This window comes from Pseudoalteromonas sp. RWi3 (genome assembly GCF_054960735.1).
Genome location: NZ_JBHNYL010000007.1, coordinates 113,584 through 171,254 on the forward strand (window position 1 = coordinate 113,584; position 57,671 = coordinate 171,254).

A 57,671-nucleotide genomic window follows, 5' to 3' on the forward strand; every position below is an offset into this window, starting at 1 on the left:
GTGTTTAAAATGCCGCAACATTTGTTGCGGCATTTTTGGTTTACTTTTTCACTTTAGCGTTAGCAAACGCATCGGCAAACGCATTGCCCATCATCGCATTACCTGTATCGCGCTTAGGCTTTGCGGCACGAGCTTGATGGTTATTGCTACGTGAGTTATTTTGCGGCTTTTGCTTAGCAGCAGCTGCCGGTTTATTGCTTGTGTCAATATCATCGTCTAAACGCATGGTAAAGCTAATGCGTTTTCGCGCAGCATCTACTTCAACGACTTTTACTTTAACAATATCACCAGCTTTGACAACTTCGCGCGGATCAGAAATAAACTTATTAGTAATTGCTGAAATATGCACTAGACCATCTTGATGCACGCCTACATCAACAAAAGCGCCAAAGTTAGCTACGTTTGATACAACACCTTCTAAGATCATGCCTGGTTTTAAATCAGAAATTTTTTCAACACCGGCTTTAAACTCAGCGGTTTTAAATTCAGGGCGTGGATCACGGCCTGGTTTGTCGAGCTCGCTGATAATATCGGTAACGGTGGGTAGGCCGAATTTGTCGTCAATATAGTCATTTGCAACTAGCTTATTGAGTACTTCAGAATTACCAATAAGACTGTTTATATCTAAATTACTTTGCTCACTGATGCGCTTCACAACAGGGTAAGCCTCAGGGTGAACAGATGAGTTGTCCAGAGGGTCTTTACCGTTACTTATTTTTAAGAACCCCGCTGCTTGCTCAAACGCTTTTGGTCCTAAGCGCTCTACTTTTTTAAGCTCTGAACGTTTAGCGAATGAGCCGTTAGCATCACGGTAATTTACAATATTTTGCGCAAGCGTTTTATTTAATCCAGATACACGGGTCAGCAAAGGAACAGACGCCATATTTAAATCAACACCGACCGTGTTTACACAGTCTTCAACAACAGCCGTTAGCGTTTGACCAAGTTGACTTTGTGAAACATCGTGTTGATATTGACCTACACCAATTGACTTAGGCTCAATTTTAACAAGCTCTGCTAGTGGATCTTGTAAGCGACGGGCAATAGAAACCGCACCACGGATAGATACATCTAAATCAGGGAACTCTTTTGCCGCAAACTCAGACGCTGAGTACACCGATGCACCGGCTTCGCTGACAATAATCTTATTTAACTTCAACTCGGTGTTGGCTTTGATTAGCTCAGCAACCAATTTATCTGACTCACGAGAAGCCGTACCGTTGCCTATCGCAATAAGTTCCACTTTATGTTGACGACACAATTGCTCTAAAGTGCGCAGTGATTTGTCCCAATGATTTTGTGGGGCATGAGGAAAAATAGTCTGCGAGGCAAGTAATTTACCTGTGCTATCAACCACCGCGACCTTACAGCCAGTACGAAGGCCAGGATCAAGTCCAAGTGTTGTGCGTGCTCCCGCAGGTGCAGCCATTAGTAAGTCTTTTAAATTTTTAGCAAATACATCAATAGCACCAGTTTCTGCTTTTTCACGCATAGCAGCTAAAAACTCGTTTTCTAAATGTAAGCTCAGCTTAATTTTCCATGCCCATTGCACCACTGTCATTAACCAAGCACTGGCCGCTTGGTTTTTTATATCTAAGCGGTAATGGTCGGCAATCATTATGGCACAAACAATCGCTGCATCTTCGGCGCTTGGTTCAGGGTTAATACTTAGTTGTAAAATACCTTCATTGCGTGCGCGCAACATAGCAAGTGCGCGATGAGAAGGGGTTTTCTTTAACGGCTCTTGGTGTTCAAAGTAATCACGGTACTTTGCACCAGCTTGTTCTTGCCCTTTAATCACGCGAGCTTCAATTTGGCCGTGTTGGCTGATATGACTACGGAATTTAGCGAGCAGTTTTGCATCTTCAGCAAAGCGCTCCATCAGAATAAATTTCGCGCCTTCGAGCACAGCCTTGGTATCTGCAAACCCTGCACCACTATTAATAAATTGCTCTGCTTGTTGTTCAGGGCTGAGTGATGCATCTTTAAATAGGCCCTCAGCGAGTGGCTCAATACCCGCTTCAATGGCAATTTGACCTTTAGTGCGACGTTTTGGCTTGTAAGGAAGATAAAGGTCTTCAAGCTCAGTTTTACTATCTGCATTGTTAATATCAGCTTCAAGGCTAGCGCTGAGTTTATCCTGCGATTTAATGGTAGCTAATATAAACGCTCTTCGCTCTTCAAGCTCTCGTAAATAAGATAGGCGCTGTTCTAATAAACGTAATTGGGTGTCATCTAAGCCACCGGTTACTTCTTTACGATAGCGTGCAATAAAAGGCACAGTCGCGCCTTCATCAAGTAACTTTATTGCAGCAACAACTTGTTGCTGTTGAGCATTTAGCTCAGTGGCTAAACGTGCAGAGAGTGTGCTCATGCATAAACCTTTTCAAACGAAAAATAAAGCCAGTATTACTTACTGGCACAATAGACTGGTTGAATAATATCACAGTACTAAGCAATGGAAAGGCCTTAAAAGCTGAGCTTTTAAGGCCTTATTAAAATCACTGTCACAACGCACAAAAAGAGTTGTTAATGTGGGTGATCCACATGCTCTAAAACTTCACTAAAAGTATGTGCAATCGGGCTAATGTGCAATGGGATTGAAAATGTTTTAGTAATTTCTCTGGCTGAAATTAAGCCGCAAATTTCATTGTTTGCCGTCGTTACTAATAAGAACATAGCGCCGTGATGTTCCATAGTTTGCAGAGCATCACCGATACAGGCATAGCTTAAACTTTGCATGCTAACGCCTGTTAAGTGAGAAATAGGCGTCATCACATAACGTAAGCTAACATCAGCACGATTAACATTTAAACGCTGTGCAAGCATCATAATTTTAGCGCTTTGCAAATCAGCACTAGATACCAGCCCTATAAGCTTTTGGTCGTCATCAACAACCAGAATAAAATCCGTGTGCTGACTGCTTGTTTGATATAAAGCATCAATAATGCTGGTATCAAAGTGAGCACGCAGTGGGTCTTTTTGCGTAAAGTTATTAACCATTTTTAGCGCTGGAGAGGTTAAATCAATAAGCGGTTGTGTGTCGCTATAAACATGAGATAACACGCCTTTAGATACATCTTGGGTACGTAATTCTTTGAAATTAGACATAATAGCCACCATTTAAGTTTATTTAATTTATTAGTGAGAAAAGTGATTAACTAAATTAAATGACTTGGCGGCCCTCGTACTGAGGCGCGATTAAAAAGTGTGGCTAATTGAGGTTTCACATAATGTGACAGTATTAATTCAGGAGGTGGTTGAAGCGCTCCTAAATTGAGTCCGTTGGCATGTGTATCAATGTCAACGTCAAGGTTTGCTTGGTCAGGAATATCGCAAGCAATAAATTGTATTGAGTGGGTGGTTGATATTTCAGAGTCATCAAAATCGTGAGCAAAAATAGACAAACTCACACTCATTAAGAGTGTAAATAACACGGCATTATTAATTATGCGATGCATTAAGTTTGACATAACACGACCTTCCAAATACAACATCAAGTGCAAAATGCTTTACCTGAGTAACTTTATTTATAGTCCACTAACACACATTATACAATCAATTATTAACCTTATCTGAATTATCCTAGCTCACAGTTAGCTCAGTGTTTGCTTGCTTATTTTTCTCCAGGATACTCAATATGATTGATGTACCATTCTTTTTTGCCTTGTGGGGTAGTGACATAAAAATCATCGTCCACTTGTTTTTTTAGTAAAGCTCGTGCCATTGGGGAGTCGATAGAAATATAGTCTTTGCGGTCATAAATTTCGTCAGGACCGACAATTCTAAACTTTAATACTTCACCTTGTTCGTTTTCGACTTCTACCCATGCGCCAAAGAACACTTTACCGGCTTGCTCTGATGAATAATCAATGATTTGCAAATCAGGCATACGCTTACGTAAATAACGTACTCGACGGTCTATTTGTCTAAGTAATCGTTTATTGTATTGATAATCTGCATTTTCAGAACGGTCGCCAAGGCTCGCTGCCCAACTGACGATCTTTGTGACTTCAGGGCGTTTAACATTCCAAAGGTGGTCATGTTCTTGCTGTAATTGTGTGTACCCTTCGCGGGTGATTAAGTTGGTTTTCACTGTTTTTTCTCAAAATATTTAATCAAATAGGGATAAGAATCAGCCTGACTTGCCCTAGTTGTTTGAAATGTTGTGTAACAATCTAATTCAGCAATTTGTTTTTTATTGGTAAAGTTTCATTTATATTAACTATTAACAAGTCAAAAACAACAAGAATGAAAGTTATGGGACACGAAACCACAAAAGTATTAGTCGTCGATGATGATATGCGGTTGCGCAGTTTATTAGAGCGTTACTTAGTTGAGCAAGGATTTATTGTCCGTAGCGCAGCTAATTCAGAGCAAATGGATAGGCTTTTAGAGCGTGAAAACTTTCATTTAATGGTGCTCGACTTAATGTTGCCAGGTGAAGATGGCTTATCTATTTGCCAGCGTTTGCGTCAAAAAGAGAATGAAATTCCTATTGTGATGCTAACAGCTAAAGGTGACGAGGTTGATCGTATTATAGGATTAGAGCTCGGCGCTGATGATTATATCCCAAAGCCCTTTAACCCACGTGAATTACTGGCACGTATTAAAGCAATTTTACGTCGCCGCGCAAAAGAAGTGCCCGGCGCCCCTGCCGCTGAAGAAAATGAAATTAGTTTTGGTGATTTTGCACTAAACCTTGCCACACGAGAAATGACTCATGGCGACAAAACGATGTCGTTAACCAGTGGTGAGTTTGCAGTCTTGAAGGCCTTAGTTACTCACCCAAGGGAACCGCTTAGCCGTGATAAATTAATGAACTTAGCGAGAGGTCGAGATTATAGTGCACTTGAGCGTAGCATTGATGTACAAGTGTCACGGTTGCGTCGAATGATTGAAGAAGACGCTGCTAATCCTCGTTATATCCAAACTGTGTGGGGATTAGGTTATGTGTTTGTTCCTGATGGTGAAAAATAGCCTTTTATGAGTATGTTTCCCAAAAGTGCATTTGGTCAAACGGTGTTCTTGGTGGCGGCATTATTGCTTATAAACCAAGTTGTGTCCTACATTACAGTAAGTCTGTATGTCGTTAAACCGACGATCGAGCAGGTAAACCTTATCCTAGCTAAACAAGTTAAAACAGTGTTTATTGACTGGGAAGACGGTGTAGAAATTAGCAATGAAGTATCGAATAAGTTTTTCGAGATCACAGGTATAGAAGTGATGACTCAGCGCCAAGCTATGAGCGAGGGGTTAGGACAAACTCGTGAATACCCGATGCTGTCGCGAAGTATGTCTGAGCAGTTAAACGGCTCGGCCAGAGTGCGGATCAGTCAAATAGGTCCTTTGGTTTATTGGGTTGAGGCACCGCAAGCCCCAGGCTATTGGGTAAAAGTACCGCTTACAGGATTCAAAGATAATAACCTCGAATTTTTAACTTTCTACCTATCAAGTATTGGCTTTTTAAGTGTGTTAGGTGGGTGGCTATTTGCAAGGCACTTAAATCGCCCATTAAAAGAATTACAGCAAGCTGCGGTAAAGGTGGGTGTGGGAGATTTTTCGACTAAGCTTGAAGAGCATGGTTCGACCGAAGTTATGGAAGTAACCAGAGCCTTTAACCAAATGTCGCGCGGTATAGCTGCGCTTGAAAACGACCGACGCTTATTAATGGCGGGCGTATCGCATGATTTACGCACACCACTTACACGTATTCGCCTTGCCACCGAAATGATGTCGGCAGAAGAAGATTACCTACGAGAGGGGATCATCTACGATATCGAAGACATGAATGCCATTATCGACCAATTTATTGAATATTTACGTCATCATAAGCGTGAAGAGTTAGCTTTGGAGGACTTAAACGCGATTGTCTCTGAAGTGGTGCATTCTGAACAAAAGCATCAACGTAGTATTCGCTTTATTGAAGACTCAAGTCTCGATAATGTGCCGTTAAGTATGGTGGCAATCAAACGCGTAATAACCAATATGATTGAAAATGCCATTCGTTATTCTGACGGCGATATTGAGGTTCAAACCGCGCAAAGCCATGATAAAAAGTATGCCATTGTTATGGTTAACGACCATGGCCCTGGTATTCCAGAAAGTGAACTTGAAACTGTATTTGAGCCCTTCAAACAAGGCGATACAGCCCGAGGTAGTGAAGGCAGTGGGCTTGGTTTAGCTATTATCAAACGAATTATTGATATGCATGACGGAAAAGTAAAATTAGTCAACCGCCCAGAAGGGGGGTTAAGTGCACAGATTTTTCTCCCTTTGAAGTGAGTACAGTGGTGGTTCACCTGAAGCAAAATCGTTTTATCTAATGGATTCGTACGCCAATCAAAAGGAGTTACTGCAATACATGAGTGCTTTATCCATAATATCCATTTTGTTTACTGAAGTGGTGTATTTGAAAGGCAAAAAGATACTACATTTGCTTGAATGTTGTGCCCTGTGACTGATTTCTGAGTATAAAAAAGCGCGATAAGTACCGCGCTTAAATCATTTTATGTACTCTGGCTTAAATAGCTTTAAACCTAATTGCAGTACCACCACTCGTCGCTAACTTTAGCGATAATGAATCCTTGGCTGTTACGATTCGTTGCTCTATCTTGATATCGTAAGGGGTGTTTATCCACTCTGCCTTATCGCCATCTTTGTAGATTTGTGCTTCAAATACTTTGCCCGGCTCTAAAAAATCGAGTTTGATATCAATCGTACGAGCTTGCTCATCAGTCACAGCGCCTAAATACCAATCATTCCCTGAGTAGTTATCACGTTTGCGTTCTTTACGGGCAAACACCACGTAGTCGCCAACTTCACCTGCTAATGCGATACTTTGTTGCCAATCAGTGGGTACGTCTTGAATGAACTGAAATGCATCTTGTTTGGCTAAATAATTACGCGGTAGATCTGCGGCCATTTGAATTGGGCTATACATCACCACATACAAAGCCAGTTGCTTAGCTAGGGTAGTTTGCGGCCGGTTAGTATCAGCGCCTAAACCATTAAATCCCATATCAAATATGCCTGGGGTAAAATCCATTGGGCCAGCTAACATACGAGTGAAAGCAAGCATCGGAATATGCTCTGGTGGGTTAGGTGGCGTGCCCCATGCATTAAATTCTTGGCCGCGAGCACCTTCACGGGCAATCCAGTTAGGGTAAGTGCGGCGCAGGCCTGTGTCTTTAATTGGCTCATGAGTATTGATGCTAAGTTTGTGTTTAGCAGCCAGTTTTATACTGTGTAGGTATTCGTTAACCATAAATTGGCCATCATGCCATTCTTTACGAATAATGCCATTTTCATCAATACGCTTGATGTTACCGCCATCGGCAACGTAACCCGTCTTTATTTGGCTAACGTTAGATTTTTCATATAATGCGTAAGCATTTTCCATCTGATTACGGTAGTTTGTCACATTACCAGAGGTTTCATGGTGGCCAATAAGTTGCACACCTTTTTGTTTACCATAACGCGTCAGCTCGGCTATATCAAAATCATCGTATGGTTGAGTGAAGCTAAATACATCGCCGTTAAAGAACCAATCTCCGTCCCAGCCCAGATTCCAGCCTTCAACGAGTACTCCGTCAAAGCCATATTGAGAGGCAAAGTCCATATAATATTTGGTATTTTTCGTGGTGGCGCCGTGTTTTTCACCACTGCCCCATGTGCTTTCGTTTATATGCATACCCCACCAAATACCAACGTACTTGCCCGGTTTTACCCAGGAAACATCGCCTAATTTATTCGGCTCGTTTAGGTTTAAGATAATGTCAGAGTTGATTAAGTCAATGGCTTTCTCACCTATTTGGACTGTACGCCAAGGAGTAGTGAATGCCCCTTGTTTTTTAACGGCTATGCCATCTGACCAAGGTGTTAAATCCGCTTGCAATGTACCAGGTCTACGCTGGTTCAGTACCATACCTGCATAATCAACTAATGCTGCTTCATGAATACTAACGTGCACGCCATCAGCATTTTTAAATGTAAATGGTGTGTGTACTAATGCCGCGTCTTGCAAAGGCGTTGTGTTGTAAACATATTCGTAGCGATTCCAGCCGCGTGCGGGAATCCACCAAGCTGTCGCTTTATCTGCGGCGGTTATTGCAAATTCGGTCAGCTCTTTAGTGATTTCTATATCTTCAAAGCCCTCTTGTTTCGGTACTTCATAGCGAAACCCTACGCCACTATCAAACGCTCTAAAACGAACAGTGTATGTCCCACCATGCGGGGATGACTTACTAAAAGTGACTGCTACTTCATTATGATGATCAACAACCGTTTGGCGTTCTCCCCATGGTTGTTGCCAATTGCTCTGGACCTGATTAGTTGTAATGTTGGTGATTGTGAAGCCTTCATCAAATGCAGCTTGCTGCTTAAACTCAAACCCTAGTGATGAGTTTTCAATTACATTTTTATTATTAAAGCTAATTGAATAGTGAGGTGCAGAGCTTTGATCTGAAATGGTTATTTTTATTTTCTTATTAGGGGATTCAACAATAGCTTGCTTGGCAAAGCTGCTGCTGGAAATTAAAACTAATAGTAGTAGAGGTAATCGCATTGTGTGTCCAACTGATTTGATGGGTGCGCAATTAGAATAAATGACCAAGTGAAGTTTGACGAGGTGGTTGCATACGTATTCAATCGGCTGTCGTTTGTTAAGTGATAATTAAAATATCTGAAAATACGACTTAAATATGCCTATAATAAAATAAATCAAATAATAATATTGTCACCCAGATGAAGCTTCTTAGTGTTATTTTATTAATGTTGTTGGCGTTCAATAGTCAAGCAGTCACCCTTACTGTTTATAATCAAAGCCAGCAAATACAACCTAATGTTGTGGTGTGGTTGCAACCTACAACCCCCATTGCAGAACCCCCTAAGCCTGAAACTACGTTTGTGATGGAGCAAAAAGATCGCCAGTTCATGCCACATATTCTAGTTGTTGAAAAAAATGGCCTCGTTGATTTCCCTAATGCAGATTCGATTATGCATCATGTGTATTCGTTTTCTAAAAGTAAGTCGTTTGAACTTAAGCTTTATCGTGAACAACCTCAAGAACCAATCATTTTCGACCAAACTGGTGTGGTTGAGCTAGGGTGTAACATACATGATTGGATGCTAGGTTATATTGTGGTCGTTGACAGTCCATACTATGGTATTACTGATGAGCAAGGGCAGTTAACATTAGATATTCCACAGGGGGATTACACCATCAATACATGGCATGAGGGCTTTAGTGATATCAGCTCTACCGAGTCACAGCAAATAACTGTAAATAGTGACGCTACTCGTTATGAACTCAAACAAGCGTTAATACCGCGCATTGCAATTGGTGTAGATGAATATGATGATTATTAAATACACCTTTTATTCCATTGTTATACTAAGTGTTGTAACTGCTTTTAATGCAAGCGCACAAATAAAAGGGTTGTTGCAAGTAAGTGCTGTTAAGGGTGACTCACAAGCAAGTTGGCAGGAAAGTGGTGTTGGCTTATATCGCTATGATACTGACACAGATGGGTTACTGTTATCACAGGGGATGCTTGATTTTCGCACTGATTTAACTACTGCATGGTCTGCTCATGGTGTTATAAATGCTTATCAGGACCCAGAACCTACGCTGGGTTTTACGCAAGCTTATCTACAGTACAAGCCGCTGACACGGAGCAAATATAAATGGCACCTTCGAGTCGGTGGGTTTTACCCATTACTCTCACTTGAAAATCCAGACATGGGATGGTTGTCTCCTTATAATTATACCAATTCAGCCATTAACTCATGGGTAGGTGAAGAGCTCCGCACACTGGGCGTTGAAGCTACAATAAAACGTCCAGGGCGCAGCTTTAACAGTGCGCATAGCTTTTCATTTATTGGTGCAACATTTAAAGGAAATGACCCTGCCGGCACCTTATTGGCTTGGCGGGGCTTTGCACTGCATGACAGGCAAACAACATTTAACGAAAGTATTGCATTTGCGCCTGTTACTTCACTCAATACACCACAGCTTCAGTTTCAAGCTAATCAAGTATTACCATTTGAAGAGGTGGATGGACGTTACGGTTACTATGTTGGCATGCATTGGGATTATTTAAAGCAATCTCAATTTAGGTTTTATTATTATGACAATAATGGTGACCCCGCTGCGATTAATTACAGCACAGGGCAATACGCATGGGATACGCGTTTTTCAAGTGCCGCATGGCTGTATAAATTCACTAGCAAAACGCGACTAGTTATACAGGTGATGTCAGGTCGCACAGCAATGGGGGCTAAACGCGGAGTTGATAATCGATTTTATAGTCACTTTGCCTTATTAAGTCATAAATTAGCGCAACACCGACTTTCTCTTCGTTATGACTATTTTGAAGTCACTGATAAAGATGATTGGGCATTTGATCCAAATTCAAGTCATGGCGAAAGCGTGACTGCAACGTGGCGTTATCAGCTCAATCGGCAATGGCAATTGGGAGTCGAAGCTTCTGCGTTACGTAGCCAAGCAGATAATCGCCAGACAATGGGATTATCGTCGCGTATTTCACAACAACAAATTGCATTAAATGTGCAGTGGCGATTCTGATTTTAGGCAATACGATGTTTATCTACTATCTTTATACTTTAATCTCATGAGTATGTTGAGGTGATAAATGAAGTTACAAAGCATTCGTGTCAAAAGTTCGTTACCTATCGTGCTGTTAGGCATGGTCATTATTGTATTAATTGCAGGTTATACTTATTTAATTAACTTGCAAAAAGTAGCGCTTGAATCTCAATCTGAGCGCTTTTTAAATGCAATTTCGGTTGTTTTAAATGCTGATAGAGACCTTTATCAAGCGAAAGTCGCGGAGCTTCACTTAGTAACCAATAAACAAGGTGATGCAGAAGAGTTACAAAGCCACAGTGAAAATGCGCAGCAGGTTGCAGATCGTTTTAATCAATACTTAAACTACCTGTCGGTTTATCCAGAAATCACCGCTAGTTTTAATAATTTTGATACGGCATATTCTCGTTGGTTATCCGCTTCAGAGGCATTTATAAATGCACCCCAAAATAACTCTCTGAGGCAGGCGGCTGATGGTGAATTTAATGCTTTACGTGATATTTTAGATAAAGCTGGAGAGCGTGCTGAGTCGGTATCTAAAACTGAAAAGCAAAAGCTCATTGATAAGGTTAGCAGCACTAAGTGGCTGTTACTTTTGATGAGCGCAATAATCCTACTAATCGCAGGGTGGTTTAGTTACCAAATTCCGCGTCAATTAACTAAACAAATGAATTATGTCACTAATAGGATCAATGAAATAGCGTCAGGCGATGGTGATTTAACAGGGCGAATATCAATCAAAAGCCAAGATGAATTTTCTGAGCTTGCTACCGCATTTAACCGCTTTTTAGATAATTTGCAGCAGCTTATACGCGATATTTTAGAACAAGCGAATGAATTAAACACCTTGGGTGGGGATTTAAACCAGTTTGCAAACCAAAATAGCGATGTTAACCAAAAACTCAACCAGGCATCAGAATCTATTGTTAGTGCAGTCCATCAAATGAGTGTTGCCAGTCGTGAGGTTGCAAGTGTAGCTCAGCAATCGTCTAAAGAGGCTGATAACTCGCAAGCTTTAGCAAAGGATGGGCTTAGCGCCGTAGCCAGCTCTAGTAATAAAATTATCGCATTGTCTGAAAACATGGAGCACGCTAGTAGTAAATCAACAGAGTTACAGCAAAGCTCTGACAATATAGCCAAGGTGCTAGAGGTAATACGTGCTATTGCAGAGCAAACTAATCTGCTTGCACTTAACGCTGCAATTGAAGCGGCCCGAGCTGGTGAGCAAGGGCGTGGGTTTGCTGTGGTAGCTGATGAAGTTCGAACGTTGGCAACGCGCACTCAAGAAAGCACCAATGATATTCAAAACATGGTTGAGCAGTTTGCTAGCAGTGTAGAGCAGTCCTTAACAGCTATAAACAGTGGTAAAGGGCTTGCAGATGAAGCCGTGGCGTCATTTAGTCAAACTAACGACGTACTCAACGCTATGCAAAGCTCATCTATTAAAGTTAATGAAATGGCGTTGCAAACAGCGCATGCAACGGATGAGCAAACAACTGTCGCACAAGAAATAAGTCACAATTTATCATCGCTCAATGATCAAACATTACAAGGTGGAGAGCTTGCTCGCTCAACAGAAGATGTGGCACTTAGGATGAATCAACTAACAGGTAAGTTAAGCAATTTAGTGAAACGTTTTAAAGTTTAAAAGCGATTTATACTGCGTTATTAATTTTAACAATAAAACCACTAGTACTTGCAATCAATGCCTTGCCTAAATCGCTTTTAATACCAACTGAAACTATATTGCAGCAAAAAGGGGCTACAAAGCCCCTTTTTAACGACATTTAAATTTAAATCAACTTCGAGGATTACCCTTTATTTTTTATCGAATGCGCGCTGCATAAAGTTTGGTGTTGCAAGCGCACCATAATGAATCCCACTGTTGTAATACTCTGTACTCTTTGCAAGGTCAGTTGCTGCATCTTCCCTAAAGCCTGCAAATTCTTCACCTTTACGCGCAAGTGTTACCGACCATAGCCCACTTGGGTAAATAGGTTGTGGGAATGGCAATGTTTGTAAGTCATTAAAGCCTACGTCAGTCATTGCATCGCGCATTTCAACAAGCAAAGGCATATGCATTAAAGGAGACTCACTTTGTTGTACCATGATCCCACCAGGGCGCAATGCTTTTAAGCAGCTTGTGTAAAAGGCGTGGTTGAATAACCCCTCGCCTGGGCCTACAGGGTCTGTGCCATCAACAATTACAATATCGATAGACTCAGGTGCTACTTCGCGCATGTATTTAATTCCATCATCAAACATTACTGTTGCGCGGGAGTCTTGGTTTGCTTCACATAGCTCGGGAAAATACTTAAGCGACATTTGTGTAACGACTTCGTCGATATCAATTTGTATTACAGACTCAACACTTGTGTGTTTTAGTACTTCACGTAGTGTACCGCAGTCGCCACCACCAATAATAACTACATTTTTAGGGTTTGGATGGGCTAACAATGCTGGGTGGCTGATCATTTCATGATAAAAGAAGTTTTCACGACTGCTTACCATTGTGCAACCATCAATAACCATTAAGTTGCCAAAATCTGTGGTTTCGAACATTTCAACTTTTTGAAAAGGAGATTGTTTTTCGTCTAATTTTTTATTAATACGTAGAGAAAACGCACTGCCGTCGCGTTCACTGATTTCGGTAAACCATTTGCTTTGATCTAAATTTGCCATGTCGCTAGCTACACTTTTAGTTGAGTAAGGAAAAGGGGGCAATTCTGCCAGTGGTTGGCGGTTTGCTCAATGAAATTTTTATCAGTATAGCGAATATTTTCTTCTCGCTTTGGCTTAAAGGTTAATTTTTGTTAGCGTAGGATGTCATGACGTATTAAAATAACCGATTCCGCCAAACAGTTAACTTAAGAAGATTTGCCATGACTTGGGGTTTAGACACAGCACGCGCTACTTATAACGTTGCTCATTGGAGTGACGGTTATTTTGATATAAACAGCCAAGGCGAGTTGGTCGCTTATCCTGATGGCGATCAAACTAAAACGGCAATTTCGTTAAGCGAATTAACAGAGCAATTTAAAAAGCAAGGGTTAACGCTACCCGTACTGGTGCGATTTACTGATATCTTACAAAACCGAGTAGACACGCTCACTAGTGCATTTTGTAAAGCACGCGATGCTCGCGACTATCAAGGTCAGTATACGTGTGTATACCCAATTAAAGTAAATCAACAGCGTTCGGTTGTAAGTAAACTATTAGCTCACCCAAGTGGTTTAGTGGGTCTTGAAGCAGGTTCAAAGCCCGAGCTTATGGCTATACTTGGCGTTGCCACCTCACCGATTACAATTGTTTGCAATGGCTACAAAGACAGTGAGTTTTTACGCCTTGCGTGTATTGGTCAGGCGATGGGACATAAAGTCAAAATAGTGGTCGAAAAACTATCTGAATTAACCACTTTACTGGCTGAAATTGAAGATTTAGGCATTGAACCTGCAATTGGCATCCGCATCCGTTTGAATTCGGTTGGAAAAGGTAAATGGCAAAATACCGGTGGAGAAAAAGGTAAGTTTGGCTTAACAGCAGGGCAAGTGTTAAGTGCTGTTGAAGTGCTAAAGCAACACAATAAATTGCATCTGATGCAAATGGTACATTTTCATATAGGTTCTCAGATTGCCAATATTCGCGACATTCATCGGGCGTTACGCGAGTGCGCGCGTCACTTTGCTGAACTGACTCAATTAGGTGTACCACTAAACACCGTCGATGTAGGTGGTGGCTTAGGTGTTGATTATGAAGGCTCAGGCTCACGCAGTGCATGCTCTATGAATTACACAGTTGATGAATATGCGCGTAATGTGGTTAATGCATTCGCTGAAGTGTGTGAACAACATTCGCTTACTCATCCCGCTATTATTACTGAGTCAGGCCGTGCACTCACAGCCCATCACGCCGTTTTGATTACTGATGTTATTGATGTTGAAACTGCGCCTAATTACGCTAATCCAAGCGCCCCAGAGCCAAATAGCGTGTTAGTGTTAGATGAAATGTGGCAATGTTTACAACGTTTAACTCCACGTATGGCTTTAGAGATCTACCACGATGCAATGCATCTATTTAGCGAAGCACATGATCAATACGTCCATGGGTTAGTAAGTATGATGGAGTGGGCGAAAATAGAGCAGCTGTATTTCACTATTTTACATCGCGTTCGCGCGTCTTTAAGTAATGCACGTGCTCACCGCGAAGTATTAGATGATTTAAATGAAAAGCTAGCAGATAAGTTATTTGTGAACTTTTCATTGTTTCAATCACTGCCAGATGTTTGGGGTATCCAACAACTATTTCCTGTGATGCCAATAGAAAACTTGGATAAACCATTAACACAACGGGCGATTATTCAGGATATAACCTGTGATTCAGACGGTCAAATTCGCGAATATGTCGAAGGTGCAGGTATTGAAACAAGTTTACCTATTCCTCAGTATCAGCCTGGCCAGCAATACCATATTGCTATGTTTATGGTTGGTGCGTACCAAGAGATCTTAGGTGATTTACATAATTTATTTGGCGATACAGATTCAGTGCATGTGGAGCTGAACGAACAAGGTTACCAATTAACCAACGCAATAAAAGGTGATAGCGTTAAGGATGTATTAAAGTTTGTTGACTATGATAGCGCAATTTTAGCCGAGAACTTTGCCAACACGATTGCAGAATTAACCGTTAGTGACGCAGAGAAAGCGCAGTATTTAGTTGAGCTAAATGCAGGGTTAGCCGGTTACACCTATTTTGAAGATTAATATCAGACAATTTAATGAAAGGAATTAAGTCGTAATGTCTATGATCCGCTGTGTTTTTAGTATGTTTTTTTACGCCCTAAATACTGTGATTTGGTTTATTCCCATTTTTATTTTTGGCTTAATTAAATTACTGCCAATTAAACCATTGCAAAAAGCCATGAGTTGGGCAGCTAAAAAATGCGCTACTATGTGGGTGACTTGCAACTCATTCAATCAAAATGTATTTACACCGTATCAACTAAATGTGACTGGTCTTGAGCAGGTTAAGCTCAAAGATTGGTATTTGATTATTGCTAACCACCAAAGCTGGGTCGATATTCTGGTATTACAACGGTTATTGAATCGCAAAATCCCATTCCTGAACTTTTTTTTAAAAAAAGAATTAATCTATGTGCCAATACTGGGTTTAGCGTGGTGGGCTTTAGACTTTCCATTTATGACTCGTACTAGCAAAAGCCAACTTAAAAAGAACCCTAAATTGCGTGGTAAAGATTTAGAAACAACCCGCAAAGCCTGTGAAAAGTTTAAAGAAATGCCAGTGAGTATTGTCAATTTTGTTGAAGGAACGCGTTTTACGCAGGCAAAACATCAGCGTCAAAAAAGCCCATTTCCACATTTACTTAAACCTAAAGCGGGTGGCATAGCATTTGTAATGCAGGCGATGGGAGAACAAATATCAAAAGTGGTGAACGTGACTATTCAGTACCCCGATGGTATTCCTACTTTTATCGACTTCGCCAGTGGGCGTGTAAAAAATATCAATGTTCATGTTGAAGTGTTGCCTGTCAGCCCAGAGTTGATCGGAGATTACACCGCTGATAATGAGTTTAGAGTGCGCTTTCAGTCTGAGCTAAACCGATTGTGGGAAGAAAAAGAACAGCAAATTATCAAGTTAGAGCAGCAATCTAAGTGATTATAAAAAGCGAGTCTATATGCTAAAGAAAATCATACCGAACTGGCTAAATAGCCTGTTTGTATGCACTGTGCTTTTTAGCAATACTTTGCTATGGGGTACGTTAGTGCTCATTCTGGGGCTTATTAAACTCGTATTACCTTTTGCATGGGTGAGTGACTTATTGCACCTTGCCTATCAAGGGTGGTGCAGTGGTAATCACCTTGGCTTGTATTTAAGTTATGCGCAACTTGATGTCACAATTGTTGGCGATGTAAACAAGCATGGTTGGTACTTGTTAATTTCAAATCATTTTAGCTGGCTTGATGTCGTTGTATTAAGTGCGATAGATGCGTTGCCTGCGCCTAAATTCTTTTTAAAAGATGAGTTGAAGTACGTGCCTCTTATCGGTTCTGGCGCCTGGGCAATGGGAATGCCATTTATGAAGCGAGTTACAAAAGCGCAAAAAGCACGTAACCCAAAACTAAAGGGGCTCGATGTTGAGCGCACAAAACGAAGCTGTCAGCACTTTCGCAGCCACCCAACAACGATAATTAACTTTGTTGAAGGTACGCGTTTTACTGCATTGAAACATCAGGTTCAGCGTAGCCCATTTAAACACTTGCTTAAACCTAAAGCGGGTGGTGTCGCTTTTGCGTTAGAGGTGCTAGGGGAGCAATTTGATGCCATACTCAACACTACCTTGATGTACAAGGGCGAAAGTGATCATATTTGTGGCAGTTTTTTACGTGGGCAGTTAAATAAAATAACCGTGACGATTACGTTGACACCTGTCACTCCAAATTTAATAGGTAATTACCAACAAGACATTGAATTTCGAGCACAATTTCAAAAAAATATTAATCAGTTATGGATGACAAAAGACAGTGAGCTAGCACTGGCATATACACAATACAGTATTGACCCATTAATAATGGATGATAAGGAGATAGAAATCCCGTGACTAAACAAACAGATTTGCAGCAGCTCATAATGCCATGGTTTGAAGGTGTCCCTGACGCGTCACTTCTCAGCGCGCTAACTGCCACAGCAATCGGTGTGTGTTCTTTATTGTTCGTGTATTTATTTACAGGACGATTAATGCTGCCTGGCATTCAGGCTGTGGTGACTAAAGTGTCTCCACAGCGCATAGGCGCTCTTGCGCCGATGCTGACAAAGCTAAATCGTCGTTTTGCTGGCATGTTATGCTGCGTTTTGTTTTTAGCTACGTTTGATAGCATTTACCCAGTAGGTGAATTTTCAGCTGAGGTTTTTAAAATTATCGGGCAAACACTGCTAATCATCCATATCGGCTTCATTATCAGTAGCATAGTGAGTATTGCAGGTGGGATTTACAATCAGCTTGAGTTTGCACGTGAAGTGCCTATTCAAGGATTGATTCAAGTTGTTAAATTGATCACCTTTATGATTTGTGCAATCTTGATCGTGAGTATCATACTTGAAAAATCACCGACTTATATCCTCTCAGGGTTTGGTGCTATCGCGGCGGTTACTTTACTGGTTTTTAAAGACACCATTTTAGGGTTTGTTGCGAGTATTCAAATTGCCGCAAACCGCTTAGTGACTTATGGTGATTGGATTCAAGTTGAAAATTATGGCGCCGATGGTGAGGTAATTGATCTGGGTTTAAACACCGTTAAAGTGCGTAATTGGGATAACACAATTACCACTATTCCAACCTATATGCTGGTGGCCGGGTCATTTAAAAATTGGCGCGGAATGCAGGAATCAGGCGGACGTCGTATAAAACGCTCATTGAATATTGATATGAATAGCATTCGACTCGTAGATGATGAGCTCACTAACATATTGGGACAAGCCATTGTGTTAAATGACTACATTAAGTTAAGTACATTACCTGATCCAGTATCAAACTTAGGGCTGTTTCGTCGTTATGCTGAAGGGTACTTAAAACAGCATGAAAAGATAAACACTTCTTTAACGCTTATGGTACGTGAACTACAGCCATTTAATCACGGGTTACCTATAGAGTTTTACTGCTTTAGCCAAGATAAACGCTGGATATCGTTTGAGCACCTACAAGCAGAAATTATGGATCACCTGTTAGCAGTATTGCCTTTGTTTGACTTACGACCTTATCAAAGCGTTACAGGGCAATTTAGCCCTGCAACACCACAGCCGAATAGTTCAAAACCATCGATCAAAGTGGCAAATACTGCTGACCAAGCCCCACAAAAATAAAGCCTATCAGTAGCCACCATATAGGTGGCTTTGTTAACCGCAGCCAGGCAAATGCTGCAATAACAAGTGCAATGTGCAATATATTATGAACTGCTGAAGTCCAAATTGGTGAGTACAGCGCCGCTGCTAAAAAACCGACTACAGCGGCATTGAGTGCGGCAATGCTACTGGCAAAACGAGGACGTTGAGCTAATTGCAACCAACTTTTTTGCAGCGCAAACATTAGTAATAAGCCAGGTAAGAAAATAAGCAACGTTGCAAGCAGCGCTCCTGTGATTGGGTTGACGCCTGAAAACTGCGTACCTAAATAAGTGGCTATAGTGAACATGGGGCCGGGTACAGCCTGAGCACTGGCATATGCACTTAAGAATTGTTCTGTGCTTAAGTTTGTTATCCCAGCTTGGAGTATAGGTAATACAACATGACCGCCACCAAATACCATTGCACCGGCTTGATAAAACGGTGCAAACAGTTCGGCTTTGTCGTCTAAAGGCATAAAGCTAAGTACCAACAACAGTGAAAATAAGCCCAGTGCGACCCAATTAATGTGACTGATTGTTGAAGGCGGGGTATCAAGATCTTTGGGTAACTTTAGCAAAGGCCAAATAGCGCCAATGGCAGCAGCGACAACTAATACAGCAATTTGGCTAAAAAGGTTAGGCTGCAATAGCAACAGCAGTGTACTTGCTAGGGCAATTGCTTTTAATAGCCAGCTTGTGCAAAAGCTCTTTGCCATGCTCAAAGTTGCATCTGCCACTATTACCACAGCAAAAAGTTTAAGGCCTGTCACTACGGCAAAGTAGATACTGTCAAATTGGTGCGCACTGAGGGCTAATAGCAGCATGATCAGTAAAGACGGTAACGTAAACCCGATAAAAGCTGCAATACCGCCAAGCAAGCCATGGCGCTCAACACCAATTGCAAACCCAACTTGACTAGAGCCAGGCCCTGGGAGTGCTTGACTGAGGCTGATCAATTGCGCATAACGCTGATTATTTAACCATTTCAAGTTATCTACAAAATGATTCCTAAAATAGCCTAAATGCGCCGCAGGTCCTCCAAAACTCATACAGCCAAGTAAAAAAAACTGTTTAAAAATAGCAAACAACATAATAGCTCTATTTTCCTTTATGACTTTTTTATTTCATTATGACAAATTAATGTGACATTTTAATGATTTTTAAACCTTATACTGCGTTGTTACTTTTAACAACAGAGTTACTATTACACGCAATCAATGCCTTGCCAAATCGCTTTAATTACAACTGAAACTGACATATTGAGGAGGTTTGGGTATATAATGTAATAAAGGTTTAATCAAATGTAATAAGCTATGCAATTTATTGGCTATATTCTTCCTACTTTTTTCTTTTTAGCATCCAGCTTAATTGCCGTAGAGTCTCATGCTCAAACAAAAGCACCTAAAGTCTCTATTGCTGTCGATCATGCGCCACCTTATAGCCAAATCACCCCTGATGGAGAGATTAGCGGAGCAGTTGTTGACATTGTAAGAGCAATGCAAGCAAACCTTACATTTAAAATTGAATTAGTTGGTTGCCCATTCTCACGTTGCATACGCATGTTAGAACAAGGTGAAGTTGATGCGATGGGGGGATTAATATTAACGCCTGAGCGCCAACAAAAAATGGTGTTTGTTAAGCCCGCTTATATGGCTTTGTCATCGTCATTTGTATTTTATGCACGCCATAAAAGTCAGTTAAATATAACCAATTATGACGAACTCTATGGGAAGAAAATAGCGGTTATGCGAGGCGCGGCTTATTTTAAGCGCTTTAATGAAGACGAAAAATTAATAAAAGTTCCTGTACTGACAGAGCAGACGGCTATGGATTTGTTATTAAAAGAGCGAGTAGATTTAGTGATCGCAGTAGAAGATACGGCTGATCATGCTATGAGTGTGTTAAATCAACCATCCAATAAGTTAGTCAAGATGGACTATCGTTACAAAGACACTATTTTTGGCTACCTTGCGTTTAATAAAAAATTCGCAACAAATGTGATTGCTCAAAAACTCCGTATTCAAATGCAACAAATGGCTAAAAGTGGTCAGTTAACTGAGCTTGTTGCTCCGTACAAACTACCTCCTATCACTTCACAAATGCTGGACTTTTAATTCGCACTTCATTTTTTGTTCATAAACATATTGCTAACCTGATAATCAATCGAATTAATCACCAAGGACACACCATGAAATTAACTAAATCACTTTTATCTGCAACAATCGTCGGCGTATTACTCACAGGTTGTGAAACTACGAATACTGGAACGGGTGCTGCAATAGGGGCTGCTACAGGTGCTGTCCTAGGTAAAGCAACAGGCGACCATGATGATAAGCGTATCTTTATCGGCGCAGCAATTGGTGCTTTAGCTGGTGCTGCTGTTGGCGATTATATGGATAAGCAAGAAGAGGCGTTTCGTGATGAACTTGCAGGGTCTGGTGTTGAAGTGGTGCGTGAGGGAGATAATTTACGCTTAGTCATGCCATCTAATATTACCTTTGCAACTGATCAATCCTATATTTCATCTGGTTTTCACAATACACTTGATGCTATTGCAAAAGTAATGAATAAATACGAAAAAACGTATCTTAGTATTGAAGGCCATACCGATAGTACAGGTAAAGACAGCTACAACATGACGCTATCAGAGCAGCGTGCGCAAAGCGTAAAAGGCTATTTAGTAAATCAGCAAATTCTAGCTGGGCGTATTAGCACGCGAGGCTATGGTGAAACACAGCCTATTGCTAGCAACGAAAGTGCCAATGGTCGCGCGCAAAACCGCCGTGTAGAAATTCAAATCGTGCCAAATACTGAAGGTTAATATTTTATCTCAATCATTTGCTGCCTAAGCAAATGATTGAGACTATTTACCGCTGACCGCTCCCCCCTCAATCCCTATTAAACTGTAATTCACACAGTTGCTTGTAAAGTGGGTTTGACGCTATTAATTGCTGGTGCGTACCAGTGGCAATTATCTCACCTTGCTCCATCACCACAATGACATCGGCGTGTTTTACCGTGGCTAAGCGATGAGCGATGATCAGGGTTGTACGATGCTGCATTAAATGTTCAAGTGCGGCTTGAACATGATGCTCACTTTGCGCATCAAGCGCGCTAGTTGCTTCATCAAGTAACAGTATTTCAGGGTCTTTTAAAATCGCGCGGGCGAGTACAATACGTTGTTTTTGTCCGCCAGATAAGCGCACACCTTGTTCACCTAAAAAGCTTTCATAGCCGTTTGGTAATTGCGTTATAAACTCATCAGCATGAGCGTGCTTAGCAGCGGCAACGACTTGTTCATCCGTTGCGTTTGGGTTGCCATAGCGAATGTTGTGCATTACATCTGAGCTAAATAAAATCGGGTTTTGCGCCACCATACCCATGCTATTACGTAATTTATTAAGTGATAAGTCTTTAATATTAATACCATGAAACTTAATATCGCCACAGGCAGGGTCGTAGAAGCGTTGAAGTAATTCAAAAAGAGTGGTTTTACCTGCGCCGGATGGGCCTACTATCGCCACTGTTTGGCCTTGTTTAATATTAAGCGTTACATTTTTAAGTGCGCTTACATCAGGGCGTGACGGATAATTAAAGCTAATATTATTGAGCTCTATGGCTGTTGATTCTTTATTTGATTGCAATTGATCATCAAGCGGTGTTTCAGGATTTACAATTTCGCTTTTCACCGCTAACAGCTCAAGCAGCCGTGCAGCCGCCCCTGCGGCCCGTTGTAATTCACCATACACTTCGGCAACGGTCGCCACTGACATAGCGACCATAATAGCGTAAAACACAAAGGCGCCTAATTCACCGCCTGTCATAGTACCTGCAAGTACATCATTACCACCTACCCAAAGCATGATGCTAATCGCACTGAACGTTAAGAAAATGACAGCGGCAATTAAAAATGAACGTTGTTTAATACGGCTTTTCGCGACAGCAAACGCTTTATCCGTCTCAAGCGCAAAAGCGTGCCGTTCACGTTGTTCGTGGCTGTAACTTTGTACGACTTTAATATTTTGAATGATTTCTCCAGCGTAGGTGCTGATATCTGCTATTGCATCTTGGCTTGAACTGGCTAATTTGCGTACCTTTTTACCAAAAACCATCATGGGCACTAACACTAATGGCACGCAGGTAATTACGACTAAAGTCAGTTTTAAATTAGTAATTAATAACATCACTAAACCGCCGATAAGCATTAACGCACTGCGTAATGCCATCGAAAACGATGACCCAATAATAGATTGCAATAATGTCGTGTCAGTGGTTAAACGAGACATCAGCTCACCACTGCGGTTTTCTTCAAAGTAACTCGGGTGTAGAGTTACTATTCGATCAAATACGGCTTTGCGGATATCGTTACTGACGCGCTCACCAATCCATGACATTAAGTAAAAACGACTAAAGGTGCCTATGGCTAATAAACTTATTAGGCCAATAAGCACAAGCACGGCCTGCTTAAGTTGCTCTTGTGAACCTGCTATAAAGCCGTGGTCAATGACAAACTTAACGCCTTGGCCGAGCGATAAATTAACCCCAGCTGTTACGAGGAGTGCGACAAGGGCTGAGAAAACTACCCATTTATAGGGTTTAATGAACTGAAAAATAGGAATTAAACTACTAAAGGCAGTTTTATCTGTTGGTTCGGCTTTGCTGCTGCTCATGCTGGATTCTTTTTGATGGATAAGGTATAGATATGGTTACTTTACTCGCAAATTCAACAACAGCAGTTAAAAACCAATAAAGGATTAGTATGGGAACTCACAAAATAAGTGGTCAATTTAGCGTTAAACTTAACCCTATTGAAGGCTATGCAAAAGGAATAGATGGTATCAATTTAGGTCGTATGTCGATTGATAAAACGTTCACCGGTGAACTTGAAGCAAGCAGCACTGGCGAAATGCTCAGTGCCATGACTGCAACTCAAGGCAGTGCCGGTTATGTGGCAATTGAACAAGTGGTTGGCACGCTTGCAGGCAAACAAGGCAGCTTTGTATTACAGCATTTTGGTACTATGGATAAAGGACAAGACAGCCTAATTTTAAATGTAGTGCCTGATTCTGGAAGTAATGAATTAGCTGGGTTGAGAGGTAAAATGGTGATTCGTATCGAAGAGGGTATGCACTTTTATGATTTTGAGTATCAGCTACTATGATGCAAAAAATGATAGAGTTTAAAAAGACACGCTTCTTTGGTGGTGTAAACGTCGAGGCCCTAAACGAAAAAATTTATCAATTGAACCAAGATGGCTGGAAAGTGATAAATGTAAGCTCGATCACAGGGTTGTTCGGCGAAACAAATGGCTATGCGTTACTTATTGAAAATACGGAATTGTAAATGACGTTATCTTTGTGGCTAAGCTTAGTTGCTATTTGTATGATGGGCGCTATGTCGCCTGGGCCAAGCCTTGCTGTGGTATTAAAACACAGCATTCATGGTAGTATGAGAAATGGCATGTTGTCGGCACTTAGCCACGGTATTGGAGTGGGTTTTTATGCCGCTGCATCATTACTTGGTCTCGGTACACTGATGTTACAATTTCCTACTGTATATCAAGTATTAGTCTATTTAGGCGCAGCATATTTAGCATACCTAGGCCTTAAAATTTTATTAGCAAAATCCTGTGATGATGAATTACAAGTAGCTCAGCAAAGCGGCAGTGCAAAACAAGCAATGCAAGATGGTTTTGCTATAGCATTTTTAAACCCTAAATTAGCGGTCTTCTTTTTAGCTTTGTTTTCGCAGTTTATTGACCCTGAAAACTTGAATCTTCAGATTGGCATGATCATGTGTTTCACTGTGTTTATCATTGATACTGGTTGGTATGTGATTGTTGCAGCGTTGACTGAGCTTTCAAAAAAGCGCTTTGCTTTTACAAAATCTTCCCCTTGGCTTGATAAAATATTGGCTATAGTTTTTATAGGACTAGCAATAAGAGTGGTTCTAATGATGTAGATTATTAATTTTTACTAATCCTTACCACCTACTCTAAAAGTTGCTTTTAGCAATACTAAATTCCTCCTTGAAATAAAGACGTGAAACTGAATCTTTTGTTACTAAGTGGATTCATTTGACGTTATCTACACGATCGCAGCACATAGTTACTAAATACATCTCCTTTGTAGCTATTGCCCTTATTTATGCATACGTATTCATCACACTTAATTTACTTTTTAGTTACACTTTATTGGTTCTATTTTATCCACCAATTAGAAATAAACAGCACACAACTATAATATTAATAGGGTAGGAAGCTCATGGGGAAATTCAAACTGAGTGCATTAATGCTCGCAATGTTTGCCGCAAGTAGTGCATTAGCTGCAGCTGAAAACGATGAAAAAGCAGCAGTAAAGCCAAAATTAGATGATGACCTAGAAGTGATTGAGGTCACTGGTTTTAGTCGTAGTTTAATTCAATCATTAAATCAAAAGCGTTTTACAGACACAGTATCTGAGCAGCTATCAGCCGATGACTTAGGCGCATTGCCTGATGTATCAATGGCCGATGCATTAACGCGATTACCCGGTATTTCAGCGGTACGAACAGGCGGGCAGGCCGCGGAAATCAACATTCGGGGTATGTCGGGAGGTTTTGTATTTTCGACTTTAAATGGCCGCGAACAGGTTTCGACCAGTGGTAGCCGTAGCATTGAGTTTGACCAGTATCCATCAGAGCTTATTAGCTCAGCAGCAGTGTATAAATCACCTAAAGCATCGCTTATTGAAGGGGGTGTTGCAGGTACTGTTGAGCTGCAAACAGCCAGCCCATTAAGCAATGATAAAAAACATAAGTTTGTGGTGAATGCTCGCGGTATGTTTAATGACCGTGCATCCGAGGTTAATGATGCCACTGAATATGGCGATCGCATTAGTTTTTCGTATCAGGGTAAGTACCTTGATGACACGTTAGGTGTTGCACTTGGCTATGCGCGTTTATTTCAACCAAGTGTTGCTACCCAGTTTATCGGTCTTGCTTATAACGATAATAAAGATGTTGATGGTCTCGCAAATGACACCAATGGCCCAGAACTTAAACCTGAAAACGAATATATCAGTGAAGGCTTTGAGCTTCAGCATTTAGGCGGTGAAGAAACTCGAAACGGCTACATGGCTGCTATTGAATGGGCTCCGGTAGATAATTTTAAGCTTAAAGGTGATGTGTTTTTATCTCGCTTTGATACTGAATCGTTTGCCCGTGGTTTTCGGGTTAAATTAGGCGGTCCAAGCGCAAGCTATGCGAATGCGCAATTAGAAGGCAACTCAGTAATCGGTGCTTCAGTTAACCGTACCTCAAAAAGCTATACGCGCGTCGAAATTGTAAACGACGACAATCAAGACTTTGATGAAGTGGATAGTTACGGGATCAATGCTGATTGGCAGGTCACAGATCGCTTAAACGTTAATATGGACGTGTCATTGTCGAGCGCAAAAAGTAATTTCCGTAATGGCTTATTGTGGGCGTTAGTGGCAGAAGATGCCAACGCACAAGAATCTGTTCTTGATAATAACGTATCAATAAATTATCAACTCAACGGATTGAACTTACCAGATGTAGGCTTTAATCAAGCGGCTGCATTTAGCGACATTGATCGTGTGATGGTGAGTAAATACGGTATTTATCCTTTTAAAAATGAAGATGAAGTAAAAGCGTATCGACTTGATTTTAAATACGAACTTGATAACAGCTGGTTTAGCTCTGTTGAATTTGGTGCACGTTATTCTGACCGCGAATACAGTAATAATCGCTCGGTGTTTGAGTATGGAGATGATGGTGCGTTTTCAGCAAGCGAGCCGCCACTTAAATTAACCGATGATATGGTTGATGTTGTTGATTGGCAGGGCGAGTTTAGTTATTTCCCGTCTTATTTGGCGGTAGATTTAGACAAAGCCTTGAATGCGTGGTTCCCGCAAGGTGTACCTCAGCCAGTTACCACGTGGGGTAATGCAGATGGTGTGGTTGATCCACAAGGTTATAAAACGAATTATTCATGGACTATGCTACAAAGTGGCTCAGTGTATGAAGAAGTTTTTTCAGCCTATGCAATGCTTAACATTAACGCTGAAATTGGCGATATGCCAGTACTAGGTAATATAGGTGTTCGTCGGGTAGATACGGATCAATCTGCTACTATTTTAGAGAACGTGAATGGTGATTTAGCCCTCGGAGCACAAAATATTACCGACAGCATAGGTATTGTGAATCAAAACTATTTACCTAATGTGCTAGGGACTGATTACGTTGATTACCTGCCGTCAATGAACTTAAACTTCCAGCTGTCTGACAACACGCAATTGCGTTTTGCTGCTGCGAAAGTAATGTCGCGTCCACCTATTAATCGTTTAGCAGGGGATGCCAGCGCACAAGCAGATAAAACCTCAGGAAAAATTAATGGTTCAAGTACTAATAACCCATTCTTGAAACCATTTTATGCCGATCAGTACGATGTATCCTATGAGTATTATTTTGATGAGTCAGATGGGGCGCTGGTTTTAGCTGCGTTCTATAAAAATATTGATTCATTTATCGATACTATCGCTATTGAAGGGTTCGACTTTAAAGGTAATGGCTTCAATGTGCCGGACTTTATTGAAAACCCTGTCAGTGGTGAGCGAGTAGCAACCACTAATGGTACATACACAACAGCGGTTAATAACGCGAACGGTGGTTACATTCGCGGTATTGAGCTTGCTTATACGCAGGTATTTTCATCGTTGCCAGCACCATTTGATGGCTTAGGCTTTAACGGCAGCTATTCATACACAGAGAGCGAAGTTGAATCTATCACCAGCTTAGGCGGTGATACGATGACGCAAGGTTTACCTGGTTTGTCTAAAAACGTACTAAACGGCACCTTGTTCTACAGCCAAGATAACTTTGAAACTCGTCTTAATGTGCGTTATCGCTCGGACTTTGTATCAGAGCAAGTGGCTATTAACGAACAGGTAGTTAATTTCGATGCTGAAACCGTGGTCGATTTTCAAACCTCTTACCAATTTACTGATTCATTTGGCATGTTACTACAGGTCAATAACCTAACCGATGAACCAACCCAGAGTTACTTTGGCAATGAAAGTATCACTGGGACAACCCAATACTTTGGGCGTCAGGTTTATTTAGGTTTTACCTATAGTCACTAATAGCAAATTGGAGCACGAATAATGAACATAATAACTAAAGTAACTCATTTGCTGTTGGCAGTGAGTTTAACGCTACTTTTTGGCTGCGGTGGCGCAGGCAGTAGCGATGTCAAAGCAGGACAAACTTTATTAACTTGCGATGTACCACAAGTCCCTAATGCAGAGGGAACACAATGCGTTGACCCTGAGCCTATTTCTTGCGATGCACCTTTGTTTCCAGATGCAAATAACGAAAGCTGTATCAATGGCTATAACCCTGACTTACCTGACCCCGTTGTATTTGCAGGTGAGGGTGAAGCGATATTATTTTACAAACGCCCTGAGAATGAAGGATACGAAGGCTATCGTTTACACTCTTGGAACACCGATAGCTGTGATGCCTACGCACCGCCATTTGATGCAACAGATTGGGCTGACGGACACGAATATGATGGTGTTGATCCTAACTATGGTGCGTACTGGATTGTAGCGTTGAAAGAAGGTTATACAGAATGCGCTAACTTTATTGTTCACATTGGTACGGATGGCGATGGTAAAGCATATGGTGATGTGGATTTAACCATGCCATTGATGCAAGACGATGAGCGCTTTGTACGTATGAACTTTACTTTTGATGGTGAGCCTTCAGTTTTTGAATTTCCAGTAGCAAGCCTAGGTGAACGCCCGGTTGCGATTGATGGCGCATCTGCACATTGGATTGATTTAAATACAGTATTGTATAAGCCAAGTAATGAGCTTACACAAATCATTAAGTTGCATTCTTCTGCAACTGCTGACTTGATGGTTGATTTAGACACTGGACTAAATGGTGAAACCGTTGAGCTGACTGCAACCGAGTTAAGTGATGAGCAAGCTGCAAAAGTACCACACTTAACGGATTGGACTGCTTATGAAGGCAGTTGGGATGCGGACGCTGCAAAGCAGCTTATAAAGCAACAGCTTGTTGTTGCAGGCTACGATGCCGATGGCAAGCTACTAGAGGCGACCTTTGTACAATCAGCAAAAGCATTAGACGCACTTTACACTCAAGGTGAAAGTGACGCGAATGAAGCCATGCTAGGTGTGCATTATAATAATAATGCAATTGATGTATCGGTTTGGGCACCCACTGCAAATAATATGATGATTACGGTTTTCGATGCTGATAAAACACAAGTTGATAGCAGTGCGATGACTTTTGATAGCAACACAGGTATTTGGTCTATCAGTTTAGATAGCAAATACGATCGTCATTATTTCCGTTTTGCATTCGATGTTTATCACCCAACCACTAAAGCAATTGAAAGCTTATGGAGTACCGACCCATACTCACTCAATGTATCGAGTAATGGGCTTTATTCACAACTGATCAACTTAAGCGATGACGACACTAAACCAGAAGGCTGGGATGAGCGTATCGTGCCTACTATTACTAACCCAGAAGATGCGGTTATTTATGAAGGCCATGTACGTGATTTTAGTGTTCGCGATCAGTCAGTAAGCGAAGCAAACCGTGGTAAATACCTAGCATTCACTGAACTTGAAAGCGTGCCAATGCAGCACCTTAAGCAATTAGCTGATAAAGGCTTAACACACTTTCATTTACTTCCAGTGACTGATATTGGCACCATTGAAGAAGATGCTTCAGAGCGTGTTGAAATCACTGATACCTTAGGTAAATTGTGTGAACGTATCAACGACGAAGCGGATGCGTGTAAAATCGAAGATAAAAACAGCACCATTGTCGATATTATGCAAAGTTACCTACCTGGCTCAGATGATGCACAAGCACTTGCCAGTGCGATGCGTGATTTAGACGGTTTTAACTGGGGTTATGATCCGCATCACTTTATTGCGCCTGAAGGTTCATATGCATCAAGCAGCGAAGGTATAGCTCGCGTGGTTGAGACACGTGCCATGGTGCAATCACTGCAAGAAGTAGGACTTCGTGTGGTACTTGATGTGGTGTATAACCACACAACGTCATCTGGCATTTGGGAAAAATCAGTGTTTGATAAGTTAGTGCCTGGTTATTACCATCGTTATAACGAAGTATCTGGGGCGATTGAACGCTCAACCTGTTGTGAAAACACTGCGACTGAACATGTAATGATGGATAAGTTTGTTGCAGATTCAATGGTTATTCTTGCTCGAGATTTTGGTTATGACAGCTTTCGTTTTGATGTAATGGGGCATATGCCTAAATCATCAATTTTAGCTGCGCGTGAAGCGGTGCAAGCGGTTGACCCAGATAACTACTTTTATGGTGAAGGCTGGGATTTTGGTGAGGTAGCGAACAATCGTTTATTCATACAAGCTAAGCAAGCTGATATGGCAGGCTCAGAGGTCGGTACATTTAACGACCGTATTCGTGAAGCTGTGCGTGGTGGTGCAATGTTTAGCAATAACCCGACAGATGGCAATCTAGCTGAACAAGATACGTTACGTTTATCGCTGGCGGGCAACTTACAAAACTACATTCTTAAAGACTTTAAGGGTAACTCAGCAAAAGGTAATAGCTTTAGCTGGAACACGCAACCTACAGCTTATGCATTAGACCCAGCAGATAGCATTAACTACGTATCTAAGCATGATAACGAAACGTTGTGGGATCAGTTGCAATACAAACATGCATCAAGTATGAGTATTGAGCAACGTGTGCGCGCGCACAATATGGCGTTAGCGATTCCGCTTATGAGCCAAGGTATTCCATTTATGCAACTGGGCGGTGATTTACTGCGTTCAAAATCAATGGATCGCGACAGCTATAATGCTGGTGATTGGTTTAATGCTGTTGATTTAACTAAAGAGAACAATAACTGGAATATCGGTTTACCAAATGCCGAGAAGAACCAAGAAAAGTGGCCTGAGATCATGACGGTTTCGGGTAATCCACAAGCGGCCGCACAACCTCAAGATATTGCTTACGCAGGTGATGTGTTCCAAGAGTTCTTAGCTATCCGTAGCGCAAGCCCGTTATTTAGATTAACCACTGAACAAGATGTTATCGACCGTGTCGGTTTTCATAATGTGGGTAAAAACCAGCAACATGGCTTAATCGTGATGAGTTTGGATGATGGCCAAGGTTTTACTGACCTGGACAGTAACTTTGATGCTTTAGTGGTTGTTATTAATGCGACAGAGCAAACTCTTTCACACACAATTGCAACTGCAACTGGTTTTGAATTACACCCAACCCTGCAAAACAGCGTAGATAGCAGTATGGCTGGTGTTAGCTTTAGTGCTAACGAAACTGACGGCACGTTTACTGTGCCAGCTTACACTATGGCTGTGTTTGTAAAACCGCAAGGTGATACACAAGGCACTGGTTTAAGTGCTAATGCAACGGTTGGTGCACCGGATGTTGTACCATTTGGTAGCACCACAGTTTATGTTCGTGGCAGCCTAAATGATTGGGGCACAGCGGATAGTTTTGAGTATATGGGCGACGGTGAATACCGAGTGGCTATTACACTTACTGCGGGTGACTACGAATTTAAGGTTGCTTCTGAAGACTGGGCAACTGTTGATTTTGGTGCGCTCACTGATGCAGACAAAGAAGTGCTGGAGAACCAACCTGAGGCATTAACACGCAGTGGCGCAAACATGACCTTTACAGCGGCTATAGATGCAACATATGTATTCTCATTTGATGCCAGTGATAAAGAAAGCCCAACACTTAAAGTGTATAACGAAGAGCCGTTTGTAGGCACGCCGGTGTTTGTACGCGGTAGCTTAAATGACTGGGGTACGAGTGATGAACTAATGTACCAAGGTAAAGGTATTTACACCTTCACGAAAACCCTTAGCGCAGGCAGCTACGAATTTAAAATTGCTTCTGAGGATTGGAGTACGGTCGATTTTGGTTCGGGTGAATCAGATGCCATGGTTTCCGTTGCTAAAGCAAAGCTACTCGCTGTTAAAGGCGCAAACATGATGATGGATATTGCCAGTGACGGTGATTACCAATTTGTGTTTGATGCAAGCAACTTAGATGAGCCAACCCTGAGTGTATTTGATGCGCAAATGTTTGGTGAAACACAAGTTTATTTACGCGGTAGTTTAAACGGATGGGGTACTGACAATCCGCTTATGTATCAAAGCGATGCGATGTATAGCACGTCACTTGAATTAGCGGCTGGCGATTATGAATTTAAAATAGCCTCAGAAGATTGGAGTACCGTTGATTATGGTGGTGTAGGTGAATCACCCGTAGTGATGGTGGGCGAGCAAAGCTTACTTGAAGCCGTCGGTGCGAATATAAAACTGACCATTGCAGAGCAAGGAAATTACACCTTTTCTGTAATTGGGCCTGACCGTAACAACGTGAAGGTACTAATCAGTAAGAATTAATCAGTCTTAGTTGTAAACTCAAAAGCCGAGCCCCTTGAATGCTCGGTTTTTTTATATCTCAATTGCAGAGGTCAATAACTTAGCGTATCTTAAATTTAAAAATAAATAAGGAAATTACTATGATGTCTGAGTCTGTTTTAAAAACTGCCGCATTTGATCCTAAAATAAAGTCTTACTGGTTAGTGTTTGCAATATGCATAAGTACAATCAGTATTGTCAGCATTCCTTTAATTCCCATTATTGTGTTGATTGTTTGGCTTGTTAGTGGTCGCATTTTAGCGGCTATGTCGGCTGAACTTTTAGAGCGAAAGTTGGTGGTAAAGCGTGGTGTATTTTTTAAAGTCGAGAAGTCGATTCCGCTTGAAAAAATAACTGATGTAGGACTAAGCCAAGGCCCGCTAATGCGGCTATTTGGTTTGTACCGCTTGAGCTTTGAAACGGCTGGGCAATCTGGACAAGGAGCACTAGTATCGTTATTGGGTGTGGTTAATGCCAGTGAATTTCGTGAAGCGATTTTAACGCAAAAAGATAACCTAACGTCTTCACAACCGAGCAAAGTACAAAATAATGAGCCAGATAGTCAGTTAGAATTACTGCGCGCATTAACTTATAGCGTAAAAAATATTGAGCAAATGATGGTTACTTTATTGGACGAAAAAAAGTAAATACGTCAATCACTAAGTCGAAAATATAAGCTGAAAACATTTTATTTTTCCATCATAAACAGGGGCATCATTGCAATTTGAGCCCCTTATCTGATCGTTTTTGGTGCTGCATCGTACAAATATTAATCACATGTCTTAATCAGCTAATCCCTAACAAAACAGAGACGTAATTTTCTTTTTAATACTATGTTGAATGCCTAACGTTTGAGCAGTTTAAATACCGACAAACGCCTTAGAGCTGTCACTGTTGGTTTGTGTTTTAATGGTGTCATAGCTACATTGTAATAGGCGTCGTTTGTTTAGAGGTGTCGAACTAATATGTATTATAGATTATTTTTGATACTCAGTATTGCCGGTATAATCAGTGGTTGTGGCGGAGGAGGCGGTAACAGCGAAAGCGAAGTTGCACCTGTTGTCACGCAAAATAAACCCCCTTCAATTTCTGTTGCCAACGCTCCTAGTGAGGTCGCTAAAGGGCAATCGCTTGCATTAACTGCAACAGCCAGTGATGAAGATGGTAGCATTGCCAGTGTTATATGGCAGCAAACAGCAGGGCAAGTAGTACTTGCTGAGCCTACCCATGGTAACTCAATAACACTTGATCTTGCCCCAGCGTCTAGCTTTACGCCAAAAGAGTATATTTTTACGGTGACTGCAACGGATAACCAAGGGGCAACTGCAACAGCTAATATCCGTTTTACCGCGTTTAATCGCATGGACCAATTCGCCAGCTCGCGGTTATTGCACCAAGGCAGTATGGGCCCAACACTCAATGAAATACGCCAATCACAAGGGCTAAGTGAGCAGCAGTGGCTTGATCAGCAAATAGCTTTACCAATCGGGTATCATCGCAATTACTTAACTAAAAGCCCGGGTGAAGATGAATTTGGTTACATCAATCGTGTAGATGCTTGGTGGAAAGCGGTGATGCGAAGTAATGACCAACTTAGGCAGCGAGTGGCATTTGCATTGAGTGAAATTTTGGTGGTGTCTGATGCTAACAATGGATTGCGCTCAGAGCCAGAAGCCATGGTTGGCTACTATGATTTACTCCTTGAGCATGCATTTGGTAATTACAGGGACTTGCTTGAAGCGGTAACACTCTCGCCTGTTATGGGGACATATTTAAGTCATTTAGGCAATGAAAAAGCGGATGAATCACTAAACATTCGCCCAGACGAAAACTATGCCCGCGAGGTAATGCAGTTATTCACTATTGGTTTAGACCAGCTAAATCTCAATGGCACGTTAAAACTCGATGCTCAAGGCAATAGCATGGCCACTTACGGCCAGGATGAAATTCAAGGCTTCGCGCGTGTATTTACCGGTTGGACATATGCCGATAATGAAACATTTAAGCGCAAAAATCGCAATTACATCAAGCCTATGAAGGCCTTTGCAGAGTATCATTCAGATAAGCAAAAGGTGTTGTTGAACGGCCAAGTAATCCCCCCAAACTATGGGCCTCAGGAATCGCTTGATATCGCACTTGATAATTTATTCAATCACCCTAATGTTGCCCCGTTCATTACTAAGCAGCTTATTCAGCGTTTGATAACCTCTAACCCAACATCGCAATATGTTGAACGCGTTGCTAGCGTATTTAATGATAATGGTCAGGGGGTAAGAGGTGACTTAGCAGCCGTTGTAAAAGCCATTTACTTAGATGATGAAGCGCGACACTTTGGTGCTGTTTTAAACTATCAAGGTAAGATTAAAGAACCGATACTTAAAGTAGTGCAGTTTTGGCGCAACCTTGATGCAAAGTCATTAGATGATGAGTACAGGACGTGGAACACTTTTGACAGGTTAGGGCAAGGTCCAATGCGCTCACCTTCGGTATTTAATTTTTTTCGGCCTGACTATCAACCCGCGCAATTACGTGCAGATGGCTTGTTCGCACCTGAATTGCAAATTGCAGGGGATGCAACGCTAATTGGTACCATGAACGAGCATTACTCTGAGCTTGTGTGGGGTGTGGCAGAAAAACAGACAGAGTTAAAGTCGAGTAGTATCTATGTTTACCTTCAAAATGATATGAACATTTTACAAAACAATGGTATTGAAGCATTACTAGAGCAGTACAATGTTGTGTATTACGCAGGCTCTATGAGTGACCATACTCGCCAAGCTTTACGTGATTTAGACGCTTATTTCGATGATGACCAGTACCCAGAAAGAGTATCGTACTTACTGTATATGATTGCCATTTCACCTGAATTTAATCTGCAGTATTAGGAGAAATATAATGAGCTTAAATAGACGACAATTTTTATCATTATGTTTAAAAGGTGGAGTATCGGCAGCTGCATTGACAAGCTTGCAGTTAAAAGCGCTCACGGGCTCAATAAATACAACACAATTAACTGACTACAAAGCCTTGGTGTGTGTGTTTTTATATGGCGGGAATGATTCACTAAATATGCTTGTTCCGCTTGAAGATGAACAACGTGTACTGTACGAACAAAGTCGGCAAAACCTTGCGGTAGCTTCACCTGTTGCATTAAATACCACAACAAATTTTGCCGGTGGTGTGGGGTTGCATCCTTCTTTAAGTGCAATAAAGAATGTATTTGATTCAGCTAATTTAGCGTTTGTTGGCGGTGTTGGTACTTTGCTTACACCAACCACTTACAATGACTACAAAAATAAAACTACCGCATTACCTAAGCATTTATTCTCACACAATGATCAACAAGCATCATGGATGTATGGGCGCGAAAAACAGTCGCTAAACAGCGGGTGGGGAGCACGATTGTTAGAGCGTTTAGGGCAGCAAGACCAGTTTGCCGCAAATATCTCATTGGATGGGACTAATCTTTGGCAAACGGGCGATCAAACAAAAGCATTTGCACTGAACAAAAGCGGTATCAGTAAAATTAATGCTTTTAGTGGTTATCAGCCTCGCTCAGAGCATGTGACAAGTATTATGAATCGTTTAATGGGTAATACTCAGCACCCTCTGACGACTGCATATGCAAACAGCTTTAATTCAGCGATTAATAACACCCAAACAATGAACGCAGCACTGGAGTCGGGCGTTGAATTTTCAACTATGTTCAGTGAAACATCTTTATCAGAGCAGCTAGCAGCCGTTGCTAAAGCGATCAGTGTTCAATCAAGGTTAAGCACACAAAGACAGGTGTTTTTTGTTTCTATGGGTGGCTTTGATACCCATGATGATCAGTTAGAGACTCACCCCCTATTACTTAACACACTCGCTCAAGGGCTGGCTGAATTTGATAGTGCAATGAAAGAGCTGAATATGGCTGACAATGTAACAACATTTACGATGTCTGACTTTGGCCGTACTTTAACGTCAAATGGAGATGGTACCGATCATGGCTGGGCAGGTAATCAAATTGTGATGGGCGGTGCAGTTAAAGGTGGGGATATTTATGGTGAGTTACTCACCCAGCATTTAGATGGCCCGCAAGATGTTGGCTCAGGTCGCTTAATTCCAAGTGTTGCAAATGAGCAATACTTTGCCACTTTAGCCAAGTGGTTTGGCGTACCAGACTCTGAGCTTGTCGATATATTTCCAAACTTAAGTAATTTTAACAATCCAACATTAGCTTTTATATAAATCCACCATGTTAAACCGGCGAACCTTTTGTTCGCCGATTTTATCATTTGCGTTATTAAAATACTTGGCAGATAGTATCCGCTTTACAGGTAATAACAGTCACGTTTTCGTAACCTACACGCGTGAGCGCTTCTGCACTGAGTGTTGCACGTGCGCCACTGGCACAATGCAAATAAATAGGGCGTGCAGGGTCTTTTTCTATCTCCATTAACTTCATTTCCAGTAATCCACGTGGGATGTTGATTGCACCCGTTGCTGCCTTTGTAGCATGTTCAGCAGGCTCGCGAACATCAATTAATAAGCCGCGGTTTTGCTCAAGCTCTTGCTTTGCTTGTTCTGCTTCGATACGACGTTGGTTTGGTGTAATTATTTTCATTAAATCAGGGATAGATGTAAGCATGTTATTCCTCGAAACCAAGTTTTTTTAAGATAGTGATCATTGGGCACCATTTGCTAAATGCCGACTGAATTAAGTTTAGGGCAATAAATACAGTAAACCAAATCCATAATGGATCGTGAAACTGTTGTAACAACAATGATATGCCAACCATGATGCCTGCAATAAGGCGGAGTACGTCGTTTAGTTTCATTTTAACCTCAACACAATGTGAATATGTAACAAATATATTAGAAAAATCTACATTAGTAAATTCTAATATTAGACTTTTCTAATATAACAACCTATACTATTTTGGTACTTTGAATATAAGAGTGAACTTATGACTATCGATTTTGCTGCTATGGCCAACAATGTAGAGCGTGCTGAAAAGCTATTAAAGATATTAGCCAATAAAAACCGTTTAATGATTTTGTGCTCATTACAAGATACAGAGATGAGTGTGTCCGCACTGAATGAAGCTGTACCTTTAGCTCAATCAGCCTTATCGCAGCATTTAGCAGCCCTGCGTAAAGCAAACATAGTTGATACGCGCAGAGAGGGGCAAACAATTTATTACCGTGTAGTGGATCAGCATGCGCAAGCGATGCTGGGTACATTGTATGGCTTATTTTGTAAGGAATAAGAGATGTTTACGCTTGATAGCGCAGTAAAAAATAGCCTCAATGGCCGCATTCCTGTGATTATTTTTGTGATGGCTGTATTGCTTGGCATTATGGCGTTACAGCAGACCCCACGAGAAGAAGAACCACAGATTGTGGTTCCCATGCTTGATATATATGTCTCGGCTCCGAACGTTGAAGCACCACAAGTTGCACGGTTAGTCACCCAACCTCTAGAAAAACTATTAGCACAGCTGCCAGCTGTCGAACATATTTACTCAACCACACAAAGTAATAGCACCGTTGTTACGCTTCGCTTTGAAGTGGGGCATGATCGCGAGCAAGCCATTTTAGATACATACGCAAAACTTTATAGCTATCAACATACCATGGCATCAGTCATTAGTGCATGGCAAGTGAGGCCAGTTGAAGTGAACGACGTGCCAATTGTGATGCTTGGCCTATTCAGTAAAGATCCAAAACTATACAGTGATTTTGAGTTAACCCGTTTCGCGTATGAAATTGCAAACAGTCTTCAGCGTATTGAAAACACCAGTGAAGTAAAAGTTATTGCAGGGCGCACACGCACCTTAACCATTAACTTAGATGCCAGTGCATTGGCGGCGCATCAAACAACGTTGGCTGATGTATATTATGCCTTGAGCGTATCAAACCAGCTCACGCACGTTGGCAGTGTTGTTGATGCCGCGCAGCAAATAACGCTACAAGCCGGTGATTTACTCCGCTCAAAAGCCGCAATAGAACAGTTAGTGGTTAATGTTATTAATGGCAAAACGGTTTATTTAAGCGATGTGGCTCATGTCCTCGATGGGCCGAGTGAGCCTGATAACTATCAGTGGTTAGCACAATCTAATGGCAAGCAAGATCAGCCATTAGTGACCCTCAGTATTGCCAAAAAAGCAGGCACCAACGCTGTTGCGGTTGCCAACGACGTGCATCAAATGATGACTGAGCTTAAAGCCGACTTTTTACCCCCTGAAATAGACTACACCACGCTGCGGGATTACGGCCAAACGGCAGATGAAAAAGTGAATAACTTAACGTCAAGCTTGGTGTTTGCTGTTTTTACAGTGGTTATTTTTGTTGGGGTATTTTTAGGCTGGCGCCCCGCGATAGTGGTGGGTCTTGCGGTGCCTATTTGCTATGGCATTACCCTGAGTTTAGATTTTGCTTTTGGCTACACCATTAATAGGGTGACGCTTTTTGCATTGATTTTATCTTTGGGTTTGCTGGTGGATGACCCTATAACGGGCATCGACAATATCAGTCGTTTTTTACAAAAAAAGGGCAATAAAAAGCAACAAATCGTAGCCGCGATGAGTGAAATACGCGGTGCACTGTTAATGTCTACCTTGACCATTATGGTGGCATTTATACCGCTGGCTTATATCACTGGCATGATGGGGCCATATATGGCACCAATGGCATTCAATGTTCCATTAAGTGTGATGGTTTCTACCATAGTCGCGTTTTTTGTTACCCCATGGCTTGCCATGAAATTATTAAAAGAAACGGGGGCAGAATCTCCCGTAGCGGTTTCACAAAAGACCGGTATTTATGAGCGGATATTAACACCTCTATTAGCTTCAAAAAGTAGAGCAAAGTTAGTTTTGTGGGTAACCTTAGCCCTTTTTGTCATCAGTGCTTTATTGCCAGTGATGCGCGCGGTCCCGCTGAAATTATTACCCTTTGATAATAAAAATGAAGTGCAAGTTCTGATTGATATGCCAGAGGGAACAAGTTTAGAGCAAACAGCCCTCATTACCCGTAAAGTGCAAGCTGTAACGTGGCAGCTAAACGAGGTGAGCGAAATAGCCGCTTATGTTGGTCAGCCATCAAGTATGGACTTTAATGGCATGGTGCGCGGGTATTACCGCCGCGAAGCTTCACATCTGGCCGAGCTAAGAGTGCTGTTATTAGATAAAGCAGAGCGAGAGCAACAATCGCATGGCATAGTCATGCGTTTGCGTAAACAACTTGCACCTCTCGCTGTTAACGGCATTGTTATTAAGGTCGTAGAAGTGCCGCCAGGGCCGCCTGTTTTAAGCACCCTTGTCGCTGAAGTATACCGTGACGCATTTGTTGATACTGCCACTTTCCATCAAGCCGCACGCAATGTTGCAGAGCGCTTGAGGCAAGAGCCACACGTTGTGGAAGTGGATACCAGTATTGCCGCGCCAGCTCCTTTACAACGCTTTATTAGCGATAAAACAAAAGCGGCACTATCAGGTGTCTCAACCGACGACATTGCCAATACACTGTCTATCGCCTCTGCGGGTAAGCGTGTGGGTGTTATGTACGCCAGTGGTGAAACGCAACCAGTTGATATTAAAATGCAGTTGCCGTATCAGCAGCGAAACCAGTTAGCAACGCTGCTTGCTATGCAAGTACGTGGTGATCGTGAATTGGCAAAAACCATGGATGAATATGGATTATCGAGTGCATCTCGTCCGCTAGTGTCCTTGTCAGAGCTTGGTGAGTTTTCATTATTAAACATGGCTAAGCCCATTATGCGCAAAGACCAACGCGATGTCGTTTACGTAATGGCTGAGCTAAATGGCCGCACACCAGCAGAAGTTATTGCCGATGTAAGTGCTGATTTAAACGCAAATAGTAATGAATTTACTCAAACAGATTGGTTAAGTAGGCACTTTTTCAATAACGGTGGCACCGCAGCTTGGCAACTACCAGATGGCACGCATGTGACGTTTAGTGGCGAAGGGGAGTGGCGAATCACGATTGATGTATTTCGTGATATGGGAATTGCATTTGCATTTGCTTTAACCGCGATCTTTATTATTTTGCGCATTCAAACACAATCAGCAAGCTTATCGTTGATCATCATGTCGGCGATTCCTTTAACGGTGATTGGTATTATGCCAGGTTTCTGGCTGCTCAATCAGTTTGGTGAGCGAAGCATTGCAGGCGCACCAGAGCCAGTATTATTTACCGCAACAGCCATGATAGGCATGATCGCATTAGCAGGGATTGTTATACGTAACTCGCTTATTCTCGTTGAGTTTATTAATCAATCCAGAGCGCACGGCATGGTAATAAAAGATGCTTTAATTGCCGCTGGAACAACACGTTTGCGCCCAGTTCTACTGACGGCAGGCACCACTTTACTTGGCAACTTAGTGATCACTCTCGACCCCGTTTTTAGTGGCCTGGCGATTGCCATAATCTTTGGTATTGTGGCATCGACCGTCTTTTCACTATTTGTAGTACCGCTAGTTTATTTTTTAGTCTTTTCAAACACACAAGCAACTGAGGATGATGCTCATGCAAGGTAAATCAAAACTGTTTGGCTCAATCATCGCGTTGGTGGTGATTATTGGTTCAGTACTTTATATGGCTGGGAGTTTTTCAGATAAGCAGGCTGCTGGAAATAAAGTGATCCCCGCATCTGACTACACAGGCCAAGTGATTGTGGTCAATTCGACAACCATTGCACGTAACGAGTTGGTGCCAGGCAGCGTGATTGCAAAGCAAAATACACAAATTTCATCACGGGTTATGGCGCAAGTAGAGCGTTTAAATGTACGAGCGGGGGATAGTGTGATGCGAGGTGATGTGTTAATCAGTTTAGAGCAAAATGACTTTAAAGCGCAATTGGCACAAAGCAAGGCGCAAATAAAGGCGATTCAAGCACAGCTAACACAAGCTGAGAAACAACTTAAACGCATCAGTAATTTATATTCACAAGGCTTAGTCTCGGTCAGTGATCTTGATGATGCAAAAGCCAAGTTTGATAATGTAACAGCTAACTTAGCGATTGCACAGCAGCAACAAACGCAAGCCCAAGTTGCCCTTGAATTTACCCGTATCAAAGCGCCAATTTCGGGTGTTGTGGTTGAGCGGTTAGTCGAACCCGGTGACACAGCCACTCCGGGAAAACCGCTACTTGCCTTGTATAATCCTCAGCAGCTTCAACTTGAATTTAATGTTCGTGAGCGCCAAGCAATTAAGCTTCAATTAGGGCAAACGCTGCAAGTCAATTTACCGACATTAAATATAAGCACCGAGGCCATAGTGACTGAAATTGTGCCAGTGGCAGACAGCGCCGCACGCAGTTTATTAATTCGTTTGGATATAGCGTCAAACAGCACGCTGATGCCGGGATTATACGCGCAGTTACAATTGCCATTACACGCACAACAAGGTGTGATGGTTGCAACTGATTGGGTGCATGAATTTGGCCAGTTAAATATGCTATATGTGATTAATAATAATGTTGTTGAACGTCGCTTTGTACGCTTAGGGGAGGTGCAGGGTGCAAACGTGCACGTTGTCGCTGGGCTTAACCCCGGCGACAAACTTGCGGCTGATTATAAGCCGGTTTTAATTAGATAAACGTGGCTATCTCATCGAGTGATTTTTTCACCAGTGCATGATTTGGTACGGTTGCCTCATCACTGGGGTAACCAGCCACTAAAAGCATATAAGGGCGTTCATTGTCTTTGTCTCTGCCACAAATATCGGTTAAAAAGCTCATTGGCTTAGGGGTGTGCGTTAGCGTTGCAAGGCCTGCTCGGTGTAGCGCTTGAATTAAAAAGCCTGTCGCGAGGCCCACTGATTCATGCACATAATAATTGGTGTTTTTGTCATCGGTGCTTAAACCCCCTTTCTTTTGACTAAATACGGCAATTAACCAAGGGGCATGCTCTAGGTAAGGTTTACTGGCATCAGTGCCTAATGGCTTAAGGGCATCAAGCCATTCTTCGCCCGCGCGTCCCTCATAAAAAGAGCGTTCTAATTTCTCTGCGGCCTCTCTAATCTGTTTTTTAACGTCACTAGAATGAATCGCGACAAAATGCCACGGCTGATGATTCGCGCCACTTGGTGCGGTCCCTGCGGCTTTGATACAGGTTTCTATAATCTCTTTTGGTACAGGGCGATCGCTAAAGCTGCGAATACTGTGACGACGCTGGCTAGTGGTTAAAAACTCCTTTGCGCGTTCAAGCATAATCTCATGTGGGTATTCATTAAAGTCATTAAGAGGTTGTTTGTCGTGTTGCTGCATGGCTTTTCGCTTCTTATTTATAGAGTGTTTGGCTTTTATACCGAGAGGCTTACTTCTAAGCAAGTGTTATTAGAGTGAATTTCCGTTTATTTATTTTTACAAAGTTAACCAGTTAATAACTTATGTTCCCATTTTTATTGTGCTATAAAGCAGTACAAAAATAAAACTTACAATTCAAGGAAGTAAAAATGCTATCAATCAAAGGGTTATCAAAAACCTATGACAACGGTGTACACGCTCTACAAGGTGTCGACTTAAATATTCCTAAAGGTATGTTTGGATTACTCGGCCCTAATGGGGCTGGTAAATCTTCACTTATGCGTACAATTGCAACGTTACAATCAGCAGATAGCGGCAGCATAAAGTTTGATGGGATTGATGTTTTAGCACAACCCAAAAGTTTACGTGAGCGTTTAGGCTATTTACCGCAAGATTTTGGTGTATATCAACGCGTGAGTGCTTATGACTTACTTGATCATATGGCTATTTTAAAAGGCTTAAACAACAAAGCTGAGCGTAAAGAGGCCGTTGAAGGGTTGCTCGCGCAAACTAATTTATACGACCACAGAAAAAATGCAGTGAGTGGTTTTTCGGGGGGGATGCGTCAGCGTTTTGGTATTGCACAAGCTTTATTAGGCGACCCTGATTTACTCATTGTTGATGAACCTACGGCAGGACTGGATCCTGAAGAGCGCAATCGTTTTCATAATTTATTGGTTGGTTTAGGCGAAAGTAAAGTGGTGATTTTATCAACCCATATAGTTGAAGATGTATCTGAGCTTTGCCCAAATATGGCTGTATTAGCAAGCGGTAAAATTTTACTTGAAGGTAACCCAATTGAACTGACTAATACGCTACAGGGCAAAATATGGCACAAGGCGATGAGTCAGGCTGAAGCTGTCGAACTAGAACAGTCATTACCTGTGATCGCGAAGCGTTTGTTTGCCGGAAAAACATTACTCAGCGTATTTGCTGACGACGCCCCGCAAGGCTTTGAGGCAAAGCCTGCTGATTTAGAAGATGTCTATTTTTCAACATTGCATAAACATCGCAATAAAGCAGCATAAGGATACAGATTATGTTGTTTAAAATGATGCAATTTGAGCTGCGCTATTTTATGCGTCAGCCCTCTTTCTATATCACGTCACTTATTTTGTTCTTTCTTACTTTTATGGCGTCGGTGTCTGACACGGTGCAAATAGGAGGAAGCAGCAATGTGAATATAAATTCTCCTTACGCAATTTTGCAAGTTATTGCGATTATGTCGGTGTTTGCTATTTTCTTAGTGGTCAATTTTGTCGGCAGTTCAGCTATTCGTGATGACGTGAGTAAACTCAATGAATTAGTTTTGAGTAAGCCACTAAATATCGCCCAATATAGGGCGGGCAGATTCATCGGGGCTTATTTAGTCACGCTATTAGTGTTTTCAACTACGATGCTGGGAGTGTGGATTGGCAGTGGTTTTGGTAGTTTAATGGGCTGGTTAGATAGTGAAATGGTTGGTGAAAATAAACTAAGCTATTATTTAGTGCCTTTCTTTTATATTGCTGTTCCTTCTTTATTTGTTGTTTCATCGCTAATCAACGCAGTCGCAATGCGCTTTCGCAGCATGGTGGCACTGTATCTAGTCGCCGTTGCCTTACTTATTAGTTATTTGGTTGGATCGAATATCTTCTCTGATATTCAATATCGCGAAATCTCGGCTTACCTAGATATGTTTGCTCTGTCAGCCATGGGAATCCAAATGGAATATTGGACAATAGCACAGCGCAACGTGATGGAAATTACCTTAACTGATCAGCTATTACACAATAGGCTAATTTGGGTCGGTGTTGCTTTGGTGGCATTAGCAACCACAGTGCTAAATACATCCCACCACTTAATGCAAAAGCAAAAAGTGAAAGGCAAGGTCAATAAAGATAGTAATACTAATTCTGCAACTGCTCTTGGTTTTAATATAAAGGTAAAGGCGACGGGAAGTAATGCATGGTCGCAGTTTTTAACGCGGACTGTTTTTGAAGTCAAACAAGTTATAAAAAGCTATTCGTTTGGTATTTTGCTTATTTTATCTTTAGCGACATTAATTCCTGCGTTAGTAGGTTCAATGGGGGCATACGGAACTGATGTTTGGCCAGTTACTTTTAGAATGGTTGAGCTAATTCAAGAAAGCTTTAGCGTATTGATGATTATTGTACTGGTTTATTATTGCGGTGAACTTGTATGGCATGATCGTGAATCACGTATGGCAGACATTGTTGATGCTTACCCTGTTGTAAATTGGGTGTTCTGGGGCTCTAAATATGTAGCGCTGAGTGCTGTTTTATTATTGTTATGTGTATTTGGCTCTTTGGTGACACTGTTTTATCAAATGATTATGGGCATGGAGAACTTTGATATTGCACAATATGTAATCAGGCTCGGTTATTTATTTGTACTCATGCTTATTTTTCAAGGCGGCTTTGCTTTTTTATTACAAGTAATTAGCCCTAATAAATACGTCGGTATGGGGTTATATGTACTGTACTTTATTACTACTCAGGTTATGAGTAACTATGGCTTTGAGCATAAAATGTTTAAAATAGGTGCCACTCCATATGCGCCTTATTCAGATATTAATGGATACGGCCACTTTTTAACTGCAGTGCATTGGTATAACTTATACTGGTTTGGCTTTAGTGTGATCATTGCCGCACTTAGCTATGCACTTTGGCCGCGTGGGGCTGGGCAGGGTTTAAAAGCGCGCGTAAAGCTAATTGGCTATCAGCTAGGTAACTCAGGTAAAGTGATTATAGTGTGCGGTGCACTTATTTTTGTAGGCGCAGGTAGTTATATTTACTACAACACAACAGTGATTAACCCATTTACTACTAGTGATCAGCGTGAAGACTTGAAAGAGCAATATGAACGTGAGTTTGGTCAATTTGTCGATGCGGCTGTCCCTATACCAACAGATGTTGTTGTTACTGCAGATATTTATCCTAAAGAGCGACGTATTAATGCAAGCGTAGTTATGCAAGTAGAAAATAAGTCGCAGCAACCGATTACACGGGTACTGGTGAATAAGCCTTATCATACTCATAACTGGAGTGTTGAGGTAGATGGTGCGCAACTGGGCGAGTTAAATGAGCAGTATCGTCATGCATGGCTAGAGTTTACAGAGCCAATGCAACCAAATGAAAGTCGCGAAATTGTGATGAGCGTAGAGCGCTATAGTAAAGGTTTCGTAGATAGAGGCAGTGATGAACAACTTTTATATAACGGTACATTTATAGATAACACTGCACTGTTTCCAACCTTTGGTTATTCCTTTAGTAAACAATTGCAAGATAAAAATGAGCGTCGTCAAAGAGGTTTGCCAGAGCTAAAACGCGGTAATAAAATTGAAGAAACGCAGTACCATGGTCAGCCTTTATTTGGGGATAATTATGTCAGTTTTGCTGCCACTATTACCACCGATGAGTCGCAAATTGCGATGGTTCCCGGTTACTTGCAATCCCAAAGTACTATAGATGGCCGTACTACTTTTGTATACGAAATGGATGCACCTATGTTGCACTTTTACACTTTGCTCTCAATGGAGCTTGAGGTGAAAAAAGAGCTGCATAATGGTGTAAATATTGAGGTGTACTATCACAAAGAGCATGCTTGGAATGTAGATACGATGATTCAAGCTACAAAAGACTCTTTAGATTACTTTTCCAAAGAATTTGCTCCTTATCAGCATAAACAAATGCGTATTATAGAGTTTCCTCGCTATCGTAGTTTTGCGCAGAGTTTTGCTAACACAGTACCGTTCTCTGAAAGTATGGGCTTTATTATCGATACACGAGATCAAAATAATATTAATTTCCCTTACTATGTTACGTCACATGAATTAGCTCACCAATGGTGGGCGCATCAGGTGATTGGTGCGAATGTTGAGGGCTCTAATATTTTATCTGAAATGCTATCGCAATACGCAGCAATCATGGTGATGAAAGAAAGATATGGTGAAAACAACCTTCGAAAATTTTTAAAGTATGAGCTCGATCGCTATTTGTTCGGGCGTACAATGGAACCTTATGAGGAGCGAACTCTTGCTCGTGCAGTAGGACAGCAATACATCCATTATAACAAAGGGTCAGTAGTTATGATGGCCATTCATGATCTGTTAGGTGAGCAACGTTTAAATGCCGTTTTACGAGCGTTTTTACAAGATCACCAATACGCACAAGATCGTTACCCTACCACGTTAGACTTTATTGCCTACCTAAAGCAAGGAGCGAGTGAGCAAGAGAAGGCATTCATTGAAGATCAGTTTAATGCCATTACATTATATGAGTTAAAGCTCAGTGATGTTGATGTTCAAGAGGCTGAATCTGTTGATGGCGAGCATACTGTTACGCTAACTATTTCTGCAGCAAAAAAACATGCAGATGGGGAAGGAAATGAAGAGGATATTCCATTAGCGCAAATGATAGATGTTGCTTTGTTTAGCGCAGATCCAAATGAAATTCAGGAAGGGGATACTGTTATTTACATGCAAAAACACGAGATTAAAACAGGTGAAAATACCATTACATTAAAGGTAAAAGAGTTACCTAAATTTGCTGGTGTTGACCCATTTATCAAATTAATAGACAAGAAAAGCGGAGATAATATCAAAGCACTATAAATACAGAAGGCCTCTTGCGGGGCCTTTTCCTTACTTGCTAAATTTTCTATAAAGTCATCCGGTATTTTGGCATAACGCTTACCCTTTTGTGGTACTTCATGGTTAAGTGCTCTGCGGCTTCATTATTGGTGTGCTTATCCCCATTACGAATAAATAGGGTATTACTTTGTGTAATAAACTTGATGAGGTGGTTAACCTCTTTATCGATTTCACTTGCGTGACTAAATTGGCTACATAATACGAGCAAGGTAATGCAAAGCCGATGTAGGTAATGCATATTCTTGAACATTGAGGAGTCTTATTTTTAGTTAACGTAGATACCATTTTAAGATAACCATTACCTGATTAAGTCCATGTAAAAAAGTGTTGCCAGCTCTACTATTTGCCTACAAAGCTATAACAGTTTCTTACCATTTGATAGAAAACTTATGTATACAATTACAACTCTTAAATACATAAAAAGGACAAACCTGATGAAGGCGTTAATCACATGTTCAATAGTACTGATGCTGAGTGCATGCTCGTCGGTGACGATTCAGCCGCAAAAAATTGCTAAATTGAGCGCTAAACCAACGTATCAAGATAGTCGCCCCTTTTTTATGTGGGGACTCGTTGGCGAAGAGCGTGTGGATGTGAAAAAAGTATGCGGCGATCAAACTGTTGTACAAATGCAGTCACAACAAACAGTGACAGATGGCGCTTTAGGGTTAATTACATTAGGCATTTATGCGCCTCACACAGTTAAAGTATGGTGTGATGAGCAACAAGCCGCAGGAAGCATGTTATGAAAAAATTAACGGTATTAGCAGCTAGTTTAGTGATACTCAGTGCGACTGGGTGTACCAATATTCATTTTGATAATGGCGCATATACAGCGTCAGAGACAGCGAATAAAACAAAACAGTGGCATCACAATTTTGCACTTGGCTTATATGAAGGCTCCGATGCGATTAATTTATCGCAAACGTGTGTGGATGGTCAGTGGCAAAGTGTTCATACGTATAAATCATTTGTGAATGGTTTAGCTGAAATGGCTGTGAATGAAGTAGGCCCTGTTTGGTACCCTAAAACTGTCGAAGTCGACTGCGCTAAGGTACCTTACAAGGTGCAATAATTACTCGTAACGCAGTGCATCAATAGGATTTAGCCTTGCTGCTTTTATAGCCGGGGCTAGTCCAAACACAATCCCAATTAACGAAGTAAAGCCAAACGACAGCATAATCGCCCAACCAGGTATATAGGCATCAGGCATGCTCGGCACAGAGAGTGAAATAAGCGCAGCGGCGCCATAGCCTATAGCAAGACCAATTAAACCGCCAAAGAGTGATAACACCACGGCTTCAACTAAAAATTGCAGCATAATAAAACCAGGAGTTGCCCCCAGTGCTTTCAGCGTGCCTATCACACGGGTGCGTTCGGTCACTGAGACTAGCATAATGTTCATAACACCGATGCCGCCTACCACTAGACTTATACCTACAATACCCGCGGTGATAGCGGTGGCGCTGCCGGTAAACTTATCGACATTGGCGCGGGCTTTTTCTGCAGTTTCAAACTCAAAATCGTTTTCTTCACCGTCTTCGAGCTTATGTAGCTGACGCAAAATACGAGTAATTTTGGCAAGCACTAACTCTTCGTCACTATTTTCTTTTAACCTAAACATAATTTGCACGTTGCTGTTACTGCTAGCCCCTTCAAGTGCGCTCATGGTACTGATAGGAATATTAATGTAATCGTCTTGATCAAATCCCAGCAAACTGCCTTGTTTTTCAGCAACGCCAATAATTCGAAACCATTCACCGCCCAGTTTTATGTATTCACCAACGGGGTTGTCAGGGAGGTTTAATTTCTCGATAATTGAAGGGCCAATAAAGGCAACGCGGCGGCGTTTCTCGTCATCTTCAGCGCGAATAAAACGACCGAGTTCAGGAAATGTGCGGTATGCTTTTTGATAATCTTGTTCGGTGCCCATCACCCGTGATGAGTGGCTTTTATTACCGTACTCGGCGCCCCCAGAAAAACGCCACGTAAACATTAAAGCGGTAAATGTTTCGGCTTCTTTTACCCGGGCTTTTAAGGTTAAAAAATCGCTGTAGGTGAGCTTTGCATTCTTTCCCACCATTTCTTGTTCAATGCTGGTAAATGGCTTAATTGAAGTAACATCAGGTGCCATGTCGGCTAACTGGTCGTTGATTTGCTTGGTAAAACCTTGCATAACGGCAACCACAGTAATCACGGCCGCCACACCTATAATAATACCTAAGCAAGTTAAAGCACTGCGCATGGCATTGGCTTTAATAGCCATGAGTGCTGCTTTAGTGCCTTCCATAATGGCTATAGCAGATTTAAACATGTTGTTTATCTCCTTCGCCTTTACGCACATCACTAACCACTTTTCCATCTACTAAACGAATCACTCGTTGGCAATGATCGGCAATGTCTTGTTCGTGAGTCACCAAAATAATGGTGTGGCCTTCATTATGTAGCTCATCAAATAACGCCATGATCTCGGTGGTAGTTTTGCTATCGAGGTTACCGGTAGGTTCATCACCCAATAAAATGTGCGGTTTAGTCACTAGTGCACGGGCAATGGCAACCCGCTGGCGTTGCCCACCTGACAATTGACTTGATAGATGATCAACTTTATCACCCAGGCCCACACGCTTGAGAGCTTCAAGTGCTTTTTGTTTACGCTGCTTAGCAGGAATAAAACGATACACCAGCGGTTGCATCACATTCTCAAGCGCAGAGGCACGTGGCAATAAATTAAAGCTCTGAAAAATAAACCCCACGCTCTCATTGCGCTGATGCGCAAGCTCCGTCTCAGTCATGCTTTTTACAAGTTTATCTTTTAAAAAGTAATCACCACTGGTTGGGGTGTCTAAACAGCCGAGTAAATTCATCAAAGTGGATTTACCAGAGCCGGATGGACCAATGATCGCCACATATTCGTTTTCATCAATAACAACGTTGACATCATCGAGAGCTTTAAATATTTGCTCACCCATTTTGTATTGTTTGTTGATGTGTTCAAGCCTAATAACCGCCGACATTTTTACGCATCCTCAGTAATAGGCTGTTTTACTTTTACGGTATCGTTTTCTTTTAGCTTACTGACTGGGCGAGCAGGGCCAATAACAACGCGCTCACCTTTAGTTAAGCCTTTGGTGATGGCTTGCTCTATGTCGGATGAAATACCCACTTCGACATACGCTTTGCTGACAGTGTTATCGTCGTTTAAGCGCCATACAAAAAATTTATCATCCTCTTTTTGTACTGCTTCTATGGGGAGTTTTAAACCATTCACAGCAATACTCGTCGCAATTTCCGCACGACAACTCATGCCGGCATAAAGTTGTCTGTCGGTGTTATCAAGCAGCACTTTTACACGAAACGATAATCCCTGAGAGCCAGGCTGGTTTTTAGCCGATGTGCCGATATTAATCACTTTGCCTGTGAAAGGTTGGTTCGGGTAGGCAGCGGCATAAATATCGGTGTGCTGATCAAGCTTGATGCCAGCAATATCGGTTTCATCAACCCTGAGCTCTGCCAAAATAGCGCTCGGATCGGCAACCAGCATTAAGTCAGAGCCAATAATATTGGTGGTGCCTGCTATGACCGTTTCGCCTTCTTTAATATTAACAGAGGCCAATAAACCACTCATTGGGGCGCGAAAAACACTTTTACTGAGTCTATCTTCAGCAATCGACAGTGACGCTTTAGCCTGATTATAGGCTTCACCACGGGCTTCTATATCAATTTTGGCAAGGTCACGGGCATTTTGCAGGTTTTCATACACTTCTTGGCCGGCAAGGCCTACGTCGTAGAGTTCTTTTTGACGCTTTAACTGTCGTTCAATATTTTTGAGGCGTGTTTTGCTGTGCTTAATTTCAATTTCGCTGGCACGTAAAACCGCTTTATTACGTGTTACTTCAGATTCAAATGCGGTGGTATCAAGGCGCATTAAAATATCGCCTTGCTTAACACTTTGGCCTTCTTCTACAAACACCTTGTCTACGCGGCCTGTCACTTCAGAACGCAGTTGTACTTGCGTATTAAACACTAAGTTACCGGAGGCTAAAATAGAGTCGGCAATACTGCCTTGTTCAACCTGTGCGATATTAACTTCAGGCGCGTCTTTACCGCCAGTGATTTGCTTTGACACAATTAAGGCAACAAACGCAGCAGTCGCAAGGATGATGATAATGGCTTTTTTCATTGTTATTTCCGTGTGTTTTGTGGGTAACGTTAATTACCCACGCACTTTTAAACGAGGGCTATCACAGTCCATATTCCGTAGATTACAACGCTTGGCAGAGCTGCAAAAAGGAGTGCTTTGTTGAAGCTAAAATTAGTCCAGCATGTTAAGCCAATAGCCGCTAAGGCAATGCCCCAAAGGCTAAAAATATTTAAACTTTCAGTCATGGTATAAAACGGGTGACCTAGCTCTAAGCCAAGTAGTAATTGATTTACTGAGGCGTAATTAAATAAATTGATTGATAGTTCATTGGTGCTTGCCGTCAACACTAATGCGATGACACCTAAGCTTGAAATAATCATGGGCATCATGGTCCACAAACCAAAGCCATACCATGCACCATAGCCGTAATTTGCTTCAGGGTCTTGTTTTGACACTAATAAGTAATACCCGGAAATAAGTGCGTTGATAATAATAATACCGAAAATACCTCCGCCAATAGCAAACCAAACTTGGTGATCAATACCTTGCTCCATACTTTGACGAATCATCTTCTTTTCGCCAATGGTGGCATCAACCGTGGCCGCGGCGACCTGTTGTTCTAATAAAAATTGCGGATCAGCTTTGCTGTAAAACAAATAACTACTGGCAACAAGTGCCGTTATAATCAGCGCAAACGCAAGCCAGGACCAACCTTTGGCTTCTTTTATGCCATTGAAGGCTTTAGTCGGTGTGATAAAAATATCGACACACGCAGATAGGGCATTGGTTGATTTCATTATTATTATTCCTTTATTTAGTGTTTTATACCCAAGCCCCTGTGAAACGCTGAATTCTGCATCTTGAGGTGGATTGGACATTTAGGTACAAATCTTAAGGCTATTAATACCTTATTATGTAGGTAGAATAAAGCATAATCAGTATCTGTACACGACAATAGTGTAACAACCTATTAACGTATGGGTATTAATTGAATAATAAATGGAATGAGGCAGAAATAATGATCAGCACTGAGCGAAAGATAGATGAATTAGTCCTTGGGTTTTGGCGTTTATTAGATTGGCAAATCTCACCGCAGCAATGTTTAACTTTTCTTGAACAAGCGATTGAAGCAGGTATAACAGAGACTGATCACGCCGATATTTACGGTCAATATGGTTGCGAGGCAGAGTTTGGTAAAGCCTTGGCATTAAAGCCAAGTATTCGTGATGACATTAAAATAATTACTAAGTGTGGTATTAAACCAGCTTTTCCCAGTTTAGGCCTTGATGGGAAAGCTAACCATTACGACTCAAGTGCACAGCACATCATTGCTTCTGCACAGCAATCGCTTAAGCATTTTAATACAGACCGTTTAGATGTATTACTGATTCATCGTCCTGATTATTTAATGCATGCTGACGAAATGGCACACGCCTTTAACACCTTAAAACAACATGGTGATGTGTTGGAATTTGGTGTGTCTAACTTTACCCCTTCACAATTGAGCTTATTGCAGTCACGCCTAGACTTTGACTTAGTGACTAACCAGATTGAATGCTCACCCTATGAAATGAAAGCGCTTGATGATGGCACTTTAGATCAATGCCAGCTGCTTGATATTAAACCCATGTTTTGGTCACCGCTTGCTGGCGGGCGTCTATTTTCAGGCAGCGATGAAAAGGCGATACGTTTACGCCTTGTGCTTGAACAAGTAGCGAGTGAAATTGGCGCAAGTTCGATTGATCAAGTGGTATACGCATGGTTACTAATGCACCCAAGCGCGCCATCGGTAGTACTCGGTACAGGTAATATCAAACGTATTGAATCGGCAGTAGCCGCCAAGCAGTTAAAACTTAACCGCGAACAGTGGTACCGTATTTGGCAGGGCTCTACAGGACATAGCGTGCCTTAATTGTCACATCGGCTCATATAGCTTTACTGTTTGAGTCAATCTTATACCGCTATATGAGCGATAATATCACCACCCCCATTATTGTAATTTATGCAGTCAGTTTGGCTCATGTCGTTTTTGTCCAATATGACAGCTTCTTCCCATTTTTATGTCTATTTGAACTTATACAGCCTGAACCTTAGTTAACTAATTGTTTACAAAATTGCATTTAATCGATAATGTTAATGTATTGTCATATATGGATATTTATCCGTTTATAAAACGGCAAATATTGCAGACAACATGGTTATGTACTCATTTAAATTAAACATATAGGGATATTTTATGAAAACACTCTCACTAATTTTCTTTTCAATTTTGGTTTTAGGATGTACTTCAACCCCGGAAGTCGTTTTAAACCAAGCGCCAGTTGAAGTAACAAATGACAATGTTGGTCAATACTGGGTGCTAAAAAATAAAAGGTTTAGTGTTAATTTACCTCTAAGACGGGCCCCAAAAAAACTTGAAGAAGGGCATGTTACTTTACGTTTTCTCATAGACTCCAATGGCAATACATTTGACCCAGAAATCATCGAGTCAGTACCTGCAGGTATTTGGGATAATACGGGAGTTAAAGCGATGTCAAAGCAAGATTTCATTCCTGCCAAATCCAATACCCTCAGCGTTCCTGTGTATTTCACTCAGACGATATTTTTTAAGTAAAGCACTTAAAGGGGGCGTCATTGGCTTGGCGTTCCTATGTATTATTGTCTCTTAGTGATGAGTTTAAGGTGAAAGCTACCTGCGTCACAGTCTTTGGTGCTATAAACCGTGCTGTTGTCTGATGGCACTATTAACTGACGCAGAGTGTTGTTATCAATCATTAAAATGAGATAGGGTGAGTTGTTATGTGGATATTCCAACAAAGGAGTGTATATGAAAGTGTCGTTATTAATCCCTTTATTCTTAGCCTTTGCCAGTACAGGTGCTGTAGCTAAAAATAAAACTACTTATGCAGACATATAAGTTACAGATGTAGACCCCACCAGTGACTTTATTTGGCAGCGAGCAAATCAAAATACGCCCAAATACCCAGTCGAGCTAGCTCGTTCAGGGTTAAGAGGCTGCGCTGTTTTGGCCTTTAATATTACTGACTCTGGTAAAACCGAAAATGTTGAGGTTATTAATACTTTGCCTAATAAGCACATAGGTAAATATTCTCGCAAAATGTTGAAAAAATGGAAGTGGGTACCTGCAGCAACAGAGACGGCTCCAGAAAAGAGAATCTTAAGGTTAGATTTTTGTATGGGTGGTGAATCTATTGAGCAGGCTGAACAGGCTTGTAAACAACAAGCAAAATTAGCATGTAACTAATTAAAGGTAGGTGGCGTCTATTTTCTTGAGCAAAAATAAAAACTAACAGTTGGCTCGCCTATCGCGCAGATTAACGAGGCAATGGTTAGTTTTTGCTTAGTTTAGCAAATACCGCCAAAAAATAGTGTGCATTATGACTACATGTAAGAAATGTAAAAGCAAAATTGTACCTAAATTAGTCGGTTCAGGTAAATCTGCCGCTTATTTTTGCCCGTTTTGTGGCGCTTCTCAAAGCCGATTTGGGCTGAAAGAGTACTATCTTATATTTATAGCTCTGCTGTTATTGTGGTTTGCCGCTTTTTTTAACCATCATATCGGGGCTGGAAATGTTATATGGTCACCGTTAATGCAAAAGTCGGTATTACTGGTATTGGCTTCTATTGCTGGTTTAATTTTTACTTTCTACCAAGGTTTAAAAAAGCATAAAGGGCGTTGGAAGCTTTATAATTTCTTGGCTTTTATAGGACTGGTTTTGTCTATAGCGCTGTCAGCATCCCAAGTTTGGGGGTTATAAAAAGAGGGAGTCAGTTAATCGCTACTTTCTTTTAACTTGTGCCTATTTTATGTAGCATGATCGAGTCTATTTTTTAAAGGAGTTTCGCCATGTTGCGAACAATGTTATCTGTAAGCTTGGGATTAGCGGTCAGTATGGGCGCATATGCCAGCGATGTAATGACCCCAGAAAAGCTTTGGCAAGTAAAGCGCGTTAGTGCGCTGGGTTTAAATCAAGACAAAACCCATGTGATTTATAAGGTGACCACGCCGAGTGTTGAAAACAACGACTTCAATAGCAAAGTTTACCAAGTGCCACTTAAAGGCGGTGAATCTCAGTTATTAGAAGCCTACCAAGGCCTTTTGATTGATCGCAGTATATCCCCTGATGGCAGCAAAAAACTGTTCCATGAAAAAGTGAAACTAGAAAAGGTATTAGCATCCGACCGGTATAAAGAGCTTGGTCAGGCTAATGCATATGTGTTTGATGATTTAAACTATCGCCACTGGGATACATGGAAAGACGGCAGCTTTAAGCATGTATTTTATCAAGATTTAAAAAGCGAAGAAAAAGTCGACATCATGAAGGGAATGGCATTCGACAGTCCAACGTCGCCATTTGGTGGGGCTGCTGATTATACCTGGGGGCCAAAAGGTGAGAATATTTACTATGTGAGCAAAAAGTTCACAGGCACTGAGTATGTAAAAAGCACCAATACCGATATTTATCGTTATAACTTGGCTAGCAAAAAAACTACAAACATCACACAAAGTAATTTAGGCTATGATAAATACCCCGCGTTCTCACCAAAAGGACACTTAGCGTGGTTGCAAATGGATGAGCCAGGCAATGAAGCGGATAAGAACGATATCATTGTTAAAGTTAAAAACCGTGAATTTAACTTAACAGCGCACTGGGATGGCACAGTAAACAGCTTTAAATGGAGCCATGACGGTAAGCATATTTATTTTGTGGCGCCAACTGATGGCACAATCCAGCTATTTCAAGTCTCTGTAAATACGAAAACCAAAGCGAAACCTAAAATAAAACAGCTTACCAATGGCCAGTTTGATGTAAACAGCATTGTTGCGGTGTTAGATAATCAATTAGTGGTTACGCGTAACAGCATGAATGCCGCAAGAGAAATTTACCGACTTGATTTAAAGAGTAAAAAACTGGTTGCATTGACCAAAGAGAACAACGAGTTTTATGCCAACCTTGAGTTACCTAATGTTGAAAAACGTATGGTAAAAACCAAAGACGGCCAAGACATGCTCACGTGGGTTATTTACCCGCCTAATTTCGATAAAAGTAAAAAATACCCAACCTTATTGTATTTACAAGGTGGTCCTCAGTCTGCACTGTCGCAGTTTTACTCTTTTCGGTGGAACTTCCAAGTAATGGCCTCACAAGGTTATATTGTGGTGGCACCTAACCGCCGTGGTATGCCGGGTCATGGAGTTCAATGGAATGAAGATATAAGCCAAGATTGGGGTGGTAAGGTAATGCAAGATTACCTTGATGCCATTGATGATGTAGCAAAAGAATCCTATGTAGATACGTCTCGCATTGGTGCAATTGGCGCAAGTTATGGCGGTTACTCTGCATTTTATTTAGCAGGTAACCACGAGGGCCGCTTTAAAACCTTTATAGCCCACTGTGGAATTTTTGATTTACGTAGCATGTATGGCACAACTGAAGAGTTATTTTTTGTAAATAACGAATTAGGCGGCGCATACTGGGAAGAAAATGCCGCGACTAAAAAATCATACGGTCAGTTTAACCCAGTAAGCTATGTAGACAAGTGGGATGCCCCGATGTTTGTGATTCACGGTGGTAAAGATTACCGTGTACCGCTAGAGCAAGGCATTGCCGCTTTTCAGGCTGCAAAATTACGAGGTTTGCAAAGCCGCTTTTTATACTTCCCTGAAGAAAATCACTGGGTGCTAACACCGCAAAACGGGATTGTATGGCAACGTGAATTCTTTAAGTGGTTAGATGAAACCCTGTAGTTAAATGCTCATTATGTTTAATAAAAAGCCAGTACGTGAAAATTTGCGCATTGGCTTTTTTATTGAGTCTTACCCGCTAGGGCAAACATCAGTCACAGTGAATACAACTAAGGAGTATCCATGTTCGCAGTTATATTTAGGGCAAAACCAGGTATTCAGGATGATGAATACGGTAAAACAGTAACAAAAATGAGAGAGCTTGCATTTGAAAAGTACGGCTGCTTGGATTTTGTTGCTGTGACAGAGGGCGATCAAGAAATTGCAATTTCGTACTGGGAAAGTGAAGAAGCAATCAAAAATTGGAAGCGTGATCCAGAGCACGCGCTAGCCCAAGGCATTGGCCGTTCTAAGTGGTATGAGTCATACAGTGTGCAAGTGGTAGAAATAAAACGTGAGTATACGTTTAACGGATAACGCATGTTTCCTTTTTTATTTGTTAAAAAGTTGAGAAGGATTGGCGCGGCTGGTTTTTGTTTGAAAAGGTAAAGACCAGGCGCTCGACTTCCCACGTTATTTAAGAGCCTTGATTTTGAACATAAATGGCCATAAGTAAAGTATCAGATTTAATAGCCGAAATCAGCTTACCTGAAGAATCTAAACTTATTGATTTGGAAATATACCCTTTGAATACAGTTCGATCTCCTTCTTCAATCGTTTGCTTACCAGCAGGTTGTATAAAACTAGTTACCCAGATAGGTTTGATTCCCTCTATTTTCAGGTCTAGTTTATAAAAGTTATTGTTATCGACCACGATATGAGAAATAACAGTACCACCAAGGGCGGTGATTTCGCCT

General features: G+C 41.5%; 49 protein-coding genes (1 of these 49 running past the window's edge). 32 read left to right on the forward strand and 17 right to left on the reverse strand.

Annotation, left to right across the window (positions count from 1 at the left end):
• Positions 1–40 precede the first annotated feature (40 nt).
• From ACFI4Z_RS11250 to greB, 4 genes are all read right to left on the reverse strand, one after another.
• The gene (locus ACFI4Z_RS11250) at positions 41–2,374 is read right to left on the reverse strand and encodes a Tex family protein (RefSeq protein WP_462670668.1); all 2,334 of its coding nucleotides are present in this window, start codon (positions 2,372–2,374) and stop codon (positions 41–43) included.
• A 155-nt stretch (positions 2,375–2,529) separates the two neighbouring features.
• Positions 2,530–3,111, reverse strand: coding sequence for a CBS domain-containing protein (locus ACFI4Z_RS11255; RefSeq protein WP_462670669.1), 582 nt, complete (start codon positions 3,109–3,111; stop codon positions 2,530–2,532).
• A 50-nt stretch (positions 3,112–3,161) separates the two neighbouring features.
• Positions 3,162–3,473 carry a hypothetical protein gene (locus ACFI4Z_RS11260; protein WP_462670670.1) on the reverse strand — a complete coding sequence of 104 codons (312 nt, stop codon included), beginning with the start codon at positions 3,471–3,473 and terminating at the stop codon, positions 3,162–3,164.
• Positions 3,474–3,616: 143 nt separating this feature from the next.
• Complete coding sequence (greB, locus tag ACFI4Z_RS11265) at positions 3,617–4,096, reverse strand: transcription elongation factor GreB (protein ID WP_462670671.1); 480 nt, start codon at positions 4,094–4,096, stop codon at positions 3,617–3,619.
• 164 nt (positions 4,097–4,260) lie between these two features.
• On the opposite strand from greB, the gene ompR reads away from it, so the two are divergent.
• Entirely contained in the window at positions 4,261–4,980 is a 720-nt protein-coding gene (ompR, locus tag ACFI4Z_RS11270) for an osmolarity response regulator transcription factor OmpR (RefSeq protein ID WP_394193398.1), read from the forward strand.
• Between the two features lie 6 nt (positions 4,981–4,986).
• Positions 4,987–6,285 (forward strand): two-component system sensor histidine kinase EnvZ, encoded by a 1,299-nt coding sequence (envZ, locus tag ACFI4Z_RS11275; RefSeq protein WP_462670672.1) that lies wholly within the window; start codon positions 4,987–4,989, stop codon positions 6,283–6,285.
• Between the two features lie 238 nt (positions 6,286–6,523).
• Here the strand turns inward: envZ and ACFI4Z_RS11280 are convergent, their stop codons facing one another.
• Positions 6,524–8,566 (reverse strand): glycoside hydrolase family 97 protein, encoded by a 2,043-nt coding sequence (locus tag ACFI4Z_RS11280; protein WP_462670673.1) that lies wholly within the window; start codon positions 8,564–8,566, stop codon positions 6,524–6,526.
• A gap of 179 nt (positions 8,567–8,745) precedes the next feature.
• On the opposite strand from ACFI4Z_RS11280, the gene ACFI4Z_RS11285 reads away from it, so the two are divergent.
• The 3 genes from ACFI4Z_RS11285 (at position 8,746) to ACFI4Z_RS11295 (ending at position 12,257) form a co-directional block, all read left to right on the forward strand.
• Complete coding sequence (locus ACFI4Z_RS11285; protein WP_462670674.1) at positions 8,746–9,369, forward strand: methylamine utilization protein; 624 nt, start codon at positions 8,746–8,748, stop codon at positions 9,367–9,369.
• Positions 9,359–10,588, forward strand: coding sequence for a hypothetical protein (locus ACFI4Z_RS11290; RefSeq protein WP_462670723.1), 1,230 nt, complete (start codon positions 9,359–9,361; stop codon positions 10,586–10,588). The genes ACFI4Z_RS11285 and ACFI4Z_RS11290 overlap by 11 nt, the downstream gene beginning before the upstream one ends.
• Before the next feature lie 67 nt (positions 10,589–10,655).
• Entirely contained in the window at positions 10,656–12,257 is a 1,602-nt protein-coding gene (locus tag ACFI4Z_RS11295) for a methyl-accepting chemotaxis protein (protein WP_462670675.1), read from the forward strand.
• A 170-nt stretch (positions 12,258–12,427) separates the two neighbouring features.
• Here ACFI4Z_RS11295 and speE read toward each other — a convergent pair whose 3' ends face one another.
• Complete coding sequence (gene speE / locus ACFI4Z_RS11300) at positions 12,428–13,291, reverse strand: polyamine aminopropyltransferase (RefSeq protein ID WP_462670676.1); 864 nt, start codon at positions 13,289–13,291, stop codon at positions 12,428–12,430.
• 200 nt (positions 13,292–13,491) lie between these two features.
• Between speE and speA the strand changes: the two genes are divergently transcribed.
• The 4 genes from speA to ACFI4Z_RS11320 are packed head-to-tail and all read left to right on the forward strand — an operon-like array spanning position 13,492 to position 18,484.
• Complete coding sequence (gene speA / locus ACFI4Z_RS11305) at positions 13,492–15,369, forward strand: biosynthetic arginine decarboxylase (RefSeq protein ID WP_462670677.1); 1,878 nt, start codon at positions 13,492–13,494, stop codon at positions 15,367–15,369.
• A gap of 34 nt (positions 15,370–15,403) precedes the next feature.
• A complete protein-coding gene (locus tag ACFI4Z_RS11310; RefSeq protein WP_462670678.1) occupies positions 15,404–16,282 on the forward strand; it encodes an acyltransferase in 879 nt (292 codons plus the stop codon).
• 19 nt (positions 16,283–16,301) lie between these two features.
• Positions 16,302–17,225 (forward strand): acetyltransferase, encoded by a 924-nt coding sequence (locus ACFI4Z_RS11315; protein WP_462670679.1) that lies wholly within the window; start codon positions 16,302–16,304, stop codon positions 17,223–17,225.
• Between the two features lie 29 nt (positions 17,226–17,254).
• On the forward strand, positions 17,255–18,484 hold the full coding sequence (locus ACFI4Z_RS11320; protein ID WP_462670724.1) for a mechanosensitive ion channel family protein: 1,230 nt from the start codon (positions 17,255–17,257) through the stop codon (positions 18,482–18,484).
• Here ACFI4Z_RS11320 and chrA read toward each other — a convergent pair.
• Positions 18,444–19,595, reverse strand: a complete 1,152-nt coding sequence (chrA, locus tag ACFI4Z_RS11325) for a chromate efflux transporter (RefSeq protein WP_462670680.1) — start codon at positions 19,593–19,595, stop codon at positions 18,444–18,446. The two genes, ACFI4Z_RS11320 and chrA, sit on opposite strands and share 41 nt — an antisense overlap.
• A gap of 222 nt (positions 19,596–19,817) precedes the next feature.
• Here chrA and ACFI4Z_RS11330 point away from each other — a divergent pair, with 222 nt between their 5' ends.
• Both ACFI4Z_RS11330 and ACFI4Z_RS11335 read left to right on the forward strand, forming a co-directional pair.
• On the forward strand, positions 19,818–20,618 hold the full coding sequence (locus tag ACFI4Z_RS11330; protein WP_462670681.1) for a substrate-binding periplasmic protein: 801 nt from the start codon (positions 19,818–19,820) through the stop codon (positions 20,616–20,618).
• Positions 20,619–20,692: 74 nt separating this feature from the next.
• Positions 20,693–21,325, forward strand: a complete 633-nt coding sequence (locus ACFI4Z_RS11335) for an OmpA family protein (protein ID WP_462670682.1) — start codon at positions 20,693–20,695, stop codon at positions 21,323–21,325.
• Between the two features lie 67 nt (positions 21,326–21,392).
• On the opposite strand, the gene ACFI4Z_RS11340 is transcribed toward ACFI4Z_RS11335, so the two are convergent.
• Positions 21,393–23,174, reverse strand: a complete 1,782-nt coding sequence (locus tag ACFI4Z_RS11340) for an ABC transporter transmembrane domain-containing protein (RefSeq protein ID WP_462670683.1) — start codon at positions 23,172–23,174, stop codon at positions 21,393–21,395.
• Positions 23,175–23,263: 89 nt separating this feature from the next.
• Between ACFI4Z_RS11340 and ACFI4Z_RS11345 the strand changes: the two genes are divergently transcribed.
• The 8 genes from ACFI4Z_RS11345 to ACFI4Z_RS11380 all read left to right on the forward strand — a co-directional run bounded on the left by ACFI4Z_RS11345 (position 23,264) and on the right by ACFI4Z_RS11380 (position 36,230).
• A complete protein-coding gene (locus tag ACFI4Z_RS11345) occupies positions 23,264–23,665 on the forward strand; it encodes a DUF3224 domain-containing protein (protein ID WP_462670684.1) in 402 nt (133 codons plus the stop codon).
• A gap of 8 nt (positions 23,666–23,673) precedes the next feature.
• On the forward strand, positions 23,674–23,847 hold the full coding sequence (locus ACFI4Z_RS11350) for a hypothetical protein (protein ID WP_462670685.1): 174 nt from the start codon (positions 23,674–23,676) through the stop codon (positions 23,845–23,847).
• A complete protein-coding gene (locus ACFI4Z_RS11355; protein WP_462670686.1) occupies positions 23,848–24,465 on the forward strand; it encodes a LysE family translocator in 618 nt (205 codons plus the stop codon). It begins immediately after the preceding gene.
• A 302-nt stretch (positions 24,466–24,767) separates the two neighbouring features.
• Complete coding sequence (locus tag ACFI4Z_RS11360) at positions 24,768–27,647, forward strand: TonB-dependent receptor (protein WP_462670687.1); 2,880 nt, start codon at positions 24,768–24,770, stop codon at positions 27,645–27,647.
• A gap of 21 nt (positions 27,648–27,668) precedes the next feature.
• Positions 27,669–31,979 (forward strand): pullulanase-type alpha-1,6-glucosidase, encoded by a 4,311-nt coding sequence (gene pulA / locus ACFI4Z_RS11365; protein ID WP_462670688.1) that lies wholly within the window; start codon positions 27,669–27,671, stop codon positions 31,977–31,979.
• 122 nt (positions 31,980–32,101) lie between these two features.
• The gene (locus tag ACFI4Z_RS11370) at positions 32,102–32,644 is read left to right on the forward strand and encodes a PH domain-containing protein (RefSeq protein WP_462670725.1); all 543 of its coding nucleotides are present in this window, start codon (positions 32,102–32,104) and stop codon (positions 32,642–32,644) included.
• Positions 32,645–32,962: 318 nt separating this feature from the next.
• On the forward strand, positions 32,963–34,882 hold the full coding sequence (locus ACFI4Z_RS11375; protein ID WP_462670689.1) for a DUF1800 domain-containing protein: 1,920 nt from the start codon (positions 32,963–32,965) through the stop codon (positions 34,880–34,882).
• A gap of 10 nt (positions 34,883–34,892) precedes the next feature.
• Entirely contained in the window at positions 34,893–36,230 is a 1,338-nt protein-coding gene (locus tag ACFI4Z_RS11380) for a DUF1501 domain-containing protein (protein ID WP_462670690.1), read from the forward strand.
• 55 nt (positions 36,231–36,285) lie between these two features.
• Here the strand turns inward: ACFI4Z_RS11380 and ACFI4Z_RS11385 are convergent, their stop codons facing one another.
• Positions 36,286–36,630 carry a rhodanese-like domain-containing protein gene (locus ACFI4Z_RS11385; protein ID WP_462670691.1) on the reverse strand — a complete coding sequence of 115 codons (345 nt, stop codon included), beginning with the start codon at positions 36,628–36,630 and terminating at the stop codon, positions 36,286–36,288.
• Between the two features lies 1 nt (position 36,631).
• Positions 36,632–36,820 (reverse strand): YgaP family membrane protein, encoded by a 189-nt coding sequence (locus ACFI4Z_RS11390; RefSeq protein WP_058561380.1) that lies wholly within the window; start codon positions 36,818–36,820, stop codon positions 36,632–36,634.
• 129 nt (positions 36,821–36,949) lie between these two features.
• Between ACFI4Z_RS11390 and ACFI4Z_RS11395 the strand changes: the two genes are divergently transcribed.
• Genes ACFI4Z_RS11395 through ACFI4Z_RS11405 form a run of 3 tightly spaced genes read left to right on the forward strand, consistent with a single transcriptional unit; the run spans position 36,950 to position 41,603 of the window.
• Positions 36,950–37,252 (forward strand): ArsR/SmtB family transcription factor, encoded by a 303-nt coding sequence (locus tag ACFI4Z_RS11395; protein ID WP_058561379.1) that lies wholly within the window; start codon positions 36,950–36,952, stop codon positions 37,250–37,252.
• A gap of 3 nt (positions 37,253–37,255) precedes the next feature.
• Positions 37,256–40,543, forward strand: a complete 3,288-nt coding sequence (locus ACFI4Z_RS11400) for an efflux RND transporter permease subunit (RefSeq protein ID WP_462670692.1) — start codon at positions 37,256–37,258, stop codon at positions 40,541–40,543.
• Complete coding sequence (locus tag ACFI4Z_RS11405) at positions 40,533–41,603, forward strand: efflux RND transporter periplasmic adaptor subunit (protein ID WP_462670693.1); 1,071 nt, start codon at positions 40,533–40,535, stop codon at positions 41,601–41,603. The genes ACFI4Z_RS11400 and ACFI4Z_RS11405 overlap by 11 nt, the downstream gene beginning before the upstream one ends.
• Here the strand turns inward: ACFI4Z_RS11405 and ACFI4Z_RS11410 are convergent.
• Positions 41,596–42,273: a nitroreductase family protein gene (locus tag ACFI4Z_RS11410; protein WP_462670694.1), complete on the reverse strand. Its 678-nt coding sequence runs from the start codon at positions 42,271–42,273 to the stop codon at positions 41,596–41,598. The genes ACFI4Z_RS11405 and ACFI4Z_RS11410 overlap by 8 nt on opposite strands.
• Before the next feature lie 188 nt (positions 42,274–42,461).
• On the opposite strand from ACFI4Z_RS11410, the gene ACFI4Z_RS11415 reads away from it, so the two are divergent.
• Entirely contained in the window at positions 42,462–43,340 is an 879-nt protein-coding gene (locus tag ACFI4Z_RS11415) for an ABC transporter ATP-binding protein (RefSeq protein ID WP_462670695.1), read from the forward strand.
• An 11-nt stretch (positions 43,341–43,351) separates the two neighbouring features.
• Positions 43,352–46,927 (forward strand): M1 family aminopeptidase, encoded by a 3,576-nt coding sequence (locus ACFI4Z_RS11420; protein WP_462670696.1) that lies wholly within the window; start codon positions 43,352–43,354, stop codon positions 46,925–46,927.
• Positions 46,928–46,973: 46 nt separating this feature from the next.
• On the opposite strand, the gene ACFI4Z_RS11425 is transcribed toward ACFI4Z_RS11420, so the two are convergent.
• Positions 46,974–47,216: a DUF5329 family protein gene (locus ACFI4Z_RS11425; RefSeq protein ID WP_462670697.1), complete on the reverse strand. Its 243-nt coding sequence runs from the start codon at positions 47,214–47,216 to the stop codon at positions 46,974–46,976.
• A 184-nt stretch (positions 47,217–47,400) separates the two neighbouring features.
• Here ACFI4Z_RS11425 and ACFI4Z_RS11430 point away from each other — a divergent pair, with 184 nt between their 5' ends.
• On the forward strand, positions 47,401–47,715 hold the full coding sequence (locus tag ACFI4Z_RS11430; protein WP_462670698.1) for a Bor family protein: 315 nt from the start codon (positions 47,401–47,403) through the stop codon (positions 47,713–47,715).
• Positions 47,712–48,041, forward strand: coding sequence for a Bor/Iss family lipoprotein (locus ACFI4Z_RS11435; RefSeq protein ID WP_462670699.1), 330 nt, complete (start codon positions 47,712–47,714; stop codon positions 48,039–48,041). The genes ACFI4Z_RS11430 and ACFI4Z_RS11435 overlap by 4 nt, the downstream gene beginning before the upstream one ends.
• Here the strand turns inward: ACFI4Z_RS11435 and ACFI4Z_RS11440 are convergent, their stop codons facing one another.
• Genes ACFI4Z_RS11440 through ACFI4Z_RS11455 form a run of 4 tightly spaced genes read right to left on the reverse strand, consistent with a single transcriptional unit; the run spans position 48,042 to position 51,904 of the window.
• Positions 48,042–49,280: an ABC transporter permease gene (locus ACFI4Z_RS11440; RefSeq protein ID WP_462670700.1), complete on the reverse strand. Its 1,239-nt coding sequence runs from the start codon at positions 49,278–49,280 to the stop codon at positions 48,042–48,044.
• Entirely contained in the window at positions 49,273–49,980 is a 708-nt protein-coding gene (locus tag ACFI4Z_RS11445; RefSeq protein ID WP_058561371.1) for an ABC transporter ATP-binding protein, read from the reverse strand. Before ACFI4Z_RS11445 ends, ACFI4Z_RS11440 begins: the two co-directional genes overlap by 8 nt.
• A gap of 2 nt (positions 49,981–49,982) precedes the next feature.
• Entirely contained in the window at positions 49,983–51,146 is a 1,164-nt protein-coding gene (locus ACFI4Z_RS11450; protein WP_462670701.1) for an efflux RND transporter periplasmic adaptor subunit, read from the reverse strand.
• 47 nt (positions 51,147–51,193) lie between these two features.
• Positions 51,194–51,904 carry a YIP1 family protein gene (locus tag ACFI4Z_RS11455; RefSeq protein ID WP_462670702.1) on the reverse strand — a complete coding sequence of 237 codons (711 nt, stop codon included), beginning with the start codon at positions 51,902–51,904 and terminating at the stop codon, positions 51,194–51,196.
• 221 nt (positions 51,905–52,125) lie between these two features.
• Between ACFI4Z_RS11455 and ACFI4Z_RS11460 the strand changes: the two genes are divergently transcribed.
• From ACFI4Z_RS11460 to ACFI4Z_RS11485, 6 genes are all read left to right on the forward strand, one after another.
• Positions 52,126–53,019 (forward strand): aldo/keto reductase, encoded by an 894-nt coding sequence (locus tag ACFI4Z_RS11460; protein WP_462670726.1) that lies wholly within the window; start codon positions 52,126–52,128, stop codon positions 53,017–53,019.
• 324 nt (positions 53,020–53,343) lie between these two features.
• Positions 53,344–53,721: an energy transducer TonB gene (locus ACFI4Z_RS11465; RefSeq protein WP_462670703.1), complete on the forward strand. Its 378-nt coding sequence runs from the start codon at positions 53,344–53,346 to the stop codon at positions 53,719–53,721.
• Between the two features lie 333 nt (positions 53,722–54,054).
• On the forward strand, positions 54,055–54,372 hold the full coding sequence (locus ACFI4Z_RS11470; RefSeq protein ID WP_462670727.1) for a TonB family protein: 318 nt from the start codon (positions 54,055–54,057) through the stop codon (positions 54,370–54,372).
• Positions 54,373–54,505: 133 nt separating this feature from the next.
• The gene (locus ACFI4Z_RS11475) at positions 54,506–54,886 is read left to right on the forward strand and encodes a hypothetical protein (RefSeq protein WP_462670704.1); all 381 of its coding nucleotides are present in this window, start codon (positions 54,506–54,508) and stop codon (positions 54,884–54,886) included.
• 89 nt (positions 54,887–54,975) lie between these two features.
• Positions 54,976–56,877 (forward strand): S9 family peptidase, encoded by a 1,902-nt coding sequence (locus ACFI4Z_RS11480; protein WP_462670705.1) that lies wholly within the window; start codon positions 54,976–54,978, stop codon positions 56,875–56,877.
• A gap of 120 nt (positions 56,878–56,997) precedes the next feature.
• On the forward strand, positions 56,998–57,291 hold the full coding sequence (locus ACFI4Z_RS11485; protein ID WP_058561363.1) for an antibiotic biosynthesis monooxygenase family protein: 294 nt from the start codon (positions 56,998–57,000) through the stop codon (positions 57,289–57,291).
• Positions 57,292–57,391: 100 nt separating this feature from the next.
• On the opposite strand, the gene ACFI4Z_RS11490 is transcribed toward ACFI4Z_RS11485, so the two are convergent.
• Positions 57,392–57,671 carry the 3' portion of a hypothetical protein gene (locus ACFI4Z_RS11490; RefSeq protein WP_462670706.1) on the reverse strand. 119 nt of this gene lie beyond the right edge of the window, so 280 of the gene's 399 nt are visible here — the last part of the coding sequence; the start codon falls outside the window, past its right edge; its stop codon occupies positions 57,392–57,394.

Coding starts and splice junctions, on each gene's coding strand:
- ACFI4Z_RS11250 (WP_462670668.1), bottom strand. CDS start 2,374: ATGAGCACACTCTCTGCACGTTTAGCCACTGAGCTAAATGCTCAACAG.
- ACFI4Z_RS11255 (WP_462670669.1), bottom strand. CDS start 3,111: ATGTCTAATTTCAAAGAATTACGTACCCAAGATGTATCTAAAGGCGTG.
- ACFI4Z_RS11260 (WP_462670670.1), bottom strand. CDS start 3,473: ATGTCAAACTTAATGCATCGCATAATTAATAATGCCGTGTTATTTACA.
- ompR (WP_394193398.1), top strand. CDS start 4,261: ATGGGACACGAAACCACAAAAGTATTAGTCGTCGATGATGATATGCGG.
- envZ (WP_462670672.1), top strand. CDS start 4,987: ATGAGTATGTTTCCCAAAAGTGCATTTGGTCAAACGGTGTTCTTGGTG.
- ACFI4Z_RS11280 (WP_462670673.1), bottom strand. CDS start 8,566: ATGCGATTACCTCTACTACTATTAGTTTTAATTTCCAGCAGCAGCTTT.
- ACFI4Z_RS11285 (WP_462670674.1), top strand. CDS start 8,746: ATGAAGCTTCTTAGTGTTATTTTATTAATGTTGTTGGCGTTCAATAGT.
- ACFI4Z_RS11290 (WP_462670723.1), top strand. CDS start 9,359: ATGATTATTAAATACACCTTTTATTCCATTGTTATACTAAGTGTTGTA.
- ACFI4Z_RS11295 (WP_462670675.1), top strand. CDS start 10,656: ATGAAGTTACAAAGCATTCGTGTCAAAAGTTCGTTACCTATCGTGCTG.
- speE (WP_462670676.1), bottom strand. CDS start 13,291: ATGGCAAATTTAGATCAAAGCAAATGGTTTACCGAAATCAGTGAACGC.
- speA (WP_462670677.1), top strand. CDS start 13,492: ATGACTTGGGGTTTAGACACAGCACGCGCTACTTATAACGTTGCTCAT.
- ACFI4Z_RS11310 (WP_462670678.1), top strand. CDS start 15,404: ATGTCTATGATCCGCTGTGTTTTTAGTATGTTTTTTTACGCCCTAAAT.
- ACFI4Z_RS11315 (WP_462670679.1), top strand. CDS start 16,302: ATGCTAAAGAAAATCATACCGAACTGGCTAAATAGCCTGTTTGTATGC.
- ACFI4Z_RS11320 (WP_462670724.1), top strand. CDS start 17,255: ATGCCATGGTTTGAAGGTGTCCCTGACGCGTCACTTCTCAGCGCGCTA.
- chrA (WP_462670680.1), bottom strand. CDS start 19,595: ATGTTGTTTGCTATTTTTAAACAGTTTTTTTTACTTGGCTGTATGAGT.
- ACFI4Z_RS11330 (WP_462670681.1), top strand. CDS start 19,818: ATGCAATTTATTGGCTATATTCTTCCTACTTTTTTCTTTTTAGCATCC.
- ACFI4Z_RS11335 (WP_462670682.1), top strand. CDS start 20,693: ATGAAATTAACTAAATCACTTTTATCTGCAACAATCGTCGGCGTATTA.
- ACFI4Z_RS11340 (WP_462670683.1), bottom strand. CDS start 23,174: ATGAGCAGCAGCAAAGCCGAACCAACAGATAAAACTGCCTTTAGTAGT.
- ACFI4Z_RS11345 (WP_462670684.1), top strand. CDS start 23,264: ATGGGAACTCACAAAATAAGTGGTCAATTTAGCGTTAAACTTAACCCT.
- ACFI4Z_RS11350 (WP_462670685.1), top strand. CDS start 23,674: ATGATAGAGTTTAAAAAGACACGCTTCTTTGGTGGTGTAAACGTCGAG.
- ACFI4Z_RS11355 (WP_462670686.1), top strand. CDS start 23,848: ATGACGTTATCTTTGTGGCTAAGCTTAGTTGCTATTTGTATGATGGGC.
- ACFI4Z_RS11360 (WP_462670687.1), top strand. CDS start 24,768: ATGGGGAAATTCAAACTGAGTGCATTAATGCTCGCAATGTTTGCCGCA.
- pulA (WP_462670688.1), top strand. CDS start 27,669: ATGAACATAATAACTAAAGTAACTCATTTGCTGTTGGCAGTGAGTTTA.
- ACFI4Z_RS11370 (WP_462670725.1), top strand. CDS start 32,102: ATGTCTGAGTCTGTTTTAAAAACTGCCGCATTTGATCCTAAAATAAAG.
- ACFI4Z_RS11375 (WP_462670689.1), top strand. CDS start 32,963: ATGTATTATAGATTATTTTTGATACTCAGTATTGCCGGTATAATCAGT.
- ACFI4Z_RS11380 (WP_462670690.1), top strand. CDS start 34,893: ATGAGCTTAAATAGACGACAATTTTTATCATTATGTTTAAAAGGTGGA.
- ACFI4Z_RS11385 (WP_462670691.1), bottom strand. CDS start 36,630: ATGCTTACATCTATCCCTGATTTAATGAAAATAATTACACCAAACCAA.
- ACFI4Z_RS11390 (WP_058561380.1), bottom strand. CDS start 36,820: ATGAAACTAAACGACGTACTCCGCCTTATTGCAGGCATCATGGTTGGC.
- ACFI4Z_RS11395 (WP_058561379.1), top strand. CDS start 36,950: ATGACTATCGATTTTGCTGCTATGGCCAACAATGTAGAGCGTGCTGAA.
- ACFI4Z_RS11400 (WP_462670692.1), top strand. CDS start 37,256: ATGTTTACGCTTGATAGCGCAGTAAAAAATAGCCTCAATGGCCGCATT.
- ACFI4Z_RS11405 (WP_462670693.1), top strand. CDS start 40,533: ATGCAAGGTAAATCAAAACTGTTTGGCTCAATCATCGCGTTGGTGGTG.
- ACFI4Z_RS11410 (WP_462670694.1), bottom strand. CDS start 42,273: ATGCAGCAACACGACAAACAACCTCTTAATGACTTTAATGAATACCCA.
- ACFI4Z_RS11415 (WP_462670695.1), top strand. CDS start 42,462: ATGCTATCAATCAAAGGGTTATCAAAAACCTATGACAACGGTGTACAC.
- ACFI4Z_RS11420 (WP_462670696.1), top strand. CDS start 43,352: ATGTTGTTTAAAATGATGCAATTTGAGCTGCGCTATTTTATGCGTCAG.
- ACFI4Z_RS11425 (WP_462670697.1), bottom strand. CDS start 47,216: ATGTTCAAGAATATGCATTACCTACATCGGCTTTGCATTACCTTGCTC.
- ACFI4Z_RS11430 (WP_462670698.1), top strand. CDS start 47,401: ATGAAGGCGTTAATCACATGTTCAATAGTACTGATGCTGAGTGCATGC.
- ACFI4Z_RS11435 (WP_462670699.1), top strand. CDS start 47,712: ATGAAAAAATTAACGGTATTAGCAGCTAGTTTAGTGATACTCAGTGCG.
- ACFI4Z_RS11440 (WP_462670700.1), bottom strand. CDS start 49,280: ATGTTTAAATCTGCTATAGCCATTATGGAAGGCACTAAAGCAGCACTC.
- ACFI4Z_RS11445 (WP_058561371.1), bottom strand. CDS start 49,980: ATGTCGGCGGTTATTAGGCTTGAACACATCAACAAACAATACAAAATG.
- ACFI4Z_RS11450 (WP_462670701.1), bottom strand. CDS start 51,146: ATGAAAAAAGCCATTATCATCATCCTTGCGACTGCTGCGTTTGTTGCC.
- ACFI4Z_RS11455 (WP_462670702.1), bottom strand. CDS start 51,904: ATGAAATCAACCAATGCCCTATCTGCGTGTGTCGATATTTTTATCACA.
- ACFI4Z_RS11460 (WP_462670726.1), top strand. CDS start 52,126: ATGATCAGCACTGAGCGAAAGATAGATGAATTAGTCCTTGGGTTTTGG.
- ACFI4Z_RS11465 (WP_462670703.1), top strand. CDS start 53,344: ATGAAAACACTCTCACTAATTTTCTTTTCAATTTTGGTTTTAGGATGT.
- ACFI4Z_RS11475 (WP_462670704.1), top strand. CDS start 54,506: ATGACTACATGTAAGAAATGTAAAAGCAAAATTGTACCTAAATTAGTC.
- ACFI4Z_RS11480 (WP_462670705.1), top strand. CDS start 54,976: ATGTTGCGAACAATGTTATCTGTAAGCTTGGGATTAGCGGTCAGTATG.
- ACFI4Z_RS11485 (WP_058561363.1), top strand. CDS start 56,998: ATGTTCGCAGTTATATTTAGGGCAAAACCAGGTATTCAGGATGATGAA.